This window comes from Pseudomonas sp. UYEF17 (genome assembly GCF_040546125.1).
Taxonomy (GTDB): Bacteria; Pseudomonadota; Gammaproteobacteria; order Pseudomonadales; family Pseudomonadaceae; genus Aquipseudomonas; species Aquipseudomonas putida_Z.
The window spans coordinates 1-56833 of sequence record NZ_JBEPNE010000012.1; the positions used below are offsets into that span (position 1 = coordinate 1).

At 62.9% G+C, this 56833-nt stretch carries 47 protein-coding genes, 2 tRNA genes and 4 pseudogenes (1 of these 53 cut by a window edge); 18 read left to right on the plus strand and 35 right to left on the minus strand.

All coding sequences use genetic code 11. From position 1 onward, the window contains the following. From ABIB24_RS17570 to ABIB24_RS17580, 3 genes and pseudogenes are all read left to right on the plus strand, one after another. Positions 1-231: pseudogene (locus tag ABIB24_RS17570) on the plus strand (hypothetical protein); the annotation flags it as partial. A gap of 122 nt (positions 232-353) precedes the next feature. Further along, the gene (fabR, locus tag ABIB24_RS17575) at positions 354-986 is read left to right on the plus strand and encodes an HTH-type transcriptional repressor FabR (protein WP_015271984.1); all 633 of its coding nucleotides are present in this window, start codon (positions 354-356) and stop codon (positions 984-986) included. A gap of 175 nt (positions 987-1161) precedes the next feature. Further along, positions 1162-2259, plus strand: a complete 1098-nt coding sequence (locus ABIB24_RS17580) for an AGE family epimerase/isomerase (protein WP_025340813.1) — start codon at positions 1162-1164, stop codon at positions 2257-2259. Between the two features lie 98 nt (positions 2260-2357). Here the strand turns inward: ABIB24_RS17580 and ABIB24_RS17585 are convergent, their stop codons facing one another. The 6 genes from ABIB24_RS17585 to ABIB24_RS17610 all read right to left on the minus strand — a co-directional run bounded on the left by ABIB24_RS17585 (position 2358) and on the right by ABIB24_RS17610 (position 8921). Then, on the minus strand, positions 2358-3125 hold the full coding sequence (locus ABIB24_RS17585) for an SDR family oxidoreductase (protein ID WP_025340814.1): 768 nt from the start codon (positions 3123-3125) through the stop codon (positions 2358-2360). 698 nt (positions 3126-3823) lie between these two features. After that, the gene (locus ABIB24_RS17590) at positions 3824-4540 is read right to left on the minus strand and encodes an ABC transporter ATP-binding protein (RefSeq protein ID WP_015271986.1); all 717 of its coding nucleotides are present in this window, start codon (positions 4538-4540) and stop codon (positions 3824-3826) included. Beyond that, entirely contained in the window at positions 4537-5412 is an 876-nt protein-coding gene (locus ABIB24_RS17595) for an ATP-binding cassette domain-containing protein (RefSeq protein ID WP_025340815.1), read from the minus strand. The genes ABIB24_RS17590 and ABIB24_RS17595 overlap by 4 nt, the downstream gene beginning before the upstream one ends. Further along, positions 5409-6710 carry a high-affinity branched-chain amino acid ABC transporter permease LivM gene (livM, locus tag ABIB24_RS17600; RefSeq protein WP_085663548.1) on the minus strand — a complete coding sequence of 434 codons (1302 nt, stop codon included), beginning with the start codon at positions 6708-6710 and terminating at the stop codon, positions 5409-5411. The genes ABIB24_RS17595 and livM overlap by 4 nt, the downstream gene beginning before the upstream one ends. Positions 6711-6712: 2 nt before the next feature. Next, a complete protein-coding gene (locus tag ABIB24_RS17605) occupies positions 6713-7627 on the minus strand; it encodes an ABC transporter permease subunit (protein ID WP_013974411.1) in 915 nt (304 codons plus the stop codon). 157 nt (positions 7628-7784) lie between these two features. After that, positions 7785-8921, minus strand: coding sequence for a branched-chain amino acid ABC transporter substrate-binding protein (locus tag ABIB24_RS17610; protein WP_075046518.1), 1137 nt, complete (start codon positions 8919-8921; stop codon positions 7785-7787). Between the two features lie 524 nt (positions 8922-9445). Here ABIB24_RS17610 and pncB point away from each other — a divergent pair. Both pncB and nadE read left to right on the plus strand, forming a co-directional pair. Beyond that, entirely contained in the window at positions 9446-10651 is a 1206-nt protein-coding gene (pncB, locus tag ABIB24_RS17615) for a nicotinate phosphoribosyltransferase (RefSeq protein WP_025340817.1), read from the plus strand. Positions 10652-10654: 3 nt separating this feature from the next. Then, positions 10655-11482, plus strand: coding sequence for an NAD(+) synthase (nadE, locus tag ABIB24_RS17620; RefSeq protein WP_013974414.1), 828 nt, complete (start codon positions 10655-10657; stop codon positions 11480-11482). A gap of 80 nt (positions 11483-11562) precedes the next feature. Here the strand turns inward: nadE and azu are convergent, their stop codons facing one another. Beyond that, positions 11563-12012 carry an azurin gene (gene azu / locus ABIB24_RS17625; protein ID WP_015271990.1) on the minus strand — a complete coding sequence of 150 codons (450 nt, stop codon included), beginning with the start codon at positions 12010-12012 and terminating at the stop codon, positions 11563-11565. A gap of 349 nt (positions 12013-12361) precedes the next feature. Between azu and ABIB24_RS17630 the strand changes: the two genes are divergently transcribed. After that, on the plus strand, positions 12362-12949 hold the full coding sequence (locus tag ABIB24_RS17630) for a cytokinin riboside 5'-monophosphate phosphoribohydrolase (RefSeq protein ID WP_137162504.1): 588 nt from the start codon (positions 12362-12364) through the stop codon (positions 12947-12949). Positions 12950-13103: 154 nt separating this feature from the next. On the opposite strand, the gene ABIB24_RS17635 is transcribed toward ABIB24_RS17630, so the two are convergent. Then, on the minus strand, positions 13104-15404 hold the full coding sequence (locus ABIB24_RS17635; protein ID WP_025340820.1) for a YgiQ family radical SAM protein: 2301 nt from the start codon (positions 15402-15404) through the stop codon (positions 13104-13106). Positions 15405-15944: 540 nt separating this feature from the next. Then, positions 15945-16051 (minus strand): annotated as a pseudogene (locus tag ABIB24_RS26895) (DUF3077 domain-containing protein); the annotation flags it as partial. A 454-nt stretch (positions 16052-16505) separates the two neighbouring features. On the opposite strand from ABIB24_RS26895, the gene ABIB24_RS17640 reads away from it, so the two are divergent. Then, positions 16506-18185, plus strand: a complete 1680-nt coding sequence (locus ABIB24_RS17640) for an ATP-binding cassette domain-containing protein (protein WP_249352796.1) — start codon at positions 16506-16508, stop codon at positions 18183-18185. Between the two features lie 116 nt (positions 18186-18301). On the opposite strand, the pseudogene ABIB24_RS17645 reads toward ABIB24_RS17640, so the two are convergent. Next, positions 18302-18547 (minus strand): annotated as a pseudogene (locus ABIB24_RS17645) (DnaB-like helicase C-terminal domain-containing protein); the annotation flags it as partial. Between the two features lie 293 nt (positions 18548-18840). On the opposite strand from ABIB24_RS17645, the gene ABIB24_RS17650 reads away from it, so the two are divergent. After that, entirely contained in the window at positions 18841-19608 is a 768-nt protein-coding gene (locus ABIB24_RS17650) for an RHS repeat-associated core domain-containing protein (protein WP_274119862.1), read from the plus strand. Between the two features lie 190 nt (positions 19609-19798). Here the strand turns inward: ABIB24_RS17650 and dnaB are convergent, their stop codons facing one another. From dnaB to rnr, 7 genes are all read right to left on the minus strand, one after another. Continuing rightward, positions 19799-21196, minus strand: a complete 1398-nt coding sequence (gene dnaB, locus ABIB24_RS17655) for a replicative DNA helicase (protein WP_015271992.1) — start codon at positions 21194-21196, stop codon at positions 19799-19801. 113 nt (positions 21197-21309) lie between these two features. Then, complete coding sequence (rplI, locus tag ABIB24_RS17660; protein ID WP_003249568.1) at positions 21310-21756, minus strand: 50S ribosomal protein L9; 447 nt, start codon at positions 21754-21756, stop codon at positions 21310-21312. Positions 21757-21776: 20 nt separating this feature from the next. Then, positions 21777-22640 carry a hypothetical protein gene (locus ABIB24_RS17665; RefSeq protein ID WP_025340821.1) on the minus strand — a complete coding sequence of 288 codons (864 nt, stop codon included), beginning with the start codon at positions 22638-22640 and terminating at the stop codon, positions 21777-21779. 33 nt (positions 22641-22673) lie between these two features. Further along, positions 22674-22904 carry a 30S ribosomal protein S18 gene (rpsR, locus tag ABIB24_RS17670; protein WP_003249563.1) on the minus strand — a complete coding sequence of 77 codons (231 nt, stop codon included), beginning with the start codon at positions 22902-22904 and terminating at the stop codon, positions 22674-22676. 28 nt (positions 22905-22932) lie between these two features. Then, positions 22933-23358 (minus strand): 30S ribosomal protein S6, encoded by a 426-nt coding sequence (gene rpsF / locus ABIB24_RS17675; RefSeq protein WP_013974420.1) that lies wholly within the window; start codon positions 23356-23358, stop codon positions 22933-22935. A 305-nt stretch (positions 23359-23663) separates the two neighbouring features. After that, positions 23664-24410 carry a 23S rRNA (guanosine(2251)-2'-O)-methyltransferase RlmB gene (gene rlmB, locus ABIB24_RS17680; protein WP_003259007.1) on the minus strand — a complete coding sequence of 249 codons (747 nt, stop codon included), beginning with the start codon at positions 24408-24410 and terminating at the stop codon, positions 23664-23666. Continuing rightward, positions 24407-26983: a ribonuclease R gene (rnr, locus tag ABIB24_RS17685; protein ID WP_025340822.1), complete on the minus strand. Its 2577-nt coding sequence runs from the start codon at positions 26981-26983 to the stop codon at positions 24407-24409. Before rnr ends, rlmB begins: the two co-directional genes overlap by 4 nt. A gap of 271 nt (positions 26984-27254) precedes the next feature. On the opposite strand from rnr, the gene ABIB24_RS17690 reads away from it, so the two are divergent. The 4 genes from ABIB24_RS17690 to ABIB24_RS17705 all read left to right on the plus strand — a co-directional run bounded on the left by ABIB24_RS17690 (position 27255) and on the right by ABIB24_RS17705 (position 30409). Next, positions 27255-27341, plus strand: a tRNA-Leu gene (locus tag ABIB24_RS17690). An 88-nt stretch (positions 27342-27429) separates the two neighbouring features. After that, positions 27430-27516: transfer RNA gene (locus tag ABIB24_RS17695), tRNA-Leu, on the plus strand. 314 nt (positions 27517-27830) lie between these two features. Beyond that, positions 27831-28844, plus strand: a complete 1014-nt coding sequence (locus tag ABIB24_RS17700) for an extracellular solute-binding protein (RefSeq protein WP_013974422.1) — start codon at positions 27831-27833, stop codon at positions 28842-28844. Continuing rightward, entirely contained in the window at positions 28844-30409 is a 1566-nt protein-coding gene (locus tag ABIB24_RS17705; RefSeq protein WP_013974423.1) for an ABC transporter permease, read from the plus strand. The genes ABIB24_RS17700 and ABIB24_RS17705 overlap by 1 nt, the downstream gene beginning before the upstream one ends. A gap of 173 nt (positions 30410-30582) precedes the next feature. On the opposite strand, the gene ABIB24_RS26900 is transcribed toward ABIB24_RS17705, so the two are convergent. The 13 genes and pseudogenes from ABIB24_RS26900 to ABIB24_RS17765 form a co-directional block, all read right to left on the minus strand. Further along, complete coding sequence (locus ABIB24_RS26900; RefSeq protein WP_371034222.1) at positions 30583-31467, minus strand: methyl-accepting chemotaxis protein; 885 nt, start codon at positions 31465-31467, stop codon at positions 30583-30585. 21 nt (positions 31468-31488) lie between these two features. Further along, positions 31489-32181 (minus strand): annotated as a pseudogene (locus tag ABIB24_RS26905) (methyl-accepting chemotaxis protein); the annotation flags it as partial. A gap of 625 nt (positions 32182-32806) precedes the next feature. Beyond that, entirely contained in the window at positions 32807-34099 is a 1293-nt protein-coding gene (locus tag ABIB24_RS17715; RefSeq protein WP_137162510.1) for an adenylosuccinate synthase, read from the minus strand. A 56-nt stretch (positions 34100-34155) separates the two neighbouring features. Continuing rightward, positions 34156-35343 carry an ATP phosphoribosyltransferase regulatory subunit gene (locus ABIB24_RS17720; RefSeq protein ID WP_013974431.1) on the minus strand — a complete coding sequence of 396 codons (1188 nt, stop codon included), beginning with the start codon at positions 35341-35343 and terminating at the stop codon, positions 34156-34158. 301 nt (positions 35344-35644) lie between these two features. Continuing rightward, positions 35645-36514, minus strand: a complete 870-nt coding sequence (hflC, locus tag ABIB24_RS17725; protein WP_013974432.1) for a protease modulator HflC — start codon at positions 36512-36514, stop codon at positions 35645-35647. Beyond that, on the minus strand, positions 36514-37695 hold the full coding sequence (gene hflK, locus ABIB24_RS17730; protein ID WP_025340824.1) for an FtsH protease activity modulator HflK: 1182 nt from the start codon (positions 37693-37695) through the stop codon (positions 36514-36516). Before hflK ends, hflC begins: the two co-directional genes overlap by 1 nt. 96 nt (positions 37696-37791) lie before the next feature. Next, a complete protein-coding gene (hflX, locus tag ABIB24_RS17735; protein ID WP_015272005.1) occupies positions 37792-39093 on the minus strand; it encodes a ribosome rescue GTPase HflX in 1302 nt (433 codons plus the stop codon). 12 nt (positions 39094-39105) lie between these two features. Beyond that, a complete protein-coding gene (hfq, locus tag ABIB24_RS17740; RefSeq protein WP_003258160.1) occupies positions 39106-39366 on the minus strand; it encodes an RNA chaperone Hfq in 261 nt (86 codons plus the stop codon). A 94-nt stretch (positions 39367-39460) separates the two neighbouring features. Beyond that, the gene (gene miaA / locus ABIB24_RS17745) at positions 39461-40432 is read right to left on the minus strand and encodes a tRNA (adenosine(37)-N6)-dimethylallyltransferase MiaA (protein ID WP_013974436.1); all 972 of its coding nucleotides are present in this window, start codon (positions 40430-40432) and stop codon (positions 39461-39463) included. 1 nt (position 40433) lies between these two features. Continuing rightward, positions 40434-42329, minus strand: coding sequence for a DNA mismatch repair endonuclease MutL (gene mutL / locus ABIB24_RS17750; protein ID WP_025340825.1), 1896 nt, complete (start codon positions 42327-42329; stop codon positions 40434-40436). Next, the gene (locus ABIB24_RS17755; RefSeq protein ID WP_075046528.1) at positions 42326-43756 is read right to left on the minus strand and encodes an N-acetylmuramoyl-L-alanine amidase; all 1431 of its coding nucleotides are present in this window, start codon (positions 43754-43756) and stop codon (positions 42326-42328) included. The genes mutL and ABIB24_RS17755 overlap by 4 nt, the downstream gene beginning before the upstream one ends. 11 nt (positions 43757-43767) lie before the next feature. Then, positions 43768-44241 (minus strand): tRNA (adenosine(37)-N6)-threonylcarbamoyltransferase complex ATPase subunit type 1 TsaE, encoded by a 474-nt coding sequence (gene tsaE / locus ABIB24_RS17760; RefSeq protein WP_025340827.1) that lies wholly within the window; start codon positions 44239-44241, stop codon positions 43768-43770. After that, entirely contained in the window at positions 44229-45089 is an 861-nt protein-coding gene (locus ABIB24_RS17765; RefSeq protein ID WP_137162512.1) for an NAD(P)H-hydrate dehydratase, read from the minus strand. The genes tsaE and ABIB24_RS17765 overlap by 13 nt, the downstream gene beginning before the upstream one ends. A gap of 65 nt (positions 45090-45154) precedes the next feature. Here ABIB24_RS17765 and queG point away from each other — a divergent pair, with 65 nt between their 5' ends. Continuing rightward, positions 45155-46219: a tRNA epoxyqueuosine(34) reductase QueG gene (gene queG / locus ABIB24_RS17770; protein WP_354316954.1), complete on the plus strand. Its 1065-nt coding sequence runs from the start codon at positions 45155-45157 to the stop codon at positions 46217-46219. Positions 46220-46508: 289 nt separating this feature from the next. Here the strand turns inward: queG and ABIB24_RS17775 are convergent, their stop codons facing one another. Beyond that, positions 46509-47120, minus strand: a complete 612-nt coding sequence (locus tag ABIB24_RS17775; protein WP_013974442.1) for a trimeric intracellular cation channel family protein — start codon at positions 47118-47120, stop codon at positions 46509-46511. 99 nt (positions 47121-47219) lie between these two features. Beyond that, a complete protein-coding gene (gene orn / locus ABIB24_RS17780; RefSeq protein ID WP_025340831.1) occupies positions 47220-47762 on the minus strand; it encodes an oligoribonuclease in 543 nt (180 codons plus the stop codon). Between the two features lie 143 nt (positions 47763-47905). Between orn and rsgA the strand changes: the two genes are divergently transcribed. Beyond that, positions 47906-48937 carry a small ribosomal subunit biogenesis GTPase RsgA gene (gene rsgA, locus ABIB24_RS17785; RefSeq protein ID WP_137162514.1) on the plus strand — a complete coding sequence of 344 codons (1032 nt, stop codon included), beginning with the start codon at positions 47906-47908 and terminating at the stop codon, positions 48935-48937. A 179-nt stretch (positions 48938-49116) separates the two neighbouring features. Here the strand turns inward: rsgA and motB are convergent, their stop codons facing one another. Both motB and motA read right to left on the minus strand, forming a co-directional pair. Continuing rightward, on the minus strand, positions 49117-50130 hold the full coding sequence (gene motB / locus ABIB24_RS17790; protein WP_137162515.1) for a flagellar motor protein MotB: 1014 nt from the start codon (positions 50128-50130) through the stop codon (positions 49117-49119). 3 nt (positions 50131-50133) lie between these two features. Next, a complete protein-coding gene (motA, locus tag ABIB24_RS17795) occupies positions 50134-50985 on the minus strand; it encodes a flagellar motor stator protein MotA (RefSeq protein ID WP_015272014.1) in 852 nt (283 codons plus the stop codon). A 130-nt stretch (positions 50986-51115) separates the two neighbouring features. Here motA and ABIB24_RS17800 point away from each other — a divergent pair, with 130 nt between their 5' ends. The 3 genes from ABIB24_RS17800 to asd are packed head-to-tail and all read left to right on the plus strand — an operon-like array spanning position 51116 to position 54378. Continuing rightward, a complete protein-coding gene (locus ABIB24_RS17800) occupies positions 51116-52651 on the plus strand; it encodes an HDOD domain-containing protein (RefSeq protein ID WP_137162516.1) in 1536 nt (511 codons plus the stop codon). A gap of 44 nt (positions 52652-52695) precedes the next feature. Further along, on the plus strand, positions 52696-53505 hold the full coding sequence (locus ABIB24_RS17805) for a rhodanese-like domain-containing protein (protein ID WP_025340834.1): 810 nt from the start codon (positions 52696-52698) through the stop codon (positions 53503-53505). Between the two features lie 9 nt (positions 53506-53514). Then, positions 53515-54378 (plus strand): archaetidylserine decarboxylase, encoded by an 864-nt coding sequence (asd, locus tag ABIB24_RS17810; RefSeq protein WP_137162517.1) that lies wholly within the window; start codon positions 53515-53517, stop codon positions 54376-54378. 158 nt (positions 54379-54536) lie between these two features. Here the strand turns inward: asd and serB are convergent, their stop codons facing one another. After that, positions 54537-55751, minus strand: a complete 1215-nt coding sequence (gene serB / locus ABIB24_RS17815) for a phosphoserine phosphatase SerB (RefSeq protein ID WP_025340836.1) — start codon at positions 55749-55751, stop codon at positions 54537-54539. A 135-nt stretch (positions 55752-55886) separates the two neighbouring features. On the opposite strand from serB, the gene ABIB24_RS17820 reads away from it, so the two are divergent. Then, a protein-coding gene (locus ABIB24_RS17820; RefSeq protein ID WP_025340837.1) for an AhpA/YtjB family protein crosses the window boundary here: on the plus strand, positions 55887-56833 show its 5' portion. It continues 511 nt past the right edge of the window; the window shows 947 of its 1458 coding nt (coding positions 1-947); the start codon lies at positions 55887-55889; its stop codon lies beyond the right edge, outside the window.

A 56833-nucleotide genomic window follows, 5' to 3' on the forward strand; every position in this document is an offset into this window, starting at 1 on the left:
GTTGCCGAAGGTGGCTCCGATCGCCTGATCGAACGTAGTGGCCGCGTTGCCGAAGGTGGCTCCGATCGCCTGATCGAACGTAGTGGCCGCGTTGCCGAAGGTGGCTCCGATCGCCTGATCGAACGTAGTGGCCGCGTTGCCGAAGGTGGCTCGGATCGCCTTATCGAACGTAGTGGCCGCGTTGCCGAAGGTGGCTCCGATCGCCTGGTTGAACTCAGCCGTGTGAGCTGATCACCATGGCCGAAAAGAACAACCTCTGTCACAACACTTGCTCCCCTCCAGGCCCGGTCCATTGACCGGGCTTTGTTTTTTTAACTAGAGTGCCCAGCCTTACCGCCACAGAAGCCCGCACCATGCTGCCGCGCGCCGAACAGAAGCTACAGACCCGCCAGGCCCTGCTCGATGCCGCCTGCCAGCTCATGGAGAGTGGCCGTGGTTTCGGCAGTATCAGCCTGCGCGAAGTGGCGAAGACGGCCGGCATCGTACCCACCGGCTTCTACCGGCATTTTTCCGACATGGACGCCCTGGGCCTGGCCCTGGTTGCCGAGGTCGACACTACCTTCCGCCAGACCATCCGCCTGGTGCGCCAGAACGAATTCGAACTGGGCGGCATCACCGACGCCTCGGTGCGCATCTTCCTCGACGTGGTTGCCGCCCACCGTGCGCAGTTCCTGTTCCTCGCCCGTGAGCAGTACGGCGGTTCGCAGGCCGTACGCCAAGCCATTGCCCGCCTGCGCCAGGACATCAGCGACGACCTGGCCACCGACCTGGCGCGGATGAAGCGCTGGCAGCACCTGGATAGCGCCGCGCTGGCGGTGATGGCCGACCTGGTGGTGAAAACCGTGTTCGCCACCCTGCCAGAGCTTATCGACAGCCCCGAAGCGGGTTATCCACAGGCGTTGACGCCGCAGGAAAAGATCACCCAGCAGTTGCGCTTCATCTTCGTGGGGGCGCGGCATTGGCAGGGGTTGGGCAACCCGGGCTGATCGGTAGCCTGTGCCGGCCTCTTCGCGGGCATGCCCGCTCCCACAGATACCCCGCATTGCTCGAACCTTGTGGTGATCCTGTGGGAGCGGGCGTGCCCGCGAAGAGGCCGGCACAGGCTACCCACAACCCAGTTCTGCTACCATGGCGCCCTGCCCGACAGCGACGAGCGCCGAAATGTCCGACCCCCGCCCCACCCTGCCCGAACTGGCCCGCTTCAACCAGCACTTCGCCGAACGCATCGTGCCGTTGTGGCAAGGCCCGGGCTGGAACGCCGACATGGCCCTGCCCTACGAGGCACTGGACGCCCAGCACCAGCCATTGCCGGTGCAGCGCTACCGGGCCATGGCCTGCGCGCGTCAGCTGTACCTGTTCAGCAGCCGCATCGGGCAACCGGGCGCAGCCGAGCGTGCGGCCGCCTTGTTCCGCTCGCTGCAGAAGCACTTCCACGACGCCGAACACGGCGGCTGGTTCTACAGCATCGACGCCCAGGGCAAACCGCTGGACCGGCGCAAGGACCTCTACACTCACGCCTTCATCGTCTTCGCCTGTGCACATTACTGGGGCAAGGTGCGTGAAAACCTGGTGGAGTCCACGCTGAACGCCGCGCTGGACATCATCGACCAGCAGTTCGCCCGCGACGATGGCCTGTACGAAGCCAGCCTCGCTGAAGACTGGGCCGACCTTGGCAGCGGCCCGCTGCAAAACCCACAGATGCACCTGGCCGAAGCCTTCCTGCAGGTGCTGGCGGTGCGTGACGACGAGCATGCCCAGCAGTCGTTGCTGCACCTGTGCGAGGCGCTGCAGGAACACTTCATCGACCCCGCCCACGGCCTGATGCTGGAAAAGCCACGCGGCACTGTGGATAACTGGTTCGAGCCAGGGCACCAGTTCGAGTGGTTCTACCTGCTGCATACCTCGCCACTGCTGCGTGATACGCCGCTGCATGCGTCCATCGACCGGGCTTTCGGCTACGCCGAGCAGTACGGGGTGAAGGACACCGCGGTACTGGCGATGCTGGATGTGGATGGCCAGGTGCTCGACGCCACCCAGCGGATCTGGGCGCAGGCGGAATACCTGCGGGCGCTGGTGTTGCGGACAGGGGGCGAGGCGAAGCTGGCCGGGCAGTTGCAGGCGCTGGAAGCGCGGTTCCTGCGTGAGGCGGGCTGGTATGAGTGCCGGGATGGGCAAGGTAGTGTCAGCCGGCATGATATGCCTTCTACTACGCCCTACCACTTGGCGACTTGCCTGGAAGGGTTGCAGCGCCTGGGCTGACGCATTCGCGGGTGAACCCGCTCCCACAGGGATAGCGCCTGCTCTGAAACCGGTGCAGTACCTGTGGGAGCGGGTTTACCCGCGAAGAGGCCCTCGGATCAGTCTTTGACCGACCGGTCGATCGAGAACCCTGCCCAGTCCTGGCTCACCGGCATCAACTCGAGGCTGTTGATGTTGATATGCGCCGGCTGGTTGAGGATCCAGAAGATGGTCTCGGCAATGTCCTGCGGCTGGATCGGCTCGGCACCGGCGTAGGTGGCGTCGTATTTGGCCTGGTCACCGCCGAAGCGCACCAGCGAGAACTCGCTCTCGCACAGGCCCGGCTCGATGTTGCTCACGCGCACGCCCGTACCCCGCAGGTCGCAGCGCAGGCTCAACGAGAACTGGCCGACGAAGGCCTTGGTGCCGCCGTACACGTTGCTGCCCGGGTACGGGTAGTTGCCCGCCACCGAACCTACGTTGAGGATCGACGCCCCACGGCCATGGGCGATCAGCCGTGGCAGCAGCAGGCGGGTGGTGTACATCAGGCCCTTGATGTTGGTGTCGACCATGGTTTCCCAGTCGTCCAGGCTGCAGTTCTGCGCCGCGTCCACACCCAGCGCCAGGCCTGCGTTGTTGACCAGGCCGCGCAGCTTGTCGAAGCCGGCCGGCAAGTTGGCGATGGCCTGCTCCATGGCCTTGCGGTCACGCACGTCGAGCACCAGGCCATGTACTTCGGTCTTGGCCGACAGTTCGGCGCACAGGGCGTCCAGGCGCTCCTTGCGGCGGCCAGTGAGCACCAGCTTCCAGCCGGCTTCGGCGAAGCGGCGGGCAGTGGCCTCGCCGAAACCGGAAGTCGCGCCAGTGATGAATACGGTGGACGTCATGCTCTGTTCCTCACGGTGGATTGTCATCGGCAGGCTTGCAGCATGCCCGCGCCGGGCGCTTGCAGCAACCCGCCCGGGGCACTGTTCATTTTTTGATCATATGCGGCAAACCCTTGCAGCAGAGGGCTCGGCACCAGCTATGCGCATGTTATCCACAAGGCTTTCCCCACGGATTGGGGGCAACTTGTCCACGGTGCGGAACCCTTTCAGCGAATTGTGGTCGGTGGATATCTTTTCGGTGATGGCGCAAGGCTTTCAAGCATGCCGCCTGCAGCGGTCTGTCCAAGGTTTTTTCACAGGGTTATCCACAGGTTTTGCGCGCGCCTTGGAATGAATGCAGGGCTTTGAAAAACCTGGGAAAATCATCCACAAGTCGCCTGTGATCAAAAAATGATCATGAAGCTGCAGGGCTTGGTATCAAAGGGCTTGAGCGAGATGCCACCATGTTTTCCACAGGCGGTTCCACATTATCCGTGGAAAAGATCGGGCCTGTGGAAACAAGGGCTTGAGATGGGATGCTGGAGTGTATGGAGGCAGGCCCGCGACAAGTTGTCCACATTTGGAATCGGGGCTGCTTTGCAGCCCATCGCGACACAAGGCCGCTCCTACAAGGGGCCGCGATGCCACATGGAATCGCAGATCGCCTGTAGGAGCGGCCTTGTGTCGCGATGGGCCGCAAAGCGGCCCCCGCATGCAACTCAATGCCCGCCGAGATAGGCGTTACGCACTTCCTCGTTGACCAACAGCTCCTGCCCCGTCCCGCTCATGCGAATCTGCCCGTTGACCATCACATAAGCCCGGTCCGACAGTTTCAGCGCATGGTTGGCGTTCTGCTCCACCAGGAAGATGGTCATGCCGGTCTTGGCCAGCTCACGCAAGGTCGAGAAGATCTGCTTGACCACGATCGGCGCCAGCCCCAGCGATGGCTCATCCAGCAGCAACAACTTTGGCCGGCTCATCAGCGCGCGGGCAATGGCCAGCATCTGCTGCTCGCCACCGGACATGGTCATGGCCCTCTGGTTACGCCGCTCTTTCAGGCGCGGGAACAGCTCGTACATGCGCTGCATGTCTTCGTCGGCATGCTTGTCACCGATGGGGATGGTACCCATCATCAGGTTCTCCTCGACAGTCATGTCGGGGAACACCCGGCGCCCTTCCGGCGACTGGGCGATGCCGTTGGAAGCGATGTAGTGCGACGACTTGCGAGTGATGTCGGTGCCGCGGTACACGATATGCCCCGACGCCGCCCGCGGCTGGCCGAAGATCGACATCAGCAGGGTCGACTTGCCAGCACCGTTGGCGCCGATCAGGCTGACCGTCTCGCCCTCGTTGATGTGCATCGAGACCTTTTTCAGCGCCTGGATCGGGCCGTAGAACACGTCCAGATCCTTCAGTTCGAGAATGGGTGCACTCATACCAGTTCCTCTTCATCGGCACCCAGGTAGGCGGCGATCACCGTCGGGTTGTGGCGGATATCCTGCGGCGCGCCTTCGGCAATCACGTTGCCGTGGTCGAGCACCACGATATGGTCGGAAATGCTCATGACCATGCCCATGTCGTGTTCGATCAGCACCACGGTGATGTCGTGCTCGTCGCGCAGCACGCGGATCATGCGGCTGAGAGCTTCGGTTTCCTGTGGGTTCAGGCCAGCCGCCGGTTCGTCCAGGCAGATGATCTTCGGCCGCGTGCACATGGCCCGGGCGATTTCCAGGCGGCGCTGCTGGCCGTACGACAACTCGCCAGCCAGGCGGTTGGCGCAATCGACCAGGTCGACCACCTCCAGCCAGTAGAACGCGTGGTCCAGTGCGTCACTCTCGGCCTTGCGGTAGGCCTTGGTGTTGAGCACCCCGGCCAGCAGGTTGCGGTTGACCCACATGTGCTGGGCCACCAGCAGGTTCTCCACCACCGACATTTCCTTGAACAGGCGAATGTTCTGGAAGGTGCGTGCCAGGCCGGCGCGGTTGACCAGGTGGGTACCGCCGAACATCTTGTAGTACATGCGGTTGGCAAAGCGCGCCGGCGAGACGAAGTCCGCCACCTGGAAGCGCTCGCCGAGCAGCTGGATGACATTGGTGTGGCTGCCGCGCACGTTCAGCTCGATGCGCCCGCCACTGGCCTTGTAGAACCCGGTCAGGCAGTTGAACACGGTGGTCTTGCCCGCACCGTTGGGGCCGATCAGGGCGAAGATCTGGTTGCGCCGGACCTTCAGGCTGACATCGCTGAGCGCCTTGATGCCACCGAACTGCATCATCAGGTTGTCGACCGAGAGAATGATATCGTCGCTCATGGCGCCACTCCTTTACGCGGGGTCACACCGGTACGGCTGATGCGGATCAGCCCACGCGGTCGCCAGATCATCATCAGCACCATCAGCACACCGAACAGCAGCACGCGGTATTCGGAGAAGCTGCGCAGCAGCTCGGGCGCCACGGTCAGCACGAAAGCTGCGATCACCACACCCACGGTCGAGCCCATGCCACCGAGCACGACGATGGCGAGGATCAGCGCCGACTCGAAGAAGGTGAACGACGACGGGTTGACGAAGCCCTGGTAGGTGGCAAAGAACACCCCGGCCAGGCCGGCGGTGGAGGCACCCAGGGTAAACGCCGAAAGCTTGACCAGCACGTGGTTCAGGCCCATCGAGCGGCAGGCGATCTCGTCTTCGCGTAGCGCTTCCCAGGCACGGCCGACCGGCATGCGGGTCAGGCGGTGCTTGATGTACAGCACGGCCAGCACGACGGCGAACAGCACCGCGTAGATGAACACGAACTTGAGGTTGGCGTTGTATTCGAAGCCGAAGAACTCGTGGATCGGTACCCCGCCGTCCTTGGCCCTACGGCCGAACTCCAGGCCGAAGAAGGTCGGCGCCGGTGCCGGCATGCCGTTCGGGCCGCCGGTGAACGACAACCAGTTGTTCAGCACCAGGCGGATGATCTCGCCGAAGCCCAAGGTCACGATCGCCAGGTAGTCGCCGTGCATCCGCAACACCGGGAAGCCGAGTATGCACCCCGCCAGCGCCGCGGCGATGGCCGCCAGTGGCAGCACGCTCCAGAAGCCCAGGCCAAGGTACTGGTAACCCAGCGCCAGGCCGTACGCGCCGATGGCGTAGAACGCCACGTAGCCCAGGTCGAGCAGGCCGGCCAGGCCGACCACGATGTTCAGCCCCAGCCCCAGCAACACGTAGATCAGGCCGAGGATGACCACGGTCAGCAGGTACTTGTTGGCGAAGATCGGGAAGACGATGGCAATCACCACCAGCGCAGGGATGATATAGCGCAGCCGCGATACGTAGTTCGGCGCGCGCACATGCACGCCCGAACCACCGCTTTCGAAGCCCTGGAGCATGCGCGAGCCGGCGGCCGTCTGCAGGTACAGGCTGAGCAGGAAGCGCCCCAGCATCACCCCGCCGACCAGCCAGGCCACACGCCGCGGCTCGGCATTGAAGGTGTAGCCGTCGAGCACCACGCCGACCACAGGGCCAAACACGATGAGTGCCAGCAGGCCGGCGACGATCGTCTCCAGCAGGCTGCGTTTGATGTCGAAACTTCTGGTTTCAGTAACGGAGGCAGTTTTGGCAATGGACATGTTCACACCTTAGCCACGAGCGGGCGACCCAGCAGGCCTTGTGGGCGGAAGATAAGGATCATCACCAGCAGCGAGAAGCTGAACACGTCCTTGTAGTCGGAGTTGATCAGGCCAGAGAACAGCGACTCGGAAATACCCAGGATGATCCCGCCGAGCATGGCGCCAGGCAGCGAGCCGATACCGCCGAGCACCGCGGCGGTGAACGCCTTGATGCCGATGATGAAGCCGGCGTAGAAGTCGAAGGTGCCGTAGTTCATGGTGATCAGCACGCCGGCCAGGGCGGCCATCACCGCACCGATGACGAACACGTAGGAGATCACCCGGTCGGTGTTGATGCCCAGGATCGAGGCCATCTTGCGGTCTTGCTGGGTGGCACGGCACATGCGGCCGAGCTTGGTGTACTTGATCACGTAGGTGAGCAGGCCCATGCCAACGAAGGCTGCCACCAGGATGAAGATCTTGGTGTAGGTCAGTTGCACGAAGCCGGTGCCCACTTCGACACGCCAGGCACCTTCCAGCAGGGTTGGCACGCCTTGCTGGCGGGCACCCTGGCTGATCTGCGCGTAGTTCTGCAGGATCAGCGAGATGCCGATGGCACTGATCAGCGGTGCCAGGCGGGTGGAGTTGCGCAGGGGTTTGTAGGCGATGCGTTCGATGGTGAAGCCGTACACGCCGGTGACGACGATGGTGAACAACAGGGTGCCCAGCATCAACAGGGGGAACGACTCGATACCGAAATAAGCCAGCAATGCCAGGCTGATCGCCGCGAGGTACGCGGAAATCATATACACCTCGCCGTGCGCGAAGTTGATCATGCCGATGATGCCATAGACCATTGTGTAGCCGATGGCGATCAGGCCATAGACCGACCCGAGGGTCAGGCCGTTGACCAGTTGCTGCAGGAAAATACCATCCATAACGCAATCTCACCTGATTGAGATTGCACGAGCGCCGACCACGGCGGGCCTGGGACAAGGCGGCCCTCGCAGCGCAGTACTGTGCAGATCTACGGATAAAGACAGGTACCGCGGGGCTTTGGCCCGGGGGCTGACGCGCCCGGGCCGTGGGCCGTTGTTATTTTTGTTTTTCCAGCTGGTGGTACTTGCCTTGGGCATCCCACTGGTAGACCACATAGTCGGACACGGTCAGGTCACCCTTCTTGTCCCACTTTTTCTCGCCCATGACGGTCTGCACCGGGTTGGCCTTGAGCCACTCGGCAGCCGCTTCGCCCTTGTTCGACTTGGCGCCGTTGAACGCGGCAGCCAAGGCCTGCAGCGAGGCGTAGGCGTACAGGGTGTAGCCTTCAGGTTCGGTACCGGCCTTGCGGAACTCCTCCACCACCGCCTTGCTGTCCGGCAGCAGGCGCGGGTCGGCGCCGAAGGTCATGTACACACCATCGACGTACTGCGCGCCGCCGGCGGTGGACACCAGTTCGTCGGTGACGATGCCGTCATCGGACATGAACTTGACGTCCTTCAGGCCCTGCTCGCGCAGCTGGCGTACCAGCGGGCCGGCTTCCGGGTGCAGGCCGCCGAAGTAGACCACGTCGGCACCGGTGGAGCGGATCTTGGTGACGACGGCGCTGAAGTCCTTCTCGCCGCGGGTCAGGCCTTCGTACAGCACCGGCTTGACGCCGCGTTTCTCCAGCTGTGCCTTGGTCGCGTCGGCCAGGCCCTGGCCGTAGGTGTCCTTGTCGTGCAGCACCGCAACTTTCTTGCCCTTGAGCACGTCGACGATGTAGTCGCCGGCGACGATGCCCTGCTGGTCGTCACGGCCGCACATGCGGAACATGGCGCCCAGGCCGCGCTCGGTAACCTGTGGGTTGGTGGAGCCAGGGGTGATGGCGATGACGCCAGCCTCGTCATACACCTCGGAGGCCGGGATGGTGTTGGAGGAACAGAAGTGGCCGACCACGCCGATCACCTTGTCCTGGTCGACCAGGCGGTTGGCCACGGCCACGGCCTGCTTCGGCTCGCAGGCGTCATCGCCTTTGACCAGCACGATTTTCTCGCCGTTCACGCCACCGGCGGCGTTGATCTTGTCGGCCGCTGCCTGCGCACCTTTCATGTACTGCTCGCCAAACGCTGCGTTAGCCCCGGTCATCGGGCCCGCTACACCGATCTTGACGTCGGCCTGAACATACGAAGAAACACCCAGTGCCGTAGCTACGGCCAGAGCCAGGAAACCTTTCTTGTAAAACGTCTGCGACATGAGGTGGTGCTCCTAGAGTTTTTTTTGGTTGGCACTACAACTTCTCAGCCCTGTGCTCAGAGCAAGGGCCGTGCCATAGGTTTTGTCTTCCGGGAAAACACACTGTGCAGGTTGCCGGCAGGCGACCGACGGCCTTTTCTTTATTGAGCGTGCAACCGTCTGCCACGCGGCAGGCGCCACCACACGTACAGACAAGGAGCAACCATCGGGTGCCATCATTGCAACCCTGGCAAGTGTTTACGTGCAACCGCCCTGTAACAGCGGACGTCACCGAACTGCACACAGCTGGTGCGCGACTGCTACAGGCGGCACCGTTTCAAGGCTAGCTGGTGCACGAAAAAACACGCGGTTTTGGCAGATCCGGCCTCTTCGCGGGCTCGCCCGCTCCCACAGGTATTGCACCGTTCCTGAGCTCGGAGGTGTTCCTGTGGGAGCGGGCAAGCCCGCGAAGAGGCCGGAACAGCCACACGAGGCGCAAAAGGCTGGCACAATGTCCGCCATTCGCCGCTTCCGGAGCCCCATTGATGAGCGAGAGCGCATTCGCCGAGCGCATCGTGCACAACCTGCTCGACACCGACTTCTACAAACTCACCATGATGCAGGGCGTGCTGCACAACTACCCGGACGCCGACGTCGAGTGGGAATTCCGCTGCCGCAACGGCGAGGACCTGCGCCCCTACCTCGGCGAGATCCGCAACCAGCTCGAACTGCTCAGCGACCTCACCCTGGATGACGGCCAGCTGGCATTCCTCGAACGTATCAGCTTCCTCAAGCCTGACTTCCTGCGCTTTCTGCGCCTGTTCCGCTTCAACCTGCGCTACGTACGCCTGGGGATAGAAAACGACCAGCTGTTCCTGCGCCTGAAAGGCCCGTGGCTGCATGTGATCCTGTTCGAAGTGCCGCTGCTGGCGATCATCAGCGAAGTGCGCAACCGCCATCTGCACCCGCGCATGCGCCTGGCCGAGGCCCGCGACCAGCTGTACCGCAAGTTCGACTGGCTGCGCGCACATGCCAGCGACGATGAACTGGCCGAACTGCAGGTGGCCGACTTCGGCACCCGCCGGCGCTTTTCCAGCCGTGTGCAGGAAGAAGTGGTGCGTGTGCTGCGCGACGATTTCCCGGGCCGCTTCGTCGGCACCAGCAACGTCGACCTGGCATGGAAACTGGATATCAAGCCGCTGGGCACCATGGCCCATGAATGGATCATGGCCCACCAGCAACTCGGCCCGCGGCTGATCGACAGCCAGATCGCCGCGCTGGACTGCTGGGTGCGCGAGTACCGCGGCCTGCTCGGTATCGCCCTGACCGACTGCATCACCATGGATGCCTTCCTCGGCGATTTCGACCTGTACTTTGCCAAGCTGTTCGACGGCCTGCGCCACGACTCGGGCGAACCGGTGGCCTGGGCGGAAAAGGCCATTGCCCATTACCAGAAACTGGGTATCGACCCGATGACCAAGACCCTGGTGTTTTCCGACGGTCTCAACCTGACCCGCTCGCTGGAAATCTTCCGTGCCCTGCGCGGTCGCATCAACGTCAGCTTTGGCATCGGCACCAACCTGACCTGTGATATCCCGGGCGTGGCCCCGATGAGCATCGTGCTTAAAATGACCGACTGCAACGGCGCGCCGGTAGCGAAGATCTCGGACGAAGCCGCCAAGACCCAATGCCGCGACGAGAACTTCGTCGCCTACATGCGCCATGTATTCAAAGTCCCCAGCAAGGAGTAACCCATGCAAGCGGTTCAGCAAGAGATTGCCCAGGCGCTGAAGGTACAGCCGCCATTCGCCGACGCCGCCGCGCTCGAGGCCGAAGTGGCCCGGCGCGTGGCGTTCATCAAGGATTGCCTGGCCAACGCCCGGCTCAAGACCCTGGTGCTGGGCATCAGCGGCGGCGTCGACTCGCTGACCGCCGCCCTGCTCGCCCAACGCGCCATCAACGAGCTGCGCGCCGAAACCGGCGACAAGGCCTACACCTTCATCGCCGTGCGCCTGCCTTACCAGGTCCAGCATGACGAGCATGACGCCCAGGCGTGCCTGGAAGTGATCAAGGCCGACGAAGTGCACACCGTGGATATCGCCCCGGCAGTACGGGCGCTGGCGGCTGAAGTGGTGGAGTTGAAGAACGGCTCGCCGACGCTGGTGGACTTCGTGGTCGGCAACGTCAAGGCGCGTACCCGCATGGTCGCCCAGTACACCATCGCCGGTGCCCGCGCGGGCCTGGTGATCGGCACCGACCACGCCGCCGAGGCGGTGATGGGGTTCTTTACCAAGTTTGGTGATGGTGCCTGCGACCTGGCGCCGCTGAGCGGGCTGGTGAAGAACCAGGTGCGGGCGATTGCGCGCAGCTTCGGTGCGCCGGAGTCACTGGTGGAGAAGGTGCCGACTGCGGACCTGGAAGACCTGGCGCCGGGCAAGCCGGACGAAGCCTCCCATGGCGTGACTTACCAGCAAATCGATGCCTTCCTGCATGGGCAGCCGGTTGACCAGGAAGCGTTCGATATCATCGTCGCCACCTACCGCAAGACCCAGCACAAGCGCGAACTGCCGTTCGCCCCTTGATCAGGCTGTAGAAAGACCTGTGGGAGCGGGTTCATCGGGGCGCCGAACCCGCTCCCACAGGATTCACCGTCAGCCTTTGATTACTTGACGACGACCTTGCCCTTCATCATCGAGATGTGGCCCGGGAAGGTGCAGAAGAAGCTGTAGTCGCCACCGGCTTCCAGCTTGGTAGCGTCGAACTTCACCTCGGTCTCCTTCTCAGGAGCACCAATCATCTTGGTGTGGGCGATGATCGCGGCGTTGTCAGCTTTGATGTAGTCCTTTTCCAGACCCTGGCTCATGCCTTCGGTGGCAATGCCCTGCATGTCGGCAGTCTTGCTGATCACCAGGTTATGGCCCATGACGTTCTTCGGCAGGTTGCCGGAGTGGGTAAGTTTGACGGTGAATTCCTTGCAGCTCTTGTCGACGGTGATTTCCTTGGTGTTGTAGGACATCTGGTCGGTGGAGTCGACAGTCACCGAGCACTCGGCTGCGAAGACAGAGGCGCTGGCGAGGGTCAGCAGGGATACCGCTACAGCTTTCGCAAACATCATGAATCTCCTTGGCAGGGTTTTATCAATTGCGAGACTGCCTGAAACCGTTCAGCCCCTTGCTGATATGGGTCAAGGGGCTGTCAAGAGGCCAGCCAGTAGAATTGTTCAATGGATTGTATACAACCAATTCAAGGGCACATCATGCCCTTTTATTGGACGATGGGACAACCTCTCATTTAGGAGCAATACGAAATGACCCTTGGTAGCCTGATGAACAGCCTGCTGGCGGCCTACGCCCATGGAGCGACCGGCGCCATCTGCGAATTCTCCCGACCGGAGTGAAACCAGCCTTGGAACTGTAGGACATGGGCCTTACCCTGTCAGCCTGAGTGACTGGAGATGAGCAATGCCCGTACGTTCCGTTTGTGTGTTCTGCGGCGCCAGCATTGGTGCCAACCCCGCCTACCGTAAAGCAGCCATCGCGCTGGGCCAGGCGATTGCCCGTCGCGGCCTGACCCTGGTCTATGGCGGTGGCGCGGTCGGCCTGATGGGCACCGTCGCCGACGCGGCCATGGCGGCCGGTGGCGAAGTGATCGGGATCATCCCCGAGAGCCTGATGAATGCCGAAATCGGCCACAAGGGCCTCAGCCGCCTGGAAGTGGTCGACGGCATGCACGCGCGCAAGGCACGCATGGCCGAGCTGAGCGATGCCTTCATCGCCCTGCCCGGTGGGCTGGGTACGCTGGAGGAGTTGTTCGAGGTATGGACCTGGGGCCAATTGGGCTATCACGCCAAGCCGCTGGGGCTGCTGGATGTGAACGGCTTCTACGAGAAGTTGGGCGGGTTCCTCGACCATATCGTCGAAGAAGGCTTCGTGCGGCCGCAGCATCGGGCTATGTTGCTGCTGGGGCAGCAGCCTGATGAGCTGCTGGACGGGATGGACAGCTTTGTTGCGCCGGTGGCGCCGAAGTGGGTCGACAAGAAGCCTGACTGAAGCTGAGATTTTTGGGACCGCTTTGCGGTCCATCGCGACACAAGGCCGCTCCTACACCGACCGTGAGCCCCCCGGAATTGGCGGGTTTGCACGGTCATTGTAGGAGCGGCCTTGTGTCGCGATGGGCTGCAAAGCAGCCCCAAGAATCGCCCAGTTAACGCGGGATCACCGGCTGACGCGGCTTCTTGTTGCCCTTGCCACCCTTGGCCGCTTCCTTGCGCTCCTTGGCCGCCTGCTGGTTACGCGCAAACGCTTCGGCCTTGGCTTTTTCACGCTTGTCCCACGGTTTGCTGCCATCACTGCCACGCGGCGGCAGGCCGGTGTGCTGGGTAAGAACCTTCTGCTCCTTGCCCACTTTGTGGCTACCCGCAGGGGTCGAGTTCTTGCGGCGTGCACTCTGGTAGGTATCGGTCTGCGGCTGGTGCAGCGGGATCAGCTGGTGCTTGCCCGGCCCGATCAGGTCGGCGCGGCCCATGCGCTGCAACGCCTCACGCAGCATCGGCCAGCCCTTCGGGTCGTGGTAACGCAAGAACGCCTTGTGCAGGCGGCGCTGCTCCTCGCTCTTGACGATATCCACACCTTCGCTCTTGTAGGTCACCTTGCGCAGCGGGTTCTTGCCCGAGTGGTACATGGCAGTGGCCGAGGCCATCGGCGACGGGTAGAACGCCTGCACCTGGTCGGCACGGAAGCCGTTGCCCTTCAGCCACAGGGCCAGGTTCATCATGTCTTCGTCGGTGGTGCCCGGGTGCGCGGCGATGAAGTACGGGATCAGGTACTGCTCCTTGCCCGCCTCTTTCGAGAACTTCTCGAACATGCGCTTGAAGCGGTCATAGGTGCCGATGCCCGGCTTCATCATCTTGTCCAGCGGGCCACGCTCGGTGTGCTCCGGGGCAATCTTCAGGTAACCGCCGACATGGTGGGTGACCAGTTCCTTGACGTACTCCGGCGACTCCACCGCCAGGTCATAACGCAGGCCAGAGGCAATCAGGATCTTCTTCACACCCGGCAGGGCACGAGCCTTGCGGTACAGCTCGATCAGCGAGCTGTGGTCGGTGTTGAGGTTTTCGCAGATGCCCGGGAATACGCACGACGGCTTGCGGCAGTGCTTCTCGATGTCATGGCTCTTGCAAGCGATGCGGTACATGTTGGCAGTCGGGCCGCCAAGGTCGGAGACCACGCCGGTGAAGCCCGGCACCTTGTCACGCATCTCTTCGATTTCGTGCAGGATCGACTCGTGCGAGCGGTTCTGGATGATGCGGCCTTCGTGCTCGGTGATCGAGCAGAAGGTGCAGCCACCGAAGCAGCCACGCATGATGTTCACCGAGAAACGGATCATCTCGTAGGCCGGGATGCGCTCCTTGCCGTAGGCCGGGTGCGGCACACGGGCATAGGGCATGCCGAACACGTAGTCCATTTCCTCGGTGCTCATGGGGATGGGTGGCGGGTTGAACCACACATCCACTTCGCCATGCTTCTGCACCAGGGCGCGGGCGTTGCCCGGGTTGGTCTCCAGGTGCAGCACCCGGTTGGCATGGGCATAGAGTACCGGGTCGTTACGCACCTTCTCGAACGACGGCAGGCGGATCACCGACTTTTCCCGGGTCATGCTCGGGCTGTCGAGAATCTGCACGACCTTGGCTTCGTTCGGGTCCTCCTGGTCGCCCTTGGCCTGCTCGATGGCACAGGCCTGGGTGTCCTGGGTATTCACGTACGGGTTGATGATCTTGTCGACGCGGCCCGGGCGGTCGATGCGGGTCGAATCGATCTCGTACCAGCCCTGAGGCGTGTCACGACGCACGAAAGCAGTGCCGCGCACATCGGTGATGGTCTCGATCTTCTCGCCGTTGGACAGGCGCTGGGCCACCTCGACCACCGCGCGCTCGGCGTTGCCGAACAGCAGTATGTCGGCGCTGGCGTCGATCAGGATCGAGTGGCGGACCTTGTCCTGCCAGTAGTCGTAGTGGGCGATGCGGCGCAGCGAGGCCTCGATGCCGCCGAGCACGATCGGCACATGCTTGTAGGCTTCCTTGCAGCGCTGGCTGTACACCAGGCTGGCGCGGTCCGGACGGCTGCCGGCCAGGCCACCAGGGGTGTAGGCGTCGTCGGAACGGATCTTCTTGTCCGCTGTGTAGCGGTTGATCATCGAGTCCATGTTGCCCGCGGCCACGCCGAAGAACAGGTTCGGCTCGCCGAGCTTCATGAAGTCGTCTTTCGACTGCCAGTTCGGCTGGGCGATGATGCCCACGCGGAAGCCTTGGGCCTCCAGCAGGCGGCCGATGATGGCCATGCCGAACGACGGGTGGTCGACGTAGGCATCACCGGTCACGATGATGATGTCGCAGGAATCCCAGCCGAGCAGATCCATCTCCTCCCTGCTCATCGGCAGGAAAGGTGCTGGCCCGAAGCATTCGGCCCAGTACTTGGGATAGTCGTAGAGTGGTTTGGCTGCTTGCATGTCAGTGACCGGTTCTGGTGTGCAGGGAAATCGCGGGCGCGGAATATAGCACAAATTTTGACCAAATCCGACTGGATTCGTGGGGATTGGTGGGGTGGGCGACGGTTGGGGATGGGTCGCCAAGTGCCTGGCTTTGTGTTTGCGGTGGTGCGCCAATCGAGCGCCGCTCGCGCGGCGCTTCGCGGGACAAGCCCGCTCCCACATTTGTTGCAACGTGACCATGCCTGTGAGGCCATGGTTGTCGGTCTTGGCGCATGACTGAAGAAATGCGGGGCGGCAGCCGCGCCAACATGGAGATATCGTCAAACCAACAAAGCGGGCAACCATGGCCCGACAGGCATGGTCACGTCGCAACAAATGTGGGAGCGGGCTTGCCCCGCGAAGCGCCGCGCGGGCGGCGCTCGATATCACAGGCGCAGAAACTGCTACGGCGAACACCTGGAGGCCTTCATGCAAACTGAAGCCAAGCCCTCATTGCTTCATACCCAACTCAGCATCATCCATCAGCCCGGTGATGGTCATAACCCATCAACTCTGACGGTCCCTGCACGGGATGCCGGGTTCGATGCGGAACAGCGGATGGGTACCGTGCTCGCCCTGGTAGAAAGTGGTCTCGCCAACGGTGAACCGGGGTCTTCTGTTGTCATTGTTCAATCCCCTGGAATTTCTCTGATGCCTGGGTCGGCCTCTTCGCGGGCATGCCCGCTCCCACAGGATCACCACAGGCTTCAAGACCTGCACCGTACCTGTGGGAGCGGGCGTGCCCGCGAAAGGGCCCGATCAGGCGACATATCGATGAAGTCTTATCGTAGGCAACTGCCCATGGACTGGGTTGTATTCAAGGAAAGGGGGATCGAGGGGGGATCGAGGACAATCTTGAGCATGGCGTAATCTCGTCTGATTCCGAAAGGACAGCCACAACATCACTTGCATTTGATGTGTGGCGGCGCCTGTCAGATCGAGCGCCACCCGGATACATTTCCAAACGCTTGGCAGGCAGACAACCATCCGAACTTGTTGAAAGATACAACCTTCCAGCGCCACTCCGCTCCAGGCCCTCTCCAGCCAATCAGGCCCGGCATTTCATCTCCTGCAGAGCGCATGCAAAGTCATATGCATATCTATCCAGGCATCTTCGCCGCCCTGAGCGCAACATTAGTACTGAAAATCGCGACCGTCGTACCTGCCCTGATCCTGGCTGACATTATTGACAACCTGTCCACCTCGGCCTCGCCTCCCCAGCTTTTGCTCGGAGCCTTCATATGCCTTGTCGCATTACAAGCCTCACTGACCCCTTTGCAAGCCTGGTGCCTAGCGCGGCTCTGCCAAGAACGCGTGAAGCAACTATCCATCCGCTGGTGCCGAGCATTGCTGGACAAACGCTTCGAGGCCTATGGACAACTCCATGGAGGAACACTGGTAAAGGTTCTGGATAGAGGAATAACGGCACAAGAGCGGTGGTTAGGTTTTCTGATTGGCTCGGCATGGCCGGTGCTGGCTGAAGCTGTGGTGCTGGTCACGCTGTTCGCATACCTCGGGGCTACCTCGGTATTGATCGGCCTCGTCCCCTTGAGCTTGGCGTATCTGTGGGCAAACGATCGCCTGGTGCGCTGGCGTCGCCCCCAGATCGAGGCAGTCAACTCGCGGGAAGACGAACTGGCGGAACAATGGGTAGATACCTTCGCCAGCGCGTCAACGGTCAAGCTGGAGAAGGCTGAGGATGCAGCAATGATTCCCGTCAACCAGACACTGTCGGGCTATGCCGACTCAGCGGTAGGGGTTGCCTACAGTGGCGGATGGCTTCAAGGACTGCGTACTCTGTTCATTGGCCTGGGCAGTGGTGGTTTGCTCTTGTGGGGTATCCATGATCAATCTCAGGCAACACCGCATTTAAGCCTGGGCGAGCTTGTTGCCCTCTTTACTCTGGTGAGTGGATTGCTCGCAGGCGTTGCACAACTGGCGGAAGCCTGGCGAGTACTCGACCAGTTCCGGCTCGACAAACGCAAGCTCGAACACTGGCTTCAACTCCCTGTGTTCGGCCCGACACTTTCCATAGAGACAGAGCCCCAAAATGAAAACGCAGGGCTTCGCATTACCCCCTGCCAACTCAGCGCTCGAAACGCGCTGCAACTGCAGATCGATGAGCCCTTGGTGCTACGTGCGGGAGAACGGGTCGCGCTGGTTGGGCCCAGCGGGTGTGGTAAGTCGACACTTCTGCATGCGCTGGCAGGAACGGTATTCCAGTTGCGTAGGCATGTTCACTTGCACGGCAGGTGCCTGGCTGCGCTCGACGCTTGTGAGCAGTTCAGCCGTTTACGACTCTGCCCTCAGGATACGCACTTCCTACCCGGCCCACTGCCCCGCGCAGTGCTGTTCGAGCATGCTCATGATCGCGCTCAAATCGAACGATGGCTTGAACGACTGGGCCTGAGCAAAGACTGGTACGAACTTGATCTGGATGCACGCGCAGAATCCATTTCGGGTGGAGAAGCACGCAGGCTGACGTTGCTACGCCTCCTAAATCAGCCAGGCGAATTCAATTTCTTTGACGAACCCACAGCTGGGCTTGATGCCGGATCGGCTGCGCGTACCTGGGATCTGCTGTTCGAAACATTCCGAGGGAGGGGGCTGATATGCGTGACGCATGATCAGAATGCCCTGTCACGTTTTGATCGGGTGATCACCATGAGCGAGGGACGGATAGTCAGCCAAGTGAAAGCAAAGATCGCTCATAACGCTGAGCTAGCCGGCGATCCGCACACCCTGCGGGAGCGGCTTTAGCCGCGAACACCGGCGCAGCCGGTGCCGGCTAACGCGGTGGATTCTTCACGGCTAAAGCCGCTCCCACAGGGTTTCTGCTAACTCAGTGAATCATGCGCAACTTCATGAAACGGGCGTTACTCGTCATCGTCGAAGTTGTACATACCCGGCGCAAGGTTCTCGAAGCGGGTGTACTTGCCGATAAACGCCAGGCGCACAAAGCCGATGGGGCCGTTACGCTGCTTACCGATGATGATTTCCGCCACGTCTTTGTGCTCGGTCTCGGGGTGGTACACCTCGTCGCGGCACACAAACATGATCACGTCGGGGTCCTACTCGATTGCGCCGGATTCACGCTAGTCGGAGTTCACCGGGCGTTCGTTCGCATGTTACTCAGCGAGTGATTCAGCGTTGTCGATTTTATCTCCCTAGCATTTTTGTCAGTACCACGACGCCACTTTTTGAAATATGGTTAATATGAAGACTCCGCTACCAACGGTAACGAGCGAGGGTAAAAATGCGCCTATTTTATTGCAATAACGCCTTATCCCATATTCTGCACACCTCCACAAGCGATTCCATTTTCAGAGCCCAAGCAATCAACCTATCGATAAAAGATACTCAAAACACCCAACGACTCATAGGCGTTGACTTATTTAATTCCACATCCTTGGTAATGTGTTTGGGGTATTTTGTACCTTGCCATCTTAGCGCGTTTGGATTCAGCCCCCCCTCTGACATTGGATGGGGTTTTAAAGGCGAACGGGAAGACTCGATCAGCAACGGCTACCTACTCGGAAATGGCCGTAGGCTTTATAGTCCTTCACTAATGCGATTCACAAGCCCAGACGCTCTAAGCCCGTTTTCGAAAGGCGGCCTTAACCACTATGCATTCGCCTTAAACGACCCGATCAACAATAGTGACCCAAGTGGTGAATTCACTATCAACCCAAGAAATTTCTTAATCAAGCTTTTCACGAAGAAAATTTATAAAGGCAGTATAGCGTGGCAACACGACGGCTTAACCGCTTATTCTGGACCACCGCGAAAAGACGGAAAGCTCAGCACACTTTACATCAGCGGCCACGGAGACTCTGGCTATGTCATAGGAGACCAGTACAAATACTCAGCATCAAACCTTTATGCCAGACTTGAGCAAGAAGGGATTAAAATGAAATCCAGACAAACGCATTTCCTAACTTGCAATTCCGCCGCCCCCGAAAGCCCTCAAGGTCGGTCCCTGGCTGAAGATATGGCCGAACTAACCGGCGCCCAATCCTCTGGCTACCATAAGGGCGTCAACGTCTATGGTGTGGCTGACAAAAACGGACAGTATGTAGATCGCCTGCTCAGAATACCCTTATTTGATTATTTCTATGGAGTGACATCAACGAAAACGAGGCAGGGCAATATTCGAAACCCCCAAAAAGCAAAAGAGCCCTGAAACTGGCGTTGATAACTTGCGGATTGTCAGCCAGATAGAAACAGGCTCCGCAGTCGTTTGAAGTTTGAAAGACGACGCGACTCCTGGAGCGACCTTATGTCACGAAGCGGCCGCAGTCAGGCGACAGAGCACTTCTAAGGCTTTGCGTTCGATCGTTACACAAAGCCTCCTTCCTACGTAGGGCAATGGCTTATTCATCATCATCGAAGTTGTACATACCCGGCGCCAGGTTCTCGAAGCGGGTGTACTTGCCGATAAACGCCAGGCGCACGAAGCCAATGGGGCCGTTACGCTGTTTACCGATGATGATTTCCGCCACGCCCTTGTGCTCGGTCTCGGGGTGGTACACCTCGTCGCGGTACACGAACATGATCACGTCGGCGTCCTGCTCGATCGCACCGGATTCACGCAAGTCGGAGTTCACTGGGCGTTTGTTCGGGCGCTGTTCCAGGGAGCGGTTCAGCTGCGACAGGGCGATGACCGGGCAGTTGAATTCCTTGGCCAGGGCCTTGAGCGAGCGGGAGATCTCGGAAATTTCGTTGGTCCGGTTGTCGCCGGCCGAACCCGGGATCTGCATCAGCTGCAGGTAGTCGACCATGATCATGGCGATTTCGCCATGCTCACGGGCCAGGCGGCGGGTACGGGCGCGCATTTCCGAGGGGCTGATGCCGGCGGTATCGTCGATGAACAGCTTGCGGTCGTTGAGCAGGTTCACCGCCGAGGTCAGGCGCGGCCAGTCGTCGTCGTCCAGCTGGCCGGAACGCACCTTGGTCTGGTCGATACGGCCCAGGGACGAAAGCATACGCATGATCAGCGATTCACCTGGCATCTCGAGGGAGAACACCAGCACCGCCTTGTCGGTACGCAGTACGGCGTTTTCCACCAGGTTCATGGCGAAGGTGGTCTTACCCATCGACGGACGGCCCGCGACGATGATCAGGTCGGCTGGCTGCAGGCCGCTGGTCTTCTCGTCGAGGTCGGTGAAGCCGGTGGACACGCCGGTGATGTCACTGTCGGAGTTGAACAGCGTGTCGATGCGGTCGATGGCCATGGTCAACAGTTCGTTGACCCCCACCGGGCCGCCGGTTTTCGGGCGGGCCTCGGCGATCTGGAAGATCTGCCGCTCGGCGTCGTCGAGAATCTCTTCGGCGTTGCGCCCTTGCGGGTTGAACGCGTTGTCGGCGATATCGGTACTGATGCTGATCAGCTGGCGCAGGGTGGCGCGCTCGCGAATGATCGCGGCGTAGGCCTTGATGTTGGCTACCGACGGGGTGTTCTTGGCCAGCTCGGCCAGGTACGCCAACCCACCGACTTGCGAAGAAAGGCCTTCCTTGTCCAACTGCTCGTGCAGGGTCACCACGTCGAATGGCTGGTTGGCGTCGGCCAACTTGTGCACGGCACGGAAGATCAGGCGGTGGTCATGCCGGTAGAAGTCGCCATCCGATACCTGGTCCAGCACCCGCTCCCAGGCATTGTTGTCCAGCATCAGGCCACCGAGCACGGCCTGTTCGGCCTCGATGGAATGCGGCGGCACCTTCAGGGCTGCGGTTTGCAGGTCTAGCTGTTCGGAGGTGGTGATCTCGTTCATGGCCACGAAAGAATTCTGGAGGATGAAAAAGACAAAGGGCACGGCCTGTCGAAAACAGGACCGTGCCCGATGTTAACCGCCTGACCCACAAGGAGCCAGCCAGTCAGCGCAGCTTAGGCAGCTACGACGACCACGCGTACGGTGGCTTCAACGTCGCTGTGCAGGTGCACGGCTACGTCGTATTCGCCAACCTGACGGATGGTGCCGTTCGGCAGACGAACTTCAGCCTTGGCCACTTCAACGCCGGAGGCGGTCAGGGCGTCAGCGATGTCGTGGGTGCCGATCGAACCGAACAGCTTGCCTTCGTCGCCAGCGGTGGCAGTGATGGTCACTTCCAGCTCGGCCAGTTGGGCAGCGCGGCTTTCAGCCGAAGCTTTCTTGTCAGCAGCTGCTTTTTCCAGCTCGGCGCGACGCTCTTCGAACGCAGCCAGGTTGGCGGCGTTGGCAACGGTGGCCTTGCCGAATGGCAGCAGGAAGTTACGGCCGTAACCAGCCTTAACTTTTACTTTGTCGCCCAGGTTGCCCAGGTTAGCGACTTTTTCCAGCAGGATCAGTTCCATTTGGTAAAACCTCTTAACTTTTAACCTTCACCGTTCGCGGAGTCATTCCCCTTGGGGGACTTGCGACCGCGAAAATCAATCAGGCTGTCGACAATGGCCAAAACCACCAGCAACGGATAAATCAGCTGCATGATCAGCGGCAACGTCACGTACATGCCCACCAGCCAGAAACCGGCCAGTCGCCCCTGCGCCACCAGCCCGTGCATCAAGGCGATGCCGGCCAGCACCAGTACCAGGCTCGACGCCGATGCCAGGACGATGAACTGCGGCCCGATGAACGGGGCCACCACCATCACTGCCACCAAGACCGCCATGGTCTGTTTCGGCAACCTCAGCGCGCGAAACTCGCGACCGAAGCCTCCAGGGTTGTACAACGCTGCCTGCCAGTAGCGCGCCAGCACCAGGGCCAGCACACTGAACAATTGCACCGTCACTGCTGTGGAAGCGACCAGCACAGGGCGGATCAGCTCACCGGAGAGCACCGGTTGCCCCTCGATTTTCGGCATGGCTTCGGCAAACGCCTTGGCCAGCACATCGAAGGTTTGCGCCAGCGCCAGATCGAGCACGAGGCTGAAAGCCACGGCGAACACGGCACTGACCAGCAACACCCGGCTCCAGGGATGCTCGGCGCGCAACAGCGCAGCCAGGCCCAAGGCACCCGCAATCACCAGAAAGGTGATGGGATCGCCCATGACCCACACGGCCAGCCCGGCCAGCAGGCCGCCGGCGATGACCGTTGTAGCATCCTTGAACCCACGCCGCAGCAGCACAAGGCTGCCGGCAGCGGCACTCAACCAGAACAGCAGCGGCAGTACCGCGCTGATGACCACCACCAGGGTGGCCTGCACACGACCGCGCATGATGAAACTTGCTAACGCTCGCATGCTAATCCCTTACTGCTTGTCGACGACCCGGTCTCAGCGGCCGTGGCTGTCGGTGTAGGGCAGCAGGGCCAGGAAGCGGGCGCGCTTGATAGCGGTAGCCAGCTGACGCTGATAACGAGCTTTGGTACCGGTGATACGGCTTGGAACGATCTTGCCGGTTTCGGATACGTAAGCTTTCAGGGTGTTGAGATCTTTGAAGTCGATCTCTTTCACGTCTTCAGCAGTGAAGCGGCAGAATTTACGACGACGGAAGAAACGTGCCATTTAATAGGCTCCTCTAAAGGTCCGTGGATTACTCGTCAGCGTTATCGCTGGAGTCGCTGTCATTGCTGTCGTCGCCGTCGGCGGATTCAGCATGCTCAGGACGCTCACGACGCTCACGGCGCTCGCTGCGGTTTTCTTCAGCCTTCAGCATCTCGGACTGGCCGGTAACGGCTTCGTCGCGACGGATGACCAGGTTACGGATAACGGCATCGTTGTAGCGGAAGTTGTCTTCCAGCTCGGCCAGGGCCTTGCCGGTGCACTCAACGTTCAGCATCACGTAGTGAGCCTTGTGAACATTGTTGATTGCGTAGGCCAGTTGACGACGGCCCCAGTCTTCCAGGCGGTGGATCTTGCCACCATCTTCTTCGATCAGCTTGGTGTAACGCTCAACCATGCCGCCGACTTGCTCGCTCTGGTCCGGGTGAACCAGGAAGATGATTTCGTAATGACGCATGAATGCTCCTTACGGGTTAGTAGTCTGCCAGCGAATCTGGTCAGACAAGGAGTGAATGACACTGTATGTCTTGCACGGAGGGGAGGCACATGCGCGCCTGCCAGCTCGGCAAGGGGCGCAATTGTAGAGAAGGCGAGGCGTACAAGCAAGGTGATTGGTGAATATTTGAACAGCCTGAAACACATTACAGACTGCCGGCCCTTTCGCGGGTAAACCCGCTCCCACAGATACCCCACAGGGCTTAGGCCTTGTGCGATCCCTGTGGGAGCGGGTTTACCCGCGAAGAGGCCGGTACAGGCTGAAGATCAGCGCTTGGCCTGACGCTGACGCACAGCCTCGAACAGGCACACGCCAGTCGCCACCGACACGTTCAGGCTGCTGACACTACCGCCCATCGGCAACTTCACCAGGAAATCGCAATGCTCGCGGGTCAGCCGGCGCATGCCCTTGCCTTCCGCGCCCATGATCATCACCAGCGGCCCGGTCAGGTCCTGCTGGTAGATTTCCTGCTCGGCCTCGCCGGCGGTACCTACCACCCACAGGCCACGCTGCTGCAGTTTTTCCAGGGTGCGCGCCAGGTTGGTCACGGCCACCAGCGGGATCACCTCCGCAGCGCCACAAGCCACCTTGCGCACGACCGGCGTCAGGGTTGCGGACTTGTCCTTGGGCACCACCACTGCCGTGGCACCGGCGGCATCGGCGGTACGCAGGCAGGCGCCAAGGTTGTGCGGGTCGGTCACTCCATCCAGCACGAGGATCAGCGGTGGTGTTTCGGTGCGCTCGAGCAACTCCTCCAGCATCAACTCGCCCCAGACCTGGCTCGGGCTCACCTCGGCGACCACACCCTGATGCACGCCCTCTACCCAGGCATCCATCTCACGGCGCTCGGCCTGGCCGACCGCCACGCGATTTTCCGCGGCCAGCGCCAGCAGCGCCTGCAGGCGTGGCTCGCTACGCCCTTCCGACAGCCAGATCTGCTTGACCCGCTTCGGATGGTGCTGCAGCAATGCCTGCACGGCGTGCACGCCGTAGATCTTTTCCAGCTGACTCATGACTTGCTCTTGCTCTTGCGTGGCGCGCCGGACTTCGACGGGCCTTTACGGTGCTTGGTCGGCTTGCCGGATGCCTTGCCACCCTTGTCCGACTTGCTGCTGGCATGGCCGCCACTGCGCGCCTCGCTCATCAGCGCCTTCTTCATTTCGCGGCTCTTGCGTACTTCGGCGTTACGCTGCACAGCGTCTTTCGGGAAGTACGCCTCGGCGGTCTCGCTCTTGCGGCTGCGCGGCTTCGGCGTGGCCTTGGCCTCGACCGGGGCCTGCTCGGCCTGGCCGGCAGCCGGTGCGGCGCCACGTTGCTTGCGGCCGATCGGGGCGGCGAGGGTCTTTTCCGACACTTCGAAGTCGATCTTGCGCTCGTCGAGGTCGACGCGCATGACCTTGACCTCGATCGTGTCGCCCAGGCGGAAGCTGCGCCCGGTACGCTCGCCAGACAGGCGGTGGTGCACCGGGTCGAAGTGGTAGTAGTCGCCCGGCAGCGCACTGACGTGCACCAGGCCTTCCACGTAGATATCGGTCAGCTCGACGAACAGGCCGAAACCGGTCACCGCGGTGATCACACCCGGGAAAGTCTCGCCCACGCGGTCCTTCATGAACTCGCACTTGAGCCAGTTGACCACGTCACGGGTAGCTTCATCGGCCCGGCGCTCGGTCATCGAGCACTGCTCGCCAAGCTGCTCGAGGGTGTTCTCGTCGTACGGGTAGATGCGCGCCTTGGGGATGCTCATGGCGCCGGCACGCTTGACGTGCGGGGTTTCGACCCTGGAACGGATGATGCTGCGGATGGCGCGGTGCACCAGCAGGTCCGGGTAGCGACGGATCGGCGAGGTGAAGTGGGTGTACGCCTCGTAGTTCAGGCCGAAGTGGCCGTTGTTGTCGGTGCTGTACACCGCCTGGCTCAACGAGCGCAGCATCACGGTCTGGATCAGGTGGAAGTCCGGGCGCCCGGCGATGCTCGCCAGCAGTGCCTGGTAATCCTTCGGCGACGGGTCCTTGCCCTTGTGCAGGGTCAGGCCCAGTTCGCCCAGGAAGGCGCGCAGCTTTTCCAGACGCTCCGGCGGCGGGCCGTCGTGCACGCGGTACAGGGCCGGCACGCCATGCTTCTGCAGAAATTCGGCGGTGGCCACGTTGGCCGCCAGCATGCATTCCTCGATCAGCTTGTGGGCGTCGTTGCGCACGGTCGGGCGGATTTCCGCGATCTTGCGCTCGTCACCGAAGATGATGCGGGTTTCCTGGGTCTCGAAGTCGATCGCGCCACGGGTGTGACGGGCCTCCACCAGCACCTTGTACAGGTTGTACAGGTTCTTCAGGTCCGGCACGACTGCCTTGTACTCCTCGCGCAGCGCCTTGCCCTCACGGGTGCGGGAGTGCTCGAGCATACTGCTGACCTTGTTGTAGGTCAGGCGGGCGTGGGAGTGGATGACGCCTTCGTAGAACTGGTAGTCGACCATCTGGCCGGCTTTGTTCATGGTCATTTCGCAGACCATGGCCAGGCGGTCGACATGCGGGTTCAGCGAGCACAGGCCGTTGGACAGCTCTTCGGGGAGCATCGGTACCACGCGCTCGGGGAAGTACACCGAGTTGCCGCGCTGCTGGGCCTCGACGTCCAGGGCCGAACCCAGGCGCACGTAGCTGGACACGTCGGCAATGGCCACATACAGGCGCCAGCCGCCGGAGAACAGGCGCAGCTTGCCCAGCGGTTCGCAATAGACAGCGTCGTCGAAGTCGCGAGCATCCTCGCCGTCGATGGTGACGAACGGCAGGTGGCGCAGGTCAACGCGCTTCTCCTTGTCCTTCTCTTCGACTTCGGAGCGGAACTTGCGCGCTTCCTTGATCACGTCTTTGGGCCAGACGTGCGGGATATCGTAGCTGCGCAGGGCAACGTCGATTTCCATGCCCGGCGCCATGTAGTTGCCGATGACCTCGACCACATCGCCTTGCGGCTGGAAGCGCGGGGTCGGCCAGTGGGTGATCTTGATCTCGACGAACTGGCCAATCTTGGCACCGCCGTTGCGCCCGGCAGTGACCAGCACTTCCTGCTGGATCTTCGGGTTGTCCGGGGTCACGTAGCCGATACCGCCTTCTTCGAAGTAACGGCCGACCACGCTTTCGTGGGCACGGGAGATGATTTCGACCAGCACGCCTTCACGGCGGCCACGGCGGTCGACGCCAGAGACGCGGGCAAGGCCGCGGTCACCGTCGAACACCAGGCGCATTTGCGACGGGCTGAGGAACAGGTCTTCGCTGCCGTCGTCCGGAATAAGGAAGCCGAAGCCGTCGCGGTGACCGGAGACGCGGCCGCAGATCAGGTCCAGCTTGTCTACCGGGGCATAAGTGCCGCGCCGGGTATAGATAAGCTGGCCATCGCGCTCCATTGCACGCAGGCGGCGGCGCAGGGCTTCGATCTGGTCTTCGTCGTAAAGACCGAACTCGGCCGCCAGCTCCTCGCGTGCGGCCGGTTCGCCACGGTCGGCGAGGCGCTGCAGGATCAGCTCACGGCTGGGAATGGGGTTGTCGTATTTTTCCGCTTCGCGAGCGGCCTCGGGATCGAGGGATTGCCAATCGGCCATCAGAAGGGGTTCACCTTGGGGTATATAGATAGGAATTCTGGCATAGGCGTATTGAAACCGGAAATGTCAGCCTTGGACAGCCCCACCGGCGCCTCCGGCGAGCAGGAATAGGCCTGCGGAATCAACAAGTTGAATTTTTTGAAATTTTTTTCGCTTGGGGGGTTTACAGCCCCCCGGACCGTCCGTATAGTGCGCACCACAACGACGGACAACCCCGAAGTTGTAGTAGAGATGAGCGGCGCTGTAAAGCATCAAGTAATCTCGAATGTGTGCCCAGGTGGCGGAATTGGTAGACGCGCTGGTTTCAGGTATCAGTGGCTTAACGGCCGTGGAAGTTCGAGTCTTCTCCTGGGCACCAAATATTTTCAAGTAACAGATGACCAAGGATCTGTTACTACTGTGTGAAAGCGAACGATAGTCGCCTTCTCCAGATGATGTAAAGCTTTGCCCAGGTGGCGGAATTGGTAGACGCGCTGGTTTCAGGTATCAGTGACTTAACGGTCGTGGAAGTTCGAGTCTTCTCCTGGGCACCATACAAAAACCCACTAGCTTGCTAGTGGGTTTTTTCTTGCCTGCGATTTTTGTATCCCTCCTCTTTCGGTCATAGGTGCAAACCTGTGCCGGCCTCTTCGCGGCTAAAGCCGCTCCCACAGGTATTTCACTCCCCTCAAGACCTGTGATGCCCCTGTGGGAGCGGGTTTACCCGCGAAGAGGCCAGCACAGCCAACACCCCTTCAGCCTCTTGCACCATGGTCTGACCATGAATTTCTCGTCACCCGGCCACTTGAGAAACGATTTCGTTTACCATTGTTTCCAAATATGTAGCCGTAAGCGAGGAAGTACCCGCATGACGATCCGCCCGCAACCGCTGATGCGTACCTTGGCCGCCGCCGTGCTGAGCCTGGCCATCGGCGCTCCGGCCGCCATGGCAGACGCACCGGTCACCCTGACCATGTACAACGGTCAGCACAAGGAAATCGGCGAGGCCATCGCCAAGGCCTACGAGGCCAAGACCGGCATCCACATCGATATCCGCAAGGGCAGCAGCAACCAGCTGGCCAGCCAGATCATCGAGGAAGGCGAGCGCTCGCCGGCCGACATCATCTATACCGAAGAGTCCCCTCCCCTGAACAACCTGGGCGAACTGGGCCTGCTGGCGAAGATCGATGACGCCACCGCGAACATGATGCCCAAGGAGTATGTTGGCGCCAACGGCACCTGGATGGGCATCACCGCCCGTACGCGTATCGTCGTGTTCAACCCGAAGAAGGTCGACGAGAAAGACCTGCCGACCACAGTGATGGACTTTGCCAACCCCGAGTGGGAAGGCCGCGTCGGCTATGTGCCCACCAGCGGCGCCTTCCAGGAACAGGCCGTAGCCATCCTGAAGATGCACGGGCGAGAAGCCACCGAAGAATGGCTTACCGGCCTGAAGGCATTCGGCAAGACCTACACCAACAACATGGTCGCCCTCAAAGCCGTGGAAAAAGGCGAAGTGGCTGCGGTACTGGTGAACAACTACTACTGGTACGCGCTTGAGCGCGAGCGCGGCAAGCTGGACACCAAGCTCTACTACCTGGCCGATGGCGATGCCGGCAACCTGGTCACCATTTCCGGCGCAGCCGTGGTCAAGGCCAGCAAGCACCCGAAAGAAGCCCAGGCCCTGCTCAACTGGATGGCCAGCGAAGAAGGCCAGCGCGTGATCACCCAGACCACCGCCGAGTACCCGCTGCACAAAGGCATGGTCTCCGACCGTGGCCTGAAGCCGTTCGAAGACCTGCGCCCACCGAAGATCTCACCAGCCGACCTGGGCAATGCCGAGGAAGCGATCGAGCTTGAGCGCGAGGTCGGCCTGCTCTGATGACTGCCGCCCTGTCCGAGCCGGTGCCGGTACGCTTCGTACCGCGCCGCAAGCGCCCCTCTGTCTGGGTGGTGCTGCCTGTGCTGTTCCTGGTAGCGATGAGCTTGCTGCCCTTGCTGTACGTTGCCATGAAAGCCTGGGAGGCTGGCTGGCGCGAAGCCTTGCACCTGCTGTGGCGGCCGTTTGTCTGGGGGCTGATGCGCAACACCCTGATGCTGATGGTCGGGGTGACGCTGACCTGCATGGTGGTCGGCCTGGCCCTGGCCTGGCTGCTTGAGCGCAGCAACCTGGCCGGCCGTCGGCTGTGGGGCGTGGTGCTGTGCCTGCCGTTCGCCGTGCCGTCGTTCGTCAGCAGCTTCACCTGGGTGTCGCTGAGCTCGGACTTCGAAGGGCTGGGCGGGGCGATCATGGTCATGGCCCTGTCCAAGTACCCACTGGTGTTCCTGCCGGTAGCCGCGACCCTGCGCAACCTCGATACCTCGCTGGAGGAATCGGCACGTACGCTGGGCTGCAGCCGCTGGGGCGTATTCATCAAGGTCACCCTGCCGCTGCTATGGCCATCGATGCTGGGCGGCGCGCTGCTGATCGCCCTGCACATGCTGGTGGAGTTCGGCGCCTTGTCGATCCTCGGCTTGCAAACCTTCACCACGGCGATTTACCAGCAGTTCGAACTGGAGTTCAGCAATGCCAACGCGGCCATGCTGTCCGCCGTACTGTTGGCGATGTGCCTGGTGATGCTGTGGCTTGAACTGCGGGTACGCGGCAAAGCCCGTCATGTGCGCATCGGCCAGGGTGTGGCGCGGCGAGCACAGCCGGTGCGGCTGCGTGGCTGGGCAGTGCTGGCGCAACTGTTCTGCGTGGGCCTGGCGGTGTTGGGCAGCGGTATTCCGCTGGCCATGCTCGGCTACTGGTTGAGCGTGGGTTCATCGGCGGCATTCCCTGTGGCAGCCATTTCCAAGGCGCTGTTCACCTCATTGTCGGTGTCGCTGGGGGGTGCCGGTTTCTGCGTGTTGCTAGCCCTGCCAATCAGCTTCCTGGTGGTGCGCTACAAGGGCCGCCTGGCAATTTGGGCCGAGCGCCTGCCATACCTGTTGCACGCCCTGCCCGGCCTGGTGATTGCCCTGACCCTGGTATTCTTCGCCCTGCATTACGTGCCGGCGCTGTACCAGACCACGGCACTGTTGCTGCTGGCCTATGCGCTGCTGTTCCTGCCGCTGGCGCAGTCGCCGGTGCGCACCGCACTGAACAAGGCTTCACCTACCCTGGAGGAAGCGGCACGGACCTTGGGCGCGAGCAGCTTTGCCGCGTTCTGCCGGGTGACCCTGCCGATCATCTTCCCGGCCATGGCGGCAGCCTTTGCCCTGGTGTTCCTGGATGCCATGAAGGAACTGACAGCTACCTTGCTGCTCAGCCCGACCGGCATGACCACCCTGGCCACCGAGGTGTGGGCGCACACGGCCAACGTCGAGTTCGCGGCGGCAGCTCCTTATGCGGCGTTGCTGATCGTAGTGTCGGGGTTGCCGGTGTATCTGCTGACTACGCGGATGTATCTGAACAAGGCGTAACCTTCGCGGACTTGCCCGCTCCCACAGATACCGCGCAGCCCTGCTGCCCACAGAGGTAAGGGCCCTGTGTCGCGATCGATGTGGGAGCGGGCATGCCCGCGAACACCGGCGAAGCCGGTGCCATCCACCGTGTCGCCTGCTTCGCGGGCACGCCCGCTCCCACAATGATCGGGTCAGGCTCTGAATTGGCCCAGGCTGGCACGCAGCTGTGCCGCCAGGTCATCCAGCACCTTGCTGCTGGCGGTGGTCTGCATCACCACCTCGGCCGAGCGTTCGGCCTGGGCGTGTATGGTTTCCACCCGTCCGCGCACTGCCTGCGCCCCGCTCGCCTGCTGCTCGGCCGCCCGGGTGGCCAGGCCGATGGCCGCGTGCACCTGCTCCACCGCTGCCTGCACCGACTGCTGGCGGCGCTCGTTGTCACGCAGCACCAGCAGCCCTTCGCTGGCCTTGAGCCCGGCCTGGCTGATGGTGGCCACGGCCTCCTTGGCCCCCTTCTGCAGCGCGGCGATATGCGCCTGGATATCTCCCGTGGAACTTTGCGTCTTGCTCGCCAACGCCCGCACCTCATCGGCCACCACGGCAAACCCGCGCCCGGTTTCGCCAGCACGGGCAGCTTCGATGGCCGCGTTCAAGGCCAGCAGGTTGGTCTGCTCGGCGATGCCGTGGATAACCGTCAGCACCACTTCGATCTGCTCGCTCTGCTTGGCCAGGCGCTCGATCACCTGGGAGCCGGCCTCCACCTGCCCGGCCAGGTTTTCGATCAAACCGGCTAGCTGGGTCGATGTGCGGCTGTTTTCGTCAGTTGCCTGGCGGATATCCACCACCTGCTGCAGGGCTGCCTGCATCGCGTGGCTTTCAGCCTGGGCCTCGTCGGCCATGCTCGACAGGTCGCGCAGGCTGGCCGCCACTTCGTCGCGTTGCAGTGCAGCGGCAGCATCGGCACCGGCATTGCGCTGGGCCATCGCGCCAATCTCAACGCCGGTGCGCTGCGCCACCTCGCCCGCCTCGCGCACGATGGGTTGCAGCTTGTCGACAAAGCGGTTCACCGCCGAAGCCATGTCGCCAATTTCGTCGCGGCTGTCGAGGGGCACACGCTTGGTCAGGTCGCCTTCGCCAGCCGCCAGGTCATCGAGGGCGGTAATCAGCAGGCGCAGCTTGCTCAGCACTCGGCGACCAAGTACCACAGCCACCACCACCAGCACACCCAGGCCGACCAGCATCAGGCCCAGGCCGATACGCCAGCGCAGTTCGGCGGCAGCATCACGCACGGTCTGTGCGGTATTGGCCTGCATCGCGACTGCGCTGCCCTGCGCCTTTTCCAGGCGCTCGCGCAAGGTCTTGCCACTGTCGGCTGCAGCACCGACCAGGCTGTCGCCGACCAGTTGCTCGCCGCTGGCGATCAGGGCGGCGAAGCGCTGGTCGAGGGCCTTGAGCTCCTGGTCGATGCCGGCGGTGGAAACGCCCATCACCACCTTGCCGATTTCTGCACCGTTGGGGTTGATCGAGGCCTCGACGAAGTACACCGCCGGGTCGCGCCGGGCCGCGTCGATCACCTTGTCCAGCGCACGTTCGCCCTGGCCCTTGTCCATCAATGCCTGGTTGATCGGGTTTTGCCGGTTCAGGTAGCGAGTCAGGTGCTGGCCCTGGGCGTCGTCGTAGACCACGAACAGCACGTTAGGGTTGCGCTGCGCACGCCGAGCGAAGTCGGAGAGCACCGGCACGTCGTTGTCCCATATCGCCCGCGGTGCGACCGACGCCAGCAGCTCGGCCATATCGTTGGCAGAGTCCTTGAGGTTCTTTTCCAACGTGCTGCGCAGCTGCTGCTGCTCGCTTTGCAGGCGCGCCGACAAACCTGCGCTAAGGCGCTGGCGGGTGCTGCTGGAGAGGCCGTCGAGGCCTGAGCGCACGTCTTGCCCGGCTTGCTCCAGCTCACTGGCGAGCTGGCGGCTGTCATTGCCCAGGCGTTCGCCCAGGTCGGCTTCCAAGGCGGTGACCGTGCTTCGGGTAAGCGCAACGGCGACCAGCACCTGCACCAAAAGAGCGATACCAAGGGCAACAAACACAGGCCGCAAAAGGCGGCTTCGTAACAGTGAGAGGATGGCAGACACGGTGTAACCCTCGTGTTTTCTGGCGCCACTATTTTGATGGCATCTTCAGAAACTTCTTACAGCAAGGGTTGTGCCGGGGTCAGCAGGGATAAGTGCCAAGGTTCAGCAATGGGTATTCCTGCACTGGCCTCTTCGCGGGCTTGCCCGCTCCCACAGGTACTCCACATGTCTTGTGGTGTAACTGTGGGAGCTGGCTTGCCGGCGATAGGGCCGGGACAGGCATACCCCACAAATGAAAACGCCGCAGCCCCTTTCAGGGCCACGGCGTCAGATCAGCCTGGAAGGCAGATCAGGCGAACGGATGACGCAGAACGATGGTCTCGTTGCGGTCCGGGCCGGTGGAGATGATGTCGATCGGCGCGCCGATCAGCTCTTCGATGCGCTTGATGTAGGCGCGAGCGTTGGCTGGCAGTTCTTCCAGGGTTTTCACGCCCAGGGTCGACTCGCTCCAGCCTGGCATCTCTTCGTACACCGGCTCCAGGCCGATGTAGCTGTCGGCATCGGAAGGCGCTTCGATGACGGCACCGTTCTCGTTCTTGTAGCCAACGCAGATGTTGATGGTTTCCAGGCCATCCAGTACGTCCAGCTTGGTCAGGCAGATGCCCGAGATGCTGTTGACGTCGATGGCGCGACGCAGGATCACGGCATCGAACCAACCGCAACGGCGCGCACGGCCGGTGGTGGAGCCGAACTCATGACCACGCTTGGCCAGGGTAGCGCCAGTCTCGTCGAACAGTTCGGTCGGGAACGGACCGGAACCTACGCGAGTGGTGTAGGCCTTGGTGATACCCAGGATGTAGTCCAGGTACATCGGGCCAACGCCAGAACCGGTGGAGATACCGCCAGCAGTGGTGTTGGAGCTGGTGACGTACGGGTAGGTACCGTGGTCGATGTCCAGCAGCGAGCCCTGAGCACCTTCGAACATGATGTCCTTGCCGGCGCGACGCAGGTTGTGCAGCTCGGCGGTGACGTCGAGCATCATCGGCTTGAGCTGTTCGGCGTAGGCCATGCATTCGTCCAGGGTCTGCTGGAAGTCGATGGCCGGCTCTTTGTAGTAGTTCACCAGCTGGAAGTTGTGGTAGTCCAGCAGCTCGCCCAGCTTGGCAGCGAAACGCTCGCGGTGGAACAGGTCGCCCACGCGCAGGCCGCGGCGTGCGACCTTGTCTTCGTAGGCTGGGCCGATACCACGGCCGGTGGTGCCGATCTTGGCTTCGCCACGGGCTTTTTCACGGGCCTGGTCCAGGGCAACGTGGTACGACAGGATCAGCGGCGCAGCCGGGCTGATGCGCAGGCGCTCGCGCACCGGTACACCCTTCTCTTCCAGCTTGGTGATTTCACGCATCAGGGCATCCGGGGCAACGACCACACCGTTGCCGATCAGGCACTGTACGCCTTCACGCAGGATACCGGACGGAATCAGGTGCAGAACGGTCTTTTCACCGTTGATCACCAGGGTGTGACCCGCGTTGTGGCCACCCTGGTAGCGCACTACGGCGGCAGCATGTTCGGTCAGCAGATCGACGATCTTGCCTTTGCCCTCATCACCCCACTGGGTGCCCAGGACGACGACATTCTTACCCATTACATTGGTCCTCATTCACGCAAACTTGGTTGCCGGCCTACTGCCGGCGCAGAAACTCACTGGGCCAGCGGCAGAACCTGCCAGCGCCCGTCTTGCTGAATCAATTGCCGATCACAATCCGCCTCGAGAGCAGCACTCAACGGCTGGCCAGGCAGGGCCTGGACCACACGCTGGCCCTCGTTGCGCAACTGGCAGACTTGCTGCCAGAGGGCCGCGTCGCCACTGTCCGGCATCCAGATGCCGCCAGTTGGCAATACGACCTCCGCTCGCCCCAGTGTGACCAGGGTCTTCAAATCCGTGGAGAAACCGGTGGCCGGGCGGGCCCGGCCGAAATCGGCGCCGATGTCGTCATAGCGCCCGCCCTGGGCGATCGATTGACCTTCGCCCGGCACGAACACGGCGAACACCACGCCAGTGTGGTAGTGGTAACCGCGCAGCTCGCCGAGGTCGAAGTACAGCGGCAGGTCCGGGAAGCGCGACGCCAGGCGATCGGCGATCGCCAGCAGGTCGTCCAGCGCCGCCAGCACGCTGGCCGGGGCACGGCCCAGGCGCACGCGGGCTTCGGCCAGCACTTCGCGGCCACCGCACAGCTCGACCAGCGCGCGCAGCATGTTGCCCAGGTCCTTCGGCAGGTCGGCGGTCAGCACCTGAACTTCATCCACGGCCTTGCGCTGCAGGGCGTCGAACAGCTGCTGCTCGACCGCGCCGGACAGGCCGGCAGCACGGGCCAGGCCGCGGTAGATACCGACGTGGCCGAGGTCCATGTGCACATCCGGCACATCGGTCAGTTGCAGCGTGGCGAGCATCAGGCTGATGACTTCGACATCGCTGGTGGGGCTGGCGTCGCCGTACAGCTCGGCACCCAGCTGGATCGGGCTGCGCGAGGTGGACAGGGCACGCGGCTGGGCGTGCAGCACGCTGCCGGCATAGCACAGGCGGCTCGGGCCTTCACGGCGCAGGGTGTGGGCGTCGATACGTGCCACCTGCGGGGTGAAGTCGGCGCGGAAGCCCATCAGGCGGCCGGACTGCGGGTCCACCACCTTGAAGGTGCGCTGATCCAGGTCCTGGCCGGCGCCGGTGAGCAGCGACTCCAGGTACTCGATATGCGGGGTGACGACCAGTTCGTAGCCCCAACTCTGGAACAGGTCCAACACCTGGCGGCGCGCGATCTCGATACGCGCAGCCTCAGGTGGCAGTACTTCCTCGATGCCATCTGGCAGCAGCCAGCGGTCTACCGTTGCCATTACGCCATTTCCCCTCTGGTCCGGGCGGCTTGCCAGCAGGCTAGCCGTCAGTAAAGCCGGTATCGCGCACAGCAGCGGGCAGCACTGATCCCAGCGCAGCCACCGTACCCGACACCCTCGAATTGCCTTGCGACCTGACCAAACCGTCAACTGGCGGTTTGCCAATCAACCTTGCAGACGCAAAAAAGCCGGGAAATTTCCCGGCTGCCTCATCATACACCCCTTTTCATTCAGGATGCACCCCGCCTGGTGTTTTAGCTGCCAGGCGGGGCGCCGCTGCATGAAAATCAGGGCCTGAGCATCACGGCCTGCTCTTGTCCAGGAAGCGGAAGAACTCGTTCTTCGGGTCCAGGACCAGCACGTCGCTCTTGCTCGAGAAGCTCTCGCGGTATGCCTGCAGGCTACGGTAGAACGCATAGAAATCAGCGTCCTGGGTGTAGGCCTTGGCGTAGATGGCGGCCGCCTGGGCGTCGCCGTCACCGCGGGTTTCCTCTGCTTCGCGATAGGCCTCAGCCAGCAATACGCGGCGCTGACGGTCGGCATCGGCACGGATACCTTCAGCCAGCTCGTTACCCTTGGCGCGGTGCTCGCGGGCTTCACGCTCACGCTCGGTGCTCATGCGGTCGAACACGCTGCGGTTGACTTCCTTCGGCAGGTCGATGGCCTTGACGCGCACGTCGACCACCTCGATACCCAGCTCCTTGGCGGCCATGCGGTTCAGCGATGCAGTGATGTCAGCCATCAGCGCGTCACGTTCACCGGAAACCACTTCGTGCAGGGTACGTTTACCGAACTGGTCACGCAGGCCGCTTTCCAGACGACGCGACAGACGCTCGTCGGCGATCTGCTTCATGCCGGACGTGGCGGTGTAGAAGCGTTCAGCGTCCTTGACGCGCCACTTGGCGTAGGCGTCGACCATCACCGCTTTCTTCTCCAGGGTCAGGAACCGCTGGGTCGGGGCGTCGAGGGTCATCAGGCGGGCGTCGAACTTGCGCACCTGGTTCACGTACGGAATCTTCACGTGCATGCCCGGCTGTACATCCGCCTGGACCACCTTACCGAAGCGCAGCAGTACCGCACGCTCGGTCTGGGACACGATGTAGAAGCTGTTCCAGGCCACGATGGCCAGGACCACGGCGGCGATCAGGGCGATCAGCGATCTGTTGCTCATCAGCGGCTCTCCCTAGTGCGCAGCGGCTGCTGTTGCTGTTGCAGGTCCTGCGCCGCACGCGCGGCCGCATCGTTGACCGATGGCGACACGCTGGCGGTCGGCGCGGACGGGTTGCGGCTGCCTTCGACCATCTTGTCCAGCGGCAGGTAGAGCAGGTTGTTCTGCCCGTCCTTGGTCGCCACCATGACCTTGCTCGAATTGCTGTAGACCTCTTGCATGGTCTCCAGGTACAGACGCTGACGGGTCACGTCAGGTGCCTTGCGGTACTCGGCGACCAGCTTGGTGAAGCGGTCGGCCTCACCCTTGGCGCGGGCGATGACTTCGTCGCGGTAACCGTTGGCGTCCTCGATGATGCGCTGGGCCTGACCACGGGCTTCCGGCACCACGCCATTGGCGTAGGACTCGGCCTGGTTGCGGGCACGCTGCTCGTCTTCGCGGGCACGGATCACATCGTCGAAGGCTTCCTGCACTTCACGCGGGGCTGCCGCGCTCTGCACGTTGACCTGGGTAACGCTGATACCGGTGCGGTAGGTGTCGAGGAAGCGCTGCAGGCGTTCGCGGATATCCACGGCCATCTGCTCGCGGCCTTCGGTCAGCACCTGGTCCATCGAGGTGGAACCCACCACGTGGCGCAAGGCACTGTCGGTCGCGTGCTGCAGGCTGACCTCAGGCTGGTCGACGTTGAGCACGAAGTCCTGCAGGTTGCTGATCTTGTACTGGACGGTCAGCGGTACCTCGACGATGTTCTCGTCTTCGGTCAGCATCTGGCCCTGCTTGGTGTAGGCACGCTCGCGCGTGACGTTCTCCATGTACTTGCGATCGATCGGCGGGAAGTAGATGTTCAGGCCGGGACCGACCGTCTCATAGTACTTGCCGAAGCGCAGCACCACGGCCTGCTCCTGCTCGTCGACCACGTACACGGCGCTGTACAGCCAGATAGCAGCCAGCACCGCCAGGCCGATGCCCAGCAGGCCCAGGCCACCGCCCTTGCCGACATTGCGGTCACCGCCGCCACGTTTCTTGCCACTGCCGAACATGCCGTTCAGGCTGTCCTGCAATTTGCGGAAGGCCTCGTCCAGGTCCGGTGGACCTTTCTTGTCACCACCGCCGCCACCGCCATTCCGGCGACCGCCCCAGGGATCCTGATTGTTCGAGTTGCCACCCGGCTCGTTCCAAGCCATAGCGCTCTCCATCTGATAAAGCAAAGACGCGCCCACGGCGCGCCGTCCAATGCTACAGAATGCCTGTCACTGCTGCCCGGCGACCTCGACGAGCATTTATTGCAAAGTGTGTTGCTCGACAAACACTTGCGGCTCCATGCCTTCGCGGCTGACCAGGCGATTCAGTTCGACCATGGGCAGTCGCACGCTCAGCAGGCTGCGCCCTTCTTCATCATGCTCTTCACTCTGCACAGCACCCAGGGCAAAGAATTGCGCGCGCAAGCGGGCAAAACGCTGCTCCAGACACAGGGTACCGACAAACAGATCATCCCCCAGCAACTCGGCAATCGCCTGGCCGACCAGCTCCAGGCCACGCCCATCGCGTGCCGATACCCAGACCCGTTCCGGCTTGCCATCGGCATTGCGCTGGATCTGCGGCTCGACATCTTCGAGCAGGTCGAGTTTGTTATACACCTCGAGGATCGGCAACCCTTCGGCACCAATCTCGCCCAACACCGCCAATACCTGCTCGATCTGCTCCATGCGCTCCGGCTCATGGGCGTCGATCACATGCAGCAACAAGTCGGAGTTGCTCGACTCTTCGAGCGTAGCCCGAAATGCCTCGACCAGCTTGTGCGGCAGGTGGCGAATGAAGCCCACGGTGTCGGCCAGCACGATCGGCCCCAGGTCGTTCAGCTCGAGCCGGCGCAGGGTCGGGTCGAGGGTGGCGAACAGCTGGTCCGCGGCATACACCTCGGATTCGGTCAGGGCGTTGAACAGCGTGGACTTGCCGGCGTTGGTATAACCCACCAGCGATACCGACGGAATGTCCGCACGCTTGCGCCCACGGCGCGCCTGCTCGCGCTGGCTGCGCACCTTCTCCAGGCGTGACTTGATCTGGCGAATGCGCACCCGCAACAGGCGGCGGTCGGTTTCCAGCTGGGTTTCACCCGGGCCACGCAGGCCGATACCACCCTTCTGTCGCTCAAGGTGGGTCCAGCCGCGCACCAGCCGCGTGCTCATGTGCTCGAGCTGGGCCAGTTCGACCTGCAGCTTGCCTTCATGGGTACGCGCCCGTTGGGCGAAGATATCGAGGATCAGCCCGGTACGGTCGAGCACACGACACTCGAACACACGTTCGAGGTTGCGCTCCTGACTGGGCGTGAGGGTGTGATTGAAAATCACCAGGTCTACCTGTTCGGCATGGACCAGGTCGTGCAACTCTTCGACCTTGCCACTGCCAATCAGGTATTTGGCGGAAGGCTGATGCCTTGCCACCGTGACCAGCGAGACGATGTCGGCACCGGCCGACAATGCCAGCTCCTGGAACTCCTGCGGGTCTTCGCGCGCCTCAGGGTTCTGACCTTCCAAGTGAACGAGCAACGCCCGCTCACCACCACCGTGGCGCTCAAAGAACAATGCAGGCTCCTATCAGGCGTTGCCTGGCTCGCTGTCGCCGTGTTCGGAATCGGACGGGCTTGGCAGACGAACCGGACGGGCAGGAACCACGGTCGAGATGGCGTGCTTGTAGACCATCTGGCTGACGGTGTTCTTCAGCAGTACCACGAACTGGTCGAAGGACTCGATCGAACCCTGCAGTTTGATGCCGTTGACCAGGTAGATGGATACCGGGACCTTTTCTTTTCTCAAGGTGTTCAAGTAAGGGTCTTGTAGCGAATGCCCTTTTGACATATGCCGCACTCCTGTAAGGATAAATAATAGAAAATCAAGAAAATCGATAAATTAGGCCGCCCCTTCGCAAGAATAGACGGCAATCAGCAGGGACTCAGCTCAATATGGAGATGGCCCCAAGGTATTTCAAGGTGCGGGACAGATTGTCGCAGGCCAGGCTGTCAAGCCAGTGTACTTCGGGCCAGCCACGCAACCAGGTGAACTGCCGCTTGGCCAGCTGCCTGGTGGCAATGATACCGCGTTCACGCATCTCATTCTCAGTCAGCTTGCCGTCCAGGTAATCCCAGACCTGCCGATACCCCACTGCCCGTATAGACGGCAGCCCGGCGTGCAAGTCACTTCTGGCTCGTAGCGATCGGACCTCATCGACGAAGCCCTGTTCCAGCATCTGTGAAAATCGTAACGCAATTCGCTGATGCAAAATGTGACGATCTGTAGGAGCAATCGCCAAACTCGCGACAGTATAGGGCAAATGTCCGCCAGCGCCTGCGTCTGCGCCGCGACTTTCCGCGAATTGACGCTGTCGATGTGCCGTCATGCTCTCGCCACTCACCCGGTACACCTCCAACGCCCGGATCAACCGCTGCGGGTCGTTGGGGTGGATGCGCGCCGCCGACTCAGGGTCAACCTCGGCCAACTGGCGGTGCAACTCGGCCAGGCCCAGCGCCTCGGCCTGGGCTTCCAGCTCGGCACGCACCGCGGCATCGGCCGCCGGCATGTCGGCCAGGCCATCGATCAACGCCTTGTAATAGAGCATGGTGCCGCCCACCAGCAGCGGGATCTTGCCGCGCGCGGTGATCTCGGCCATGGCCTCCAGGGCATCGGCACGGAACTGCGCAGCCGAATAGCTCTCGGCCGGGTCGCGAATGTCGATCAGCCGGTGCGGGTGAGCGGCGAGGATTTCTTTCGACGGCTTGGCCGAACCGATGTCCATGCCGCGGTAGACCAGCGCCGAATCGACGCTGATCAGCTCGCACGGCAGTACTTTGGTCAGCTCGATGGCCAGGTCGGTCTTGCCGGCCGCCGTCGGGCCCATCAGGAATATTGCAGGGGGCTTGCCGCTCATTTCATCGACCGCGCAGGAAGAGTTTGTCCAGGTCATCCAGACCCATCTGGGTCCAGGTGGGGCGACCATGGTTGCACTGGCCGCTGCGCTCGGTGTTTTCCATGTCACGCAGCAGGGCGTTCATCTCGGGGATCGCCAGGCGCCGGTTGGCGCGCACGGCGCCGTGGCAGGCCATGGTGCCGAGCAGCTCGTTGAGGTGCGCCTGGATACGGTCGCTGGTGCCGTATTCCATCAGGTCGGCGAGTACATCCTGCACCAGGCGGTTGGCCTCGGCCTGCTTGAGCAAAGCCGGGATCTGGCGGATGGCCAGGGTCTCGGGGCCCAGCCGCTGCAGTTCGAAGCCCAGCCGCTGGAACCACTGCGCGTGCTCTTCGGCGCAGTCTGCTTCGCGCTGGCTCAAGGCAAGGGTCTCGGGCACCAGCAGCGGCTGGCCGCTGAGGCCTTCGCTGGCCATGGCTACCTTCAGGCGCTCGTACATGATGCGCTCATGGGCCGCATGCATGTCTACCAGCACCAGGCCGATGGCGTTCTCTGCCAGGATATAGATGCCCTTGAGCTGCGCCAGCGCGTAGCCCAGCGGGGGAATGTCACCCTGGCTTTCGGGCAACGCCGTCGGCGCCGCGCCTTCATCCAGCGGTTTGTAAAACTCGCGATAAACCGCCTGTGCCTCGGCGGCTGGTAGCGGCTGCGAGGGGCGCGGGGTGTACTGGTACTGGTAACCCGCGCCACTGCCGCCACTGGAAAACGACTGCTGCGGGGCACGCGGCTGCTCGAGCACCGGCGAGGCCAGGCGCATTTCGCCCTGGGGGCCGAACTCACCGGCCTGCTGGCCCGTGGGGCGGACCACTTCGGGCACGGCAGCAGGCGCCGCCAACTGGTCTTCCGGGCGCACATCGGCCAGGGCGCGATGCAGGGTGCCATACAGGAAGTCGTGCACCGAGCGCCCCTCGCGGAAACGCACTTCGTGCTTGGTCGGGTGCACGTTGACGTCGACGCCGTTGGGCTCCAGCTCCAGGAACAGCACGAAGGTCGGGTGCCGACCATTGAACAGCACATCGCGGTAGGCCTGGCGCACGGCGTGGGCGACCAGCTTGTCGCGCACCGCACGGCCGTTGACGAAGAAATACTGCAGGTCTGCCTGGCTGCGCGAGAAGGTCGGCAGGCCGACCCAGCCCCACAGGCGCAGGCCATTGCGCTCCACGTCGATCGGCAGCGCCTGCTCCATGAAACCCGGGCCGCAGATGGCACCCACCCGCCGCGCACGGGCGGTTTCATCGTGGGCCTCGTGTAGGCTGAGGATGCTCTTGCCGTTGTGGCGCAGGTGGAAGCCGACATCGAAGCGCGCCAGCGCCAGGCGCCGTATCACTTCCTGCAGGTGATCGAATTCGGTTTTCTCGGCCTTGAGGAACTTGCGCCGGGCCGGGGTATTGAAGAACAGGTCGCGCACTTCCACCGAAGTACCCACCGGGTGCGCCGCCGGCTGCACCCGCGGGGTCATGTCGCGGCCTTCGGTTTCCACCTGCCAGGCCTCGGTAGCGCTGGCGGTACGCGAGGTCAGGGTCAGGCGCGCCACCGAGCTGATAGAGGCCAGGGCCTCACCACGGAAGCCCAGGCTCAATACCCCTTCCAGGTCTTCCAGCTCGCGGATCTTGCTGGTGGCGTGACGGGCCAGGGCCAGCGGCAGGTCGTCGGCGGAAATGCCGCTGCCATCGTCACGCACCCGCAGCAGCTTGACGCCGCCCTGCTCCACTTCCACGTCGATACGCCGCGCGCCGGAGTCCAGGCTGTTCTCAAGCAACTCCTTGGCGACAGAGGCCGGCCGCTCGACAACCTCACCCGCGGCAATCTGGTTGGCCAGCCGCGGGCTGAGCAGCTGGATGCGCGAACCGCCACTCATTGCGAGGCCAACGTGGTAGCGGGGATATCGAGGCGCTGGCCGACCTTCAGCTCATCGGTCTTGAGGCTGTTGGTGCTGCGCAGGCTGGTCACGCTGACCTGGTAGCGCACGGCAAGCATCGCCAGGGTCTCGCCAGGGCGTACCGTGTGCTCACGCGGGCCAGCGGCGATCTTGCCGGTGTCGCGCAGCCAGGCGATGTAGGTGCCAGGCGGCGGGTTCTGCTGGAAGTACTGGCGCACACCGGTGTGGATCGAACGGGCCAGGGCCTGCTGATGGCTGGCGGTGGCCAGCTTGGCGGCTTCGTTGTTGTTCGAGATGAACCCGGTTTCAACGAGGATCGACGGAATATCCGGCGACTTCAGCACCATGAAGCCGGCCTGTTCCACCCGCTGCTTGTGCAGCGAGGTAATGCGGCCCATGTTGCCCAGCACCTTCTGCCCCACATTGAGGCTGGAGCTGAGCGTGGCGGTCATCGACAGGTCGAGCAGCACGCCGGCCAGCATGCGGTCCTTGTCGTCGAGGCTGACGTTACCGGCACCACCGATCAGGTCGGAACGGTTTTCCGTGTCGGCCAGCCAGCGCGCGGTCTCGGAGGTAGCGCCGCGGTCGGACAGGGCGAACACCGAGGCGCCAAAGGCGGCGCGGGACGGCGCGGCGTCGGCGTGGATCGAGATGAACAGGTCGGCGCCCTTCTTGCGAGCGATTTCCGTGCGCTTGCGCAGCGGGATGAAGTAGTCGCCGGTACGGGTCAGCTCGGCCCGGAAGCCTTTTTCGCTGTTGATCTGGCGCTGCAGTTCCTTGGCGATCTGCAGCACGATGTCTTTTTCATGCTGGCCACGCGAGCCGGACGCACCCGGGTCTTCGCCGCCGTGACCGGCGTCGATGGCAACCACGATGTCACGCTTGCCGTTGGGAACCGGCGGCAGCTTGATGGCAGGCTGGGCCGGGGTCACCGGCACTGCCGGCGTGGTTGCAGGCGTTGGTGCCGGAGTCGGGGCCGGCGCCGGCGCGCTGGCCGCAATGGCGTCAGCCTCCTGGTCGTACAGGTCGACCACCAGGCGGTTGCCGTACTGGGCGTTGGGCGCCAGGGTGAAGCTTTTTGGGGTGACCGACTTTTTCAGGTCGACCACCACGCGCAGGTCGGTCGGGGTGCGCTGAGCCGAACGCACGCTGCTGATCGGCGTATTGGAGGTAGCCACGTTCAGTGGCGCGGCCAAGGTCGCGCCATTGATGTCGATAACCAGGCGATCAGGTGCGCTCAGGGTGAAGACGCTGTGCTGCACGGGGCCAGACAGGTCGAAGACCAGCCGCGTGTTGTCTGGCGCGCGCCACAGGCGCATGCTCTTGACTTGAGTGACGGCCAGAGCGTCAACGGTCACCGTTGTCAGCAGCAGCCCAACGATGGCGACCAGTGCGCGTATGCGCATACCTACCCCACTTACTGTTTATAGTGTTCGGCCAGTGCCACGCACCAGGCCTCGCCGCGAGCCCCCTGCGGCGAAAGGATCAGCGAGCGTCCGCCCGCTTGGGGGCTTATGGTAATGGTCAGGTCGGGCTTTGGCAAAACGCCCGCACCCTTTTGTGGCCACTCGAACAGGCACAGCGGGTCGCCCTCGAAATAGTCACGAATGCCCATGAACTCCAGCTCTTCCGGATCGACCAGGCGATACAGGTCGAAATGGAACGCCCGCACCTCACCGATCTCGTAAGGCTCGACCACGGTGAAGGTCGGGCTTTTCACTGCACCAGTATGGCCCAGGCCACGAATCAGGCCACGCGACAGCGTGGTTTTGCCCGCGCCCAGGTCACCTTCCAGAAAAATCACGCCGTGACCGCCGGTCACCCCGGCCAGTTGTGCGCCGAATTCGACCGTGGCCGCTTCATCGGCCAGAAACAGGTTTAAGCCAGACACGCAGAATGCTCCTCCAACAACTCACGAATGACCGGCGCCAGATCGCTGGCAGCCAGGCCTCTACCTTTAACGCCCAGACGCTCGCCGGCACAGGCGTGCAGCCATACCCCCAGCCCCGCGGCATGCCAGGCATCCAGGCCCTGGGCCAGCAGCGCCGCCAATACACCGGTCAGCACATCGCCCAGGCCGGCACCGGCCATGGCCGGGTGGCCACGTTCGCACAGCAGCAGCTGCCCGGCTGGGTCGGCCACCAGAGTGCCGGCCCCCTTGAGCACGCAGACGCTGTTGTAACGGCGCGCCAGCTTGCGTGCGGCGCCCGCGCGGTCCGCCTGCACAGCCTCGGTGGAAATGCCCAGCAGCCGCGCCGCCTCCCCGGGGTGCGGGGTAAGAATACTGCCACTGGGCAGGGCCAGCGGGGTGCGCGCCAGCAAATTCAGGGCATCGGCGTCCCACACCTGCGGGCGCTCGGCATTGGCCACCGCCGACAGCAGACTGCGGCCCCAGGCTGCCTGGCCCAGGCCAGGGCCGACCACCAGCACCGAAGCGCGCTCCAGCACGCCCATCAGCTGGTTGGCCGAAGTGGCGCCCAGGCACATGACCTCGGGCAGGCGCGCCAGGCTGGCGGCCACATGCTCGGGCCGGGTCGCCACGCTGACCAGCCCCGCGCCACAGCGCAGGGCGGCCTCGGCACTGAGCAGCACGGCGCCGCCGGTACCGAGGTCACCACCGACCACCAGTACATGGCCGAAGTCGCCTTTATGGGCATGCGCATGCCGTGCCGGCAGGTGCGCCACAGTCACGCTGCTGAGCAATTGAGGGGTATGGCCGGGGTGTTTGTTCTGCGGCATGGGGTCAAAGGCTCCAATGTCTGGCAGAATTATACGCACCTGAGCCCGTATTGCCTTGCCCATCCATGTCCGCCTGTACGCCTGACCTCGCCCAACTGGCCCAATCGATCAAGATTTGGGGCCAAGAACTCGGTTTTGCCCATGTCGGCATCGCCGGGGTCGACCTTGGCGAACACGAACACCACCTGCAGCGCTGGCTCGACGCCGGCTACCAGGGCGAGATGGATTACCTGGGCGCCCACGGCAGCAAGCGCGCGCACCCCGAGCAACTGATCCCCGGCACTGTACGCGTGGTATCGCTGCGCATGGACTACCTGCCCGGCGACACGCAGATGGCGCAGCGCCTGGCACAGCCGGAAAAAGCCTACGTATCGCGCTACGCCCTGGGCCGGGATTACCACAAGCTGGTGCGCAAGCGCGTGCAGTTCCTGGCCGATCGCATTCAGGAGGCCATCGGGCCATTCGGCTACCGCGCCTTCGTCGACAGCGCTCCGGTGCTGGAAAAGGCCCTGGCCGAGCAGGCCGGGCTGGGCTGGATCGGCAAGAACACCCTGCTGCTCAACCGCAAGGCGGGCAGCTACTTCTTCCTCGCCGAGCTGTTCGTCGACCTGCCGCTGCCGGTGGACGAAGCCACCACCAGCGAACACTGCGGGCGCTGCCAGGCCTGCCTGGACATCTGCCCGACCCAGGCTTTCGTCGGGCCGTATGTGCTGGATGCACGGCGCTGCATCTCCTACCTGACCATCGAATTGCGGGGGCCGATCCCCGTCGAGTTGCGTTCGAAGATGGGCAACCGGGTGTTCGGTTGCGATGACTGCCAGATCGTCTGCCCGTGGAACCGCTTTGCCAGGCACAGCCAGGAACAGGACTTCCAGCCACGGCACAGGCTGGAGAATGCCGAGCTGGCGGAGATGTTCCTGTGGGATGAAAGGACCTTCCTGCGCAAGACCGAAGGCGGGCCATTGCGCCGGGCCGGGTATGAGCGCTGGTTGCGCAACCTGGCGGTGGGGCTTGGCAATGCGCCTTCGACGATCCCGGTGATCGAAGCGCTGAAGGCGCGGCGCGAGGATGCCTCGGAGCTGGTGAGGGAGCATGTGGAGTGGGCGCTGGCGCAGCACGGCATTTCGTAGCCCCCCTGAGGGAGATTGCCCAGCCCTTTGGGCTGCGTTGTCGCACAGATAACTGAATTCGCAAGCGATCCTCGTACCCTGTGGGAGCGGCTTTAGCCGCGAAGAATCCAACGCGGTGCATGGCACCGGCTACGCCGGTGTTCGCGGCTAAAGCCGCTCCCACAGGGTCCCTGCTAATTCAATGAGTTATGTACAGTTCTATGAAAGCGGGTTTACCCGCGCGGTGGATGGCACGGGCTGCGCCCGTGTTCGCGGGTGAACCCGCTCCCACAGGGGGCGCATGTCAAGGCTACTGCTGGTCGTTGTAGTGGAACTTGGGCATTTCCCAATGGAACCGAATCGCCAGCAACCGCACCAGGAACCCGCCAAACAAGGTCAGTAACATCGCCTGTTCCGCCGGCACCTTGAAATACACGCAGCCCAGGTAGAACCAAGCCGCGGCAAACGACACGCTGGCGTACAGCTCGCGGCGGAACACCAGGGGAATGTCGTTACAGAAGATATCCCGCAAGATCCCGCCAAATACCCCGGTGATCACCCCGCTGATCGACGCCACCAGCATGCCCTGCCCCATCTCCAGTGCGGTCATGCAGCCGATCAGGGTAAAGGCCACCAGCCCCAGGGCATCGAGCACCAGGAACAGCGAGCGCAGGCGGCGCATCATCGGTGCGATGAAGATGGTCAGCAGCGCCGCACAACTGGTCAGCACCAGGTACTCCGGGTGCTTCACCCAAGTCAGCGGGTAATGCCCGAGCAGCACGTCACGCACCGAGCCGCCACCCAGGGCGGTGACGCAGGCGATCAGCACCACGCCGAACCAGTCCATGCCGCGGCGGCCAGCAGACAACGCGCCGGTCATGGCTTCGGCGGTGATGGCGATGAGGTAGAGCATCAACAACATGGTGCGGGGTCCGTGCGGGCGGGCGAGAAGGCGCGCAGTCTAACCAGTTGCCCATGGCACCAAAAGAGGGCGCAGATACAATATCTGCGCCTTTTCGGCTCACACCTTGATGAAGTGCTCGCGATAGTGGCGCAGTTCGGCGATGGATTCGCGGATGTCGTCCAGCGCCAGGTGGGTGTTGCCCTTCTTGAAGCTGTCACGCACATCAGGCGCCCAGCGTGCAGCCAGCTCCTTCAGGGTCGAGACATCCAGGTTGCGGTAGTGGAAGTAGTTTTCCAGGTTGCGCATGTGCCGGTAGAGGAAGCGGCGGTCCTGGCAGATGCTGTTGCCGCAGATCGGCGACTTGCCTTTCGGTACCCACTGCTCGAGGAAGGCAATGGTCTGCGCCTCGGCTGCGGCCATGTCGACCTTGCTCTCGCGTACGCGCTGGGTCAGGCCCGAAGCGCCATGGGTGCGGGTGTTCCACTCGTCCATGCGCGCCAGCACTTCGTCACTGTGGTGGATGGCGATCACCGGCCCTTCGGCCAGGGTGTTCAGTTCGCTGTCGGTGACGATGGTGGCCATCTCGATGATGACGTCGCTGTCCGGATCCAGGCCAGTCATTTCCAAATCGATCCAGATCAGGTTCTGTGGGTTTTGCATGCGGGGGCTCCTCGTATAGGCCGTCATAGTAGCGTAGTGGCCAAGGCACGCCCATTCACGGCGCGAAGGTAAGCCAAATGGTCCGGCGCCTGGCGTGCTAAACTGCCTGCCGTTTTCAACCTGCCCCCACGCACGGAATCTTCATGGCCAAACGCCAGCTCAATCGCCGCCAGAACTGGCGCATCGAAAAAATCCAGAACGAGCGCGCCGCGCGTGCGGCCAAACGCGAACAGCACGTGCTGCAGGAGCTGGAGGGTGGCGACCTGGGGCCGGAGCAACTGGGCCTGGTGATTGCGCACTTCGGTGTGCAGGTAGAAGTGGAAGCCCAGGACGGCGAAGCCGCAGGCCAGGTGTTCCGCTGCCACTTGCGCGCCAACCTGCCGGCGTTGGTTACCGGCGACCGCGTGGTATGGCGCTCGGGCAACCAGGGCATTGGCGTGATCGTCGCGCAGATGCCGCGCAGTACCGAGCTGTGCCGGCCAAACAACCACGGCCAGCTGAAACCGGTGGCGGCCAACGTCGACCTTATCGTGATCGTCTTCGCCCCCGCGCCCGAGCCGCACCCCAACCTCATCGACCGTTATCTGGTGGCGGCGGAGCACGCCGGCATTCGCCCGCTGCTGCTGCTGAACAAGGCTGACCTGATCAACGACGAGAACGGCCCGGGCCTGCATGCGCTGCTGGAGGTTTACCGCGAGCTGGGCTACCCGCTGCTGGAGGTCTCGGCCCACCAGGGTGACGGCATGCAACGCCTGCAACAGATGCTCGACGGCCACATCAGCGTGTTTGTCGGCCAGTCAGGGGTGGGCAAGTCGTCGTTGGTCAACAGCTTGCTGCCGGACGCTGGCACCCGTGTCGGCGACCTGTCGGAGTGGTCTGGCCAGGGCACCCACACCACCACCACCGCGCGGTTGTACCACTTCCCCAATGGTGGCGACCTGATCGACTCGCCGGGCATCCGCGAGTTCGGCCTGGGTCATGTCAGCCGCAGTGATGTGGAGGATGGTTTCATCGAGTTCCGCGACCTGTTCGGCACCTGCCGCTTCCGCGACTGCAAGCATGATCGCGAACCGGGCTGTGCGCTGCTCAAGGCGCTGGACGAGGGGCGTATCAAGCAGCAACGGATGAACAGCTACCGCTCTATCATTGCCAGTTTGCCGGAAGACGCTTACTAACCCCTGTGGGCGCGAGGTTCAGCTGCAGCACACGCCTGTAGGAGCGGCCTTGTGTCGCGATAGGGCCGCAGAGCGGCCCCAGCAATCTTTGCCAAAATGCAGAGATCCGGGGGCCGCCTTGCGGCCCTATCGCGACACAAGGCCGCTCCTACAAGGACCGTGCAGGGCGCCCCAAGAACCTACTGGTCCTTGGCCTCATCCATCTTCAGTGTCCCCTCTTCGAAGATGTTCAGCTTCTGGCGCAGTTCACGAGGCTGCATGGGGGCCTGCCCGGCCTCCCCTGGCGCCGCCGGTGCCGCAGCGGCCGGCGGCGCAGGCTCGGCAGCCGATGCTTCCGGCGCGCCCTGTTCGCCTTCGATATTGCGCTGGGCCTTTTTGGTCAGCACGATGATGTCGATGCGGCGGTTGACCGGGTTGAACGGGTCCTTGCGATCGAACAGCGACGACGAGGCATAACCCACCACCCGCGCCACCTGGTCATCCGGGTAGCCGCCGGCCACGAGTGCACGGCGCGCGGCGTTGGCGCGGTTGGCAGACAGTTCCCAGTTGCCGAACTCGCCACTGCCGGCATAAGGCTTGGCGTCGGTGTGGCCACTGATGCTGATCTTGTTCGGCACCGCCTTGATGGTGTCGGCCATGGCCAGCAGGATGTCCTCGAAGTACGGCTGCAGGCGCGCGCTGCCAATGTCGAACATCGGCCGGTTCTCGGCGTCCATGATCTGGATGCGCAGGCCGTCCTGGGTGATCTCGAACAGGATCTGGTCCTTGAACTTCTGCAGCTGCGGGTTCTCTTCCACCTTGTTCTGCAGTTCCTGCAGCAGCAACTCCAGGCGCTCACGCTCGACCTGCTCGGCCATGGTCTCCACCTGGTCCTTGTCCAGCTGGATGCTGGTATCAGGCGTCGGCTCCGACTTGGCTTCGGGGTTGATGGTCTTTTCCGGTGCCAGCTGAGGCGAGCCGCCCAGGTCGATGACGTAGGGCGTTCCGCTTTCCGAGAAGCCGATCGGGTCCTTGAAGTAGCCGGCAATGGCGATCTTCTGTTCCGGTGTGGCCGTGGACAACAGCCACAGCACCAGGAAGAACGCCATCATCGCCGTGGCGAAGTCGGCGAAGGCGATTTTCCAGGCGCCGCCGTGATGGCCGCCGCCAAAGCGCTTGACGCGCTTGACGATGATGGGCTGATTGTTCTCCATGACTCAGCGACCGCGAACCGCTTGTTCCAGTTCGGCGAAGCTTGGGCGGTGCTTGGGGTACAGCACCTTGCGCCCGAACTCGACCGCCAGCGAAGGCGGCATGCCCGAGGCCGAGGCCACCAGCGAAGCCTTGATCGATTCGTAGAGGTTCAGCTCTTCCTTGGCATCGTGTTCCAGGCACTTGGCCAACGGGCCGAAGAAGCCGTAGGCCGCCAGAATACCGAAGAAGGTACCCACCAGTGCCGCACCCACATGGAGGCCGATGGAGGCCTGGTCACCGTCGCCGAGCGAGGCCATGGTCACCACGATACCCAGTACCGCCGCAACGATACCGAAGCCCGGCATGCCGTCGGCGATGCCGGTCACCGCATGGGACGGGTGCTCCAGTTCTTCCTTCATGCTCAGCAGTTCCATGTCGAACAGGCCCTCGAGCTCGTGCGGGGCCATGTTGCCGGTGGACATGATGCGCAGGTAGTCGCAGACGAACGCGGTCATGCGCTCATCGGCCAGCACCGTCGGGTACTTGGCGAAGATCGGGCTGGCGGCGGCATCCTCGATGTCGGCCTCGATGGCCATCATGCCTTCGCGCCGGCTCTTGTTGAGGATCTCGTACACCAGGCCCAGCACTTCCAGGTAGAAGGCATGAGTGAAGCGCGAGCCGAACATCTTCATCGACTTCTTGATGACGTGCATGGTCATGTGGCCAGGGTTGGCCTGGAGGAATGCACCAAAGGCCGCACCGCCGATGATCAGTACTTCGAACGGCTGGATCAGCGCCGCGATCTTGCCGTGGGAAAGCACGTATCCGCCGAGCACGCTCGCGAATACGACGATGATGCCGATAATTTTAGCCATAGGTTCAAAGCACTTGCTGTCGTGGTCAGGGGAAGAGACGGGAGCTTTAAAACTCTTCTTCTACTTATCGGCAGAACTGCGCCAGACTATAGCCACTCAATGCGAAAAGCCAGTTCGGACTGATGTCAAAATGCCAATTGAAACCAAGGTGCCCGCTCAGGCTCCACGTACGCTAGAGGCCTGGGTAAAGCTGCTCGAGAGTGTTCGCATCCCCGTGCCGAAGCACAGCTACGACCGGGTCATGGCCGCCATCCACGATAGCCGCCGCTCGCTGCGCGATATCGCCGAACTGATGCAGGATAGCCCGGCACTGGTGCTGTCGGTGATGCGCGAAGCCAATCACCCCACCAATGCCAGCCTGGCAGAGCCCGCCGAAAGCCTGGAAGTCGCCCTCAACCGCCTGGGCCTGGAGCGCAGCGAACAGCTGCTCAAACGCCTGCCAGCTGTGCCCGTCGAAGAAATCCCGCCGGTACTGTGCCAGTTCCAGCTGATCAGCCAGCACGCCTCGCAGCAGGCCAGCGGCCTGTTCGCCAGCCGCCTGGCACGGCTGTGGCAGGAAATCCACTGGGGCAGCCTGTTGTTCCTGTCGCCACTCTGGCCGCTGGCGCTGGCCTACCCCAAGCTGCTCGATACCTGGGAGCTGCGGGTTATCCACAAGGGCGAAGACGCCGCCCATGTCGAGGAAGAACTGTTTGGCGTGCGCATCATGGAGCTTTGCCAGACCATGGCGGAGTACTGGCGCCTGCCACAATGGGTGACCCAGGGTTACCGCCTATTGCTGGAAGAACGCGAACAACTGGCCCAGGTGCTCAGTATCGCCCGCGACCCGGACCTGCTCAGCCAGCAACACCGCCTGGACGCCGAGCCAGGCCTGCGCCGCTGGTTCAACCAGCCGGCCAACACCGTGCTGCTGGCCAACAACCTGGCCCTGGCGGCACAGGTGGGCTGGGACAACCCGCACCTGCTGCGCTGGCAGCTGTTGACCGCACTGTACCTGCAGACCTCGCTGGAAGACGTGCAGCAGCAGGTGCACCAGCAGGCTGCGGCCAGCGCCCGCCGCCATGCCCAGCATGCCCTGTTCCACCCGGCCGAAGCGCTGATCTGGCCCTGGCACCAGCGCCGCCCGCACCCAGACATGCTGGCTCCGCCACCGCCCACCAGCGACGAACTGGCGCGCTGGCGCAAGCTGTGCCAGGACCTTCTGGCCCAGCCCAGCCCGTTCACCAACAGCGTGCACCTGGCCACGCAGGTTATCGAGGCCCTTCTGGCCTCTGGCATGCAGCGGATCCTGCTGCTGAGCCTGGACAAGGTCAAAAACGAGCTGCGCGTGCAGCAGATGGCCGGCCTGCCCAAGGAAGCCGGGGCGCTGGTACTGCCGGTGGAGAAGAACAAACTGCTGCAAAAGCTGCTGGCCAAGGCCGGGCAATTGCGTATCACCCCGGAAAACCACAGCCAGTTCTCGGCCCTGCTGCCGGCCCCGCTGCGTGCCTTGTTCCGCAGCGAGCACGTGCTGCTGCGCTCGCTGGCGGTGACGGACCAGGTGCTGATGCTGATGGTGGCTGACCAAGGCTGCCGGCCGCTGACCGATATCAGCGTGCAAGCCTTCGGCAAGACCGCACAGTGCACCGAACGGGCGCTGTCGGTGTTTGCCAACCGCAAGGCCTGAGCCTTGCGCTACAATCGCCCCTCTTTCCACACTGGAGACCGTGGATGACTGACTTTTCCGGCCTGCCCCTGGTGATCGAAGCCGCGGACCTGCTGCCGCGCCTGGATTCGCCACAGCTGATCCTGGTCGACCTGAGCAGCGCCAACCGCTATGTCAGCGGGCATATCCCCGGCGCACGCTTCGTCGAAGGCAAGCGTACCCAGCTCGGCCAGCCCCCCGCCCCCGGCCTGCTGCCGGCTCTGGGCGAGCTGGAAAAACTGTTCAGCGAACTCGGCCACCGCGACGATGCCGTGTATGTGGTGTATGACGATGAGGGCGGCGGCTGGGCCGGGCGCTTCATCTGGCTGCTCGACGTGATCGGCCACAAGCGTTACCACTACCTCAATGGCGGCATCCAGGCCTGGCCCGCCGACAAGCTCTCCACAGAAGTGCCCGCCAGCGGCAACACGCCGGTGCACCTGCGCATCGACAGTTCGCCCACCGCCACCCGCGAGTACCTGCAAAGCCGCCTGGGCGCCGACGACCTGGTCATCTGGGACGCCCGTGGCCCGCAGGAATTCAGCGGCGAGAAAGTGCTGGCAGCCAAGGGCGGCCACATCCCCGGCGCGATCAACTTCGAGTGGACCGCCGGCATGGACCTCAACGACCACCTGCGCATTCGCCAGGACATCGCCGAAGTCCTGCAGAAACTGGGCATCACCCCCGACAAGGAAGTGATTACCCACTGCCAGACCCACCGCCGCTCCGGTTTCACCTACCTGGTGGCCAAGGCCCTCGGCTACCCGCGCGTCAAGGCCTACGCCGGCTCGTGGAGCGAATGGGGCAACCACCCGGACACGCCAGTAGAAGTCTAAGGAACCTGCATGAAATCCCGTTTGTTCATCATCAGCCAGTACCTGCTGCCGCACCACCTGCTGTCGCGGCTGGCCGGCTGCATCGCCGAGTGCCGCGTGCGCTGGTTCAAGAACGCCTTCACCGCCTGGTTCGCCAAGCGTTACCAGGTCAACATGAGCGAAGCGCTGGTCGAGGACCTGAGCGCCTACGAGCACTTCAATGCATTCTTCACCCGCGCCCTGAAGCCGGGTGCCCGCCCGCTGGACGAGGCCCCGGGCGCCATCCTGTGCCCGGCCGACGGTGCCGTCAGCCAGCTTGGCCCGATCGAGCACGGCCGCATTTTCCAGGCCAAGGGCCACGGTTTCAGCGCACAGGAGCTGCTGGGCGGTGACCCGGCCATGGCCGCGCCGTTCATGGGCGGCGAGTTCGCCACCATCTACCTGTCGCCCAAGGATTACCACCGCGTGCACATGCCGCTGGCCGGTACCCTGCGTGAAATGGTCTACGTGCCGGGCCGCCTGTTCTCGGTCAACCAGACCACCGCAGAGAACGTCCCCGAGCTGTTCGCCCGCAACGAGCGTGTGGTATGCCTGTTCGATACCGAGCGCGGGCCGATGGCCGTGGTGCTGGTTGGCGCGATGATCGTCGCTTCGATCGAAACCGTGTGGGCCGGCCTGGTGACGCCACCCAAGCGTGAACTGAAGACCTTCCGCTACGACGAAGCCAGCCGCGCGCCGATCCATCTGGAGAAAGGCGCCGAACTGGGCCGTTTCAAGCTGGGGTCGACTGCTATCGTGCTGTTCGGGCCGGAGCAGGTGAAGTGGGCGGAGAACCTGGGTGCTGGTTCCGCGGTGCGCATGGGGCAGCAGTTGGCGGTGCCTGTGCAGGCTTGATTCGAGCAGTATGAAAAGGCCCTTCACTGCAGGGCCTTTTTATTGGGGCCGCTGTGCGGCCCTTCGCGGGCACGCCCGCTCCCACAGGGTAAGCGCGGCTCTCTCTGTGGGAGCGGGCGTGCCCGCGAAGGGCTGCGAAGCAGCCCCAAATTTGCAGATCAGCCGCGCGCGTCGCGGTCCCGCAGGCCCAGCAGATACAACACCCCATCCAGCCCCAGGGTAGAAATCGCCTGCTTGGCCGACTGGCGCACCAGCGGCTTGGCGCGGAACGCCACGCCCAGGCCGGCCAGCGACAGCATCGGCAGGTCGTTGGCACCGTCACCCACGGCAATGGTCTGCTCCAGCTGCAAGCCTTCTTCGCTGGCCAGCTTCTGCAGCAGCTCGGCCTTGCGCTGGGCATCGACGATCGGCTCCACAGCCACGCCGGTCACCTTGCCATCGACCACTTCCAGCTCGTTGGCGAACACATAGTCGATGCCCAGGCGCGCCTGCACCTGGCGGGCAAAGTAAGTGAAGCCACCGGACAGGATCGCCGTCTTGTAACCCAGGCGCTTGAGCTCTGCGAACAGATTCTCGGCACCTTCGGTCAGGCGCAGCGACGCACCGATCTCGTCCAGCACGCCCACATCCAGGCCCTTGAGCAGCGCCATGCGCTCCTTGAAGCTGGCGCGGAAGTCCAGCTCGCCACGCATCGCGCGCTCGGTGATCGCGGCCACCTGCTCACCCACGCCAGCGGCCTTGGCCAGTTCGTCGATGACTTCGGCTTCGATCAGCGTCGAGTCCATGTCGAACACCGCCAGGCGGCGGTTGCGGCGGAACAGGTCGTCCTTCTGGAAGGCGATGTCGATGCTCAGCTCTTCAGCCAAGGCGAAGAAGTCGGCACGCAGCGCCTGGGCATCGCTCGGCACGCCGCGCACGGAAATCTCGATGGCCGCCTTGCCCTTGTCGGTCTCGGCATCCAGCGCCACACGGGCCGACAGGCGCTCGATGCGCTCGATGGTCAGGCCGTACTGGCTGATCACCGCACTCACCCGCTGCAGCTGCTCGGGGGTGATCTTGCGGCTGAGCAAGGTGACGATGTGGCGCGCCTCGCCGTGGCCATCGGCCCAGTGCTGGTAGTCCGCCTCGGAAATCGGCGTGTAGCGGGCCTGCAGGTTCAGTTCGTGGGCCTTGGCCTGCACGCTCTGCAGCAGGGAGGTGGCCACTTCGTTGTCCGGGATATCGACCAGGATGCCGAACGACAAGGTACCGTGCATGACTGCCAGGCCAATGTCGAGGATGCTCACACCGCCCTGCAGCAGGACGCCGGTGATAGCCGCAGTGAGACCGGGACGGTCCTCACCGGTGATGTTGATCAGGACGATTTCGCGCACAACCTGGCTCCGACTTCGATGAAAAATGCGCATTCTACCGATTTTCCGTGACCGTCGGGCGCCAACGATACTTTGCCGACAAAACCCGGCTCGCTATACTGCCCCACACTTTCATGCCATTAAGAGCCGAGCTCAGTGAACCGGCCCACGCCCGTCAAAGCAGACAACTTCTTCCTGATGATCTATCGCGCCCTGAGTCAACGTCGCGTGCCGCTGGCACTGCGCATCGCCTGCACCAACATTTTCCTGGTGGCGCTGGCATTGGTGATCTACGCCTGCGTGATGGGCCTGCAGTTCAAGCAGGCCATGCACGAGCAGGCCGATGCCCTGGGTCAGAGCCTGACCACCCAGACCGCCACCTCGGCGACCGAGCTGCTGGTGGCCAACGACATCCTCAGCCTCAACGTGCTGCTCGGCAACCTGGTGAAAAACCCACTGGTGGCCCATGCAGCGATCTACAGCGTGGACAACCGTATCCTCGCCGAGGCCGGCCAGCGCCCGCGCAATAGCCTGCTGGGCGAGGCCGAAGGCCTGTACCAGACCAAGATCACCTTCCAGGACGTGACCGCCGGGCAACTGCGCATCAGCCTGGACATGAGCCAGTTCCAGCAGCCGATGCTGATCAGCCTGCAGAGCATGGGCATCCTTGCCGCCATCCTGCTGGTGCTGGCACTGACCCTGAGCCTGCGCCAGGGCCGCTTCATCACCCTGCCGCTGCTGCAGCTGCGGGTGTGGCTGCGCGACCCGCAACCCTATACCCCGGCCACCGACCGCCAGGACGAGATCGGCGACATCGCCCGCCAGCTGCACGCGCGCCTGGCCCCGCCGCCGCCACCTGAGCCGGAGCCCGAAGAAGAGGACGACGAGCAGTTCGACGACCTGCACGACGCCGCCCCGGCAGCCAAGGCCGCGCCGCGCGCCAAGCTGGCCGCCCAGGCGGACGAGGATGACGATGAAGCCTTCGCCGGCCTGCTGGACGACGAAAGCGCGCCCAAGGCCGCCGTGGTCGAATCCGACGAGCCGCAGTACAGCGCCGTGCTTGCCGTGCAACTGGGTTCGCAGGAGCAGCTGCGTCGCCTGCC

What these genes read in the sequence shown, in the direction of transcription:
- fabR (WP_015271984.1), top strand. Translation starts at nt 354, where the DNA reads ATGCTGCCGCGCGCCGAACAGAAGCTACAGACCCGCCAGGCCCTGCTC.
- ABIB24_RS17580 (WP_025340813.1), top strand. Translation starts at nt 1,162, where the DNA reads ATGTCCGACCCCCGCCCCACCCTGCCCGAACTGGCCCGCTTCAACCAG.
- ABIB24_RS17585 (WP_025340814.1), bottom strand. Translation starts at nt 3,125, where the DNA reads ATGACGTCCACCGTATTCATCACTGGCGCGACTTCCGGTTTCGGCGAG.
- ABIB24_RS17590 (WP_015271986.1), bottom strand. Translation starts at nt 4,540, where the DNA reads ATGAGTGCACCCATTCTCGAACTGAAGGATCTGGACGTGTTCTACGGC.
- ABIB24_RS17595 (WP_025340815.1), bottom strand. Translation starts at nt 5,412, where the DNA reads ATGAGCGACGATATCATTCTCTCGGTCGACAACCTGATGATGCAGTTC.
- livM (WP_085663548.1), bottom strand. Translation starts at nt 6,710, where the DNA reads ATGTCCATTGCCAAAACTGCCTCCGTTACTGAAACCAGAAGTTTCGAC.
- ABIB24_RS17605 (WP_013974411.1), bottom strand. Translation starts at nt 7,627, where the DNA reads ATGGATGGTATTTTCCTGCAGCAACTGGTCAACGGCCTGACCCTCGGG.
- ABIB24_RS17610 (WP_075046518.1), bottom strand. Translation starts at nt 8,921, where the DNA reads ATGTCGCAGACGTTTTACAAGAAAGGTTTCCTGGCTCTGGCCGTAGCT.
- pncB (WP_025340817.1), top strand. Translation starts at nt 9,446, where the DNA reads ATGAGCGAGAGCGCATTCGCCGAGCGCATCGTGCACAACCTGCTCGAC.
- nadE (WP_013974414.1), top strand. Translation starts at nt 10,655, where the DNA reads ATGCAAGCGGTTCAGCAAGAGATTGCCCAGGCGCTGAAGGTACAGCCG.
- azu (WP_015271990.1), bottom strand. Translation starts at nt 12,012, where the DNA reads ATGTTTGCGAAAGCTGTAGCGGTATCCCTGCTGACCCTCGCCAGCGCC.
- ABIB24_RS17630 (WP_137162504.1), top strand. Translation starts at nt 12,362, where the DNA reads ATGCCCGTACGTTCCGTTTGTGTGTTCTGCGGCGCCAGCATTGGTGCC.
- ABIB24_RS17635 (WP_025340820.1), bottom strand. Translation starts at nt 15,404, where the DNA reads ATGCAAGCAGCCAAACCACTCTACGACTATCCCAAGTACTGGGCCGAA.
- ABIB24_RS17640 (WP_249352796.1), top strand. Translation starts at nt 16,506, where the DNA reads ATGCAAAGTCATATGCATATCTATCCAGGCATCTTCGCCGCCCTGAGC.
- ABIB24_RS17650 (WP_274119862.1), top strand. Translation starts at nt 18,841, where the DNA reads ATGTGTTTGGGGTATTTTGTACCTTGCCATCTTAGCGCGTTTGGATTC.
- dnaB (WP_015271992.1), bottom strand. Translation starts at nt 21,196, where the DNA reads ATGAACGAGATCACCACCTCCGAACAGCTAGACCTGCAAACCGCAGCC.
- rplI (WP_003249568.1), bottom strand. Translation starts at nt 21,756, where the DNA reads ATGGAACTGATCCTGCTGGAAAAAGTCGCTAACCTGGGCAACCTGGGC.
- ABIB24_RS17665 (WP_025340821.1), bottom strand. Translation starts at nt 22,640, where the DNA reads ATGCGAGCGTTAGCAAGTTTCATCATGCGCGGTCGTGTGCAGGCCACC.
- rpsR (WP_003249563.1), bottom strand. Translation starts at nt 22,904, where the DNA reads ATGGCACGTTTCTTCCGTCGTCGTAAATTCTGCCGCTTCACTGCTGAA.
- rpsF (WP_013974420.1), bottom strand. Translation starts at nt 23,358, where the DNA reads ATGCGTCATTACGAAATCATCTTCCTGGTTCACCCGGACCAGAGCGAG.
- rlmB (WP_003259007.1), bottom strand. Translation starts at nt 24,410, where the DNA reads ATGAGTCAGCTGGAAAAGATCTACGGCGTGCACGCCGTGCAGGCATTG.
- rnr (WP_025340822.1), bottom strand. Translation starts at nt 26,983, where the DNA reads ATGGCCGATTGGCAATCCCTCGATCCCGAGGCCGCTCGCGAAGCGGAA.
- ABIB24_RS17700 (WP_013974422.1), top strand. Translation starts at nt 27,831, where the DNA reads ATGACGATCCGCCCGCAACCGCTGATGCGTACCTTGGCCGCCGCCGTG.
- ABIB24_RS17705 (WP_013974423.1), top strand. Translation starts at nt 28,844, where the DNA reads ATGACTGCCGCCCTGTCCGAGCCGGTGCCGGTACGCTTCGTACCGCGC.
- ABIB24_RS26900 (WP_371034222.1), bottom strand. Translation starts at nt 31,467, where the DNA reads ATGGCTTCGGCGGTGAACCGCTTTGTCGACAAGCTGCAACCCATCGTG.
- ABIB24_RS17715 (WP_137162510.1), bottom strand. Translation starts at nt 34,099, where the DNA reads ATGGGTAAGAATGTCGTCGTCCTGGGCACCCAGTGGGGTGATGAGGGC.
- ABIB24_RS17720 (WP_013974431.1), bottom strand. Translation starts at nt 35,343, where the DNA reads ATGGCAACGGTAGACCGCTGGCTGCTGCCAGATGGCATCGAGGAAGTA.
- hflC (WP_013974432.1), bottom strand. Translation starts at nt 36,514, where the DNA reads ATGAGCAACAGATCGCTGATCGCCCTGATCGCCGCCGTGGTCCTGGCC.
- hflK (WP_025340824.1), bottom strand. Translation starts at nt 37,695, where the DNA reads ATGGCTTGGAACGAGCCGGGTGGCAACTCGAACAATCAGGATCCCTGG.
- hfq (WP_003258160.1), bottom strand. Translation starts at nt 39,366, where the DNA reads ATGTCAAAAGGGCATTCGCTACAAGACCCTTACTTGAACACCTTGAGA.
- miaA (WP_013974436.1), bottom strand. Translation starts at nt 40,432, where the DNA reads ATGAGCGGCAAGCCCCCTGCAATATTCCTGATGGGCCCGACGGCGGCC.
- mutL (WP_025340825.1), bottom strand. Translation starts at nt 42,329, where the DNA reads ATGAGTGGCGGTTCGCGCATCCAGCTGCTCAGCCCGCGGCTGGCCAAC.
- ABIB24_RS17755 (WP_075046528.1), bottom strand. Translation starts at nt 43,756, where the DNA reads ATGCGCATACGCGCACTGGTCGCCATCGTTGGGCTGCTGCTGACAACG.
- ABIB24_RS17765 (WP_137162512.1), bottom strand. Translation starts at nt 45,089, where the DNA reads ATGCCGCAGAACAAACACCCCGGCCATACCCCTCAATTGCTCAGCAGC.
- queG (WP_354316954.1), top strand. Translation starts at nt 45,155, where the DNA reads ATGTCCGCCTGTACGCCTGACCTCGCCCAACTGGCCCAATCGATCAAG.
- ABIB24_RS17775 (WP_013974442.1), bottom strand. Translation starts at nt 47,120, where the DNA reads ATGTTGTTGATGCTCTACCTCATCGCCATCACCGCCGAAGCCATGACC.
- orn (WP_025340831.1), bottom strand. Translation starts at nt 47,762, where the DNA reads ATGCAAAACCCACAGAACCTGATCTGGATCGATTTGGAAATGACTGGC.
- rsgA (WP_137162514.1), top strand. Translation starts at nt 47,906, where the DNA reads ATGGCCAAACGCCAGCTCAATCGCCGCCAGAACTGGCGCATCGAAAAA.
- motB (WP_137162515.1), bottom strand. Translation starts at nt 50,130, where the DNA reads ATGGAGAACAATCAGCCCATCATCGTCAAGCGCGTCAAGCGCTTTGGC.
- motA (WP_015272014.1), bottom strand. Translation starts at nt 50,985, where the DNA reads ATGGCTAAAATTATCGGCATCATCGTCGTATTCGCGAGCGTGCTCGGC.
- ABIB24_RS17800 (WP_137162516.1), top strand. Translation starts at nt 51,116, where the DNA reads ATGCCAATTGAAACCAAGGTGCCCGCTCAGGCTCCACGTACGCTAGAG.
- ABIB24_RS17805 (WP_025340834.1), top strand. Translation starts at nt 52,696, where the DNA reads ATGACTGACTTTTCCGGCCTGCCCCTGGTGATCGAAGCCGCGGACCTG.
- asd (WP_137162517.1), top strand. Translation starts at nt 53,515, where the DNA reads ATGAAATCCCGTTTGTTCATCATCAGCCAGTACCTGCTGCCGCACCAC.